Origin of the sequence: Peribacillus muralis (assembly GCF_001645685.2) — a bacterium.
GTDB classification, from domain to species: Bacteria; Bacillota; Bacilli; order Bacillales; family DSM-1321; genus Peribacillus; species Peribacillus muralis_A.
Window position 1 is genome coordinate 197,844 of the sequence record NZ_CP017080.1, and the last position, 57,157, is coordinate 255,000.

The 57,157-nt window shown below is 44.1% G+C and carries 45 protein-coding genes (2 of these 45 only partly in view); 31 read left to right on the top strand and 14 right to left on the bottom strand.

Going from position 1 to position 57,157, the window contains the following annotated elements; genetic code table 11:
• From ABE28_RS01050 to ABE28_RS01080, 7 genes are all read left to right on the top strand, one after another.
• Nucleotides 1–549: the 3' end of a protoporphyrinogen oxidase gene (locus tag ABE28_RS01050; RefSeq protein ID WP_064462175.1), read on the top strand. Its footprint begins 837 nt before the window's first position; only the last 549 of its 1,386 coding nucleotides appear in the window; its start codon lies off the left edge, out of view; the stop codon is at nucleotides 547–549.
• A 167-nt stretch (nucleotides 550–716) separates the two neighbouring features.
• Nucleotides 717–1,259, top strand: a complete 543-nt coding sequence (locus ABE28_RS01055; protein WP_064462176.1) for a helix-turn-helix domain-containing protein — start codon at nucleotides 717–719, stop codon at nucleotides 1,257–1,259.
• Between the two features lie 73 nt (nucleotides 1,260–1,332).
• On the top strand, nucleotides 1,333–2,442 hold the full coding sequence (locus ABE28_RS01060) for an ABC transporter ATP-binding protein (protein WP_064462177.1): 1,110 nt from the start codon (nucleotides 1,333–1,335) through the stop codon (nucleotides 2,440–2,442).
• Nucleotides 2,432–3,235 carry an ABC transporter permease gene (locus ABE28_RS01065; RefSeq protein ID WP_064462212.1) on the top strand — a complete coding sequence of 268 codons (804 nt, stop codon included), beginning with the start codon at nucleotides 2,432–2,434 and terminating at the stop codon, nucleotides 3,233–3,235. The genes ABE28_RS01060 and ABE28_RS01065 overlap by 11 nt, the downstream gene beginning before the upstream one ends.
• A 1-nt stretch (nucleotide 3,236) precedes the next feature.
• Nucleotides 3,237–4,040 (top strand): ABC transporter permease, encoded by an 804-nt coding sequence (locus ABE28_RS01070; RefSeq protein ID WP_064462178.1) that lies wholly within the window; start codon nucleotides 3,237–3,239, stop codon nucleotides 4,038–4,040.
• Complete coding sequence (locus tag ABE28_RS01075) at nucleotides 4,037–5,110, top strand: ABC transporter substrate-binding protein (protein ID WP_064462179.1); 1,074 nt, start codon at nucleotides 4,037–4,039, stop codon at nucleotides 5,108–5,110. The genes ABE28_RS01070 and ABE28_RS01075 overlap by 4 nt, the downstream gene beginning before the upstream one ends.
• A gap of 214 nt (nucleotides 5,111–5,324) precedes the next feature.
• Nucleotides 5,325–6,215 (top strand): peptidylprolyl isomerase, encoded by an 891-nt coding sequence (locus tag ABE28_RS01080; RefSeq protein WP_064462180.1) that lies wholly within the window; start codon nucleotides 5,325–5,327, stop codon nucleotides 6,213–6,215.
• Nucleotides 6,216–6,488: 273 nt separating this feature from the next.
• On the opposite strand, the gene ABE28_RS01085 is transcribed toward ABE28_RS01080, so the two are convergent.
• Nucleotides 6,489–7,010 (bottom strand): hypothetical protein, encoded by a 522-nt coding sequence (locus tag ABE28_RS01085; protein ID WP_064462181.1) that lies wholly within the window; start codon nucleotides 7,008–7,010, stop codon nucleotides 6,489–6,491.
• 165 nt (nucleotides 7,011–7,175) lie between these two features.
• Between ABE28_RS01085 and ABE28_RS01090 the strand changes: the two genes are divergently transcribed.
• Together ABE28_RS01090 and ABE28_RS01095 are read left to right on the top strand one after the other, a co-directional pair.
• Complete coding sequence (locus ABE28_RS01090; RefSeq protein WP_257390680.1) at nucleotides 7,176–7,643, top strand: MarR family winged helix-turn-helix transcriptional regulator; 468 nt, start codon at nucleotides 7,176–7,178, stop codon at nucleotides 7,641–7,643.
• Nucleotides 7,644–10,760, top strand: a complete 3,117-nt coding sequence (locus tag ABE28_RS01095; protein WP_064462183.1) for an MMPL family transporter — start codon at nucleotides 7,644–7,646, stop codon at nucleotides 10,758–10,760.
• 269 nt (nucleotides 10,761–11,029) lie between these two features.
• On the opposite strand, the gene ABE28_RS01100 is transcribed toward ABE28_RS01095, so the two are convergent.
• From ABE28_RS01100 to nagA, 4 genes are all read right to left on the bottom strand, one after another.
• A complete protein-coding gene (locus tag ABE28_RS01100; RefSeq protein ID WP_064462184.1) occupies nucleotides 11,030–11,755 on the bottom strand; it encodes an SIS domain-containing protein in 726 nt (241 codons plus the stop codon).
• A gap of 64 nt (nucleotides 11,756–11,819) precedes the next feature.
• Entirely contained in the window at nucleotides 11,820–12,542 is a 723-nt protein-coding gene (locus ABE28_RS01105; protein ID WP_064462185.1) for a GntR family transcriptional regulator, read from the bottom strand.
• Nucleotides 12,543–12,557: 15 nt separating this feature from the next.
• Complete coding sequence (nagB, locus tag ABE28_RS01110) at nucleotides 12,558–13,292, bottom strand: glucosamine-6-phosphate deaminase (RefSeq protein ID WP_064462186.1); 735 nt, start codon at nucleotides 13,290–13,292, stop codon at nucleotides 12,558–12,560.
• Entirely contained in the window at nucleotides 13,292–14,470 is a 1,179-nt protein-coding gene (gene nagA / locus ABE28_RS01115) for an N-acetylglucosamine-6-phosphate deacetylase (RefSeq protein ID WP_064462187.1), read from the bottom strand. Before nagA ends, nagB begins: the two co-directional genes overlap by 1 nt.
• A 301-nt stretch (nucleotides 14,471–14,771) precedes the next feature.
• Here nagA and nagE point away from each other — a divergent pair, with 301 nt between their 5' ends.
• A complete protein-coding gene (gene nagE / locus ABE28_RS01120) occupies nucleotides 14,772–16,682 on the top strand; it encodes an N-acetylglucosamine-specific PTS transporter subunit IIBC (RefSeq protein WP_064462188.1) in 1,911 nt (636 codons plus the stop codon).
• Nucleotides 16,683–16,733: 51 nt separating this feature from the next.
• Here nagE and ABE28_RS01125 read toward each other — a convergent pair whose 3' ends face one another.
• From ABE28_RS01125 to ABE28_RS01140, 4 genes are read right to left on the bottom strand one after another with little or no spacing between them, the layout of a single operon-like run.
• Nucleotides 16,734–17,564 (bottom strand): ABC transporter ATP-binding protein, encoded by an 831-nt coding sequence (locus ABE28_RS01125; protein WP_064462189.1) that lies wholly within the window; start codon nucleotides 17,562–17,564, stop codon nucleotides 16,734–16,736.
• Nucleotides 17,565–17,579: 15 nt separating this feature from the next.
• On the bottom strand, nucleotides 17,580–18,602 hold the full coding sequence (locus ABE28_RS01130) for a FecCD family ABC transporter permease (protein WP_064462190.1): 1,023 nt from the start codon (nucleotides 18,600–18,602) through the stop codon (nucleotides 17,580–17,582).
• Nucleotides 18,595–19,602, bottom strand: coding sequence for a FecCD family ABC transporter permease (locus tag ABE28_RS01135; RefSeq protein ID WP_064462191.1), 1,008 nt, complete (start codon nucleotides 19,600–19,602; stop codon nucleotides 18,595–18,597). The genes ABE28_RS01130 and ABE28_RS01135 overlap by 8 nt, the downstream gene beginning before the upstream one ends.
• A gap of 22 nt (nucleotides 19,603–19,624) precedes the next feature.
• Nucleotides 19,625–20,602 (bottom strand): iron-hydroxamate ABC transporter substrate-binding protein, encoded by a 978-nt coding sequence (locus ABE28_RS01140; RefSeq protein ID WP_064462192.1) that lies wholly within the window; start codon nucleotides 20,600–20,602, stop codon nucleotides 19,625–19,627.
• A gap of 495 nt (nucleotides 20,603–21,097) precedes the next feature.
• On the opposite strand from ABE28_RS01140, the gene ABE28_RS01145 reads away from it, so the two are divergent.
• The 11 genes from ABE28_RS01145 (at nucleotide 21,098) to ABE28_RS01195 (ending at nucleotide 38,323) form a co-directional block, all read left to right on the top strand.
• Nucleotides 21,098–21,952 carry an alpha/beta hydrolase gene (locus tag ABE28_RS01145; protein WP_257390786.1) on the top strand — a complete coding sequence of 285 codons (855 nt, stop codon included), beginning with the start codon at nucleotides 21,098–21,100 and terminating at the stop codon, nucleotides 21,950–21,952.
• Nucleotides 21,953–22,172: 220 nt separating this feature from the next.
• The gene (locus ABE28_RS01150) at nucleotides 22,173–22,958 is read left to right on the top strand and encodes a 2,3-dihydro-2,3-dihydroxybenzoate dehydrogenase (protein ID WP_064462214.1); all 786 of its coding nucleotides are present in this window, start codon (nucleotides 22,173–22,175) and stop codon (nucleotides 22,956–22,958) included.
• A 58-nt stretch (nucleotides 22,959–23,016) separates the two neighbouring features.
• Nucleotides 23,017–24,237 (top strand): isochorismate synthase DhbC, encoded by a 1,221-nt coding sequence (dhbC, locus tag ABE28_RS01155; protein ID WP_064462213.1) that lies wholly within the window; start codon nucleotides 23,017–23,019, stop codon nucleotides 24,235–24,237.
• Nucleotides 24,238–24,257: 20 nt separating this feature from the next.
• Nucleotides 24,258–25,880: a (2,3-dihydroxybenzoyl)adenylate synthase gene (locus tag ABE28_RS01160; protein ID WP_064462194.1), complete on the top strand. Its 1,623-nt coding sequence runs from the start codon at nucleotides 24,258–24,260 to the stop codon at nucleotides 25,878–25,880.
• A gap of 30 nt (nucleotides 25,881–25,910) precedes the next feature.
• Nucleotides 25,911–26,825, top strand: a complete 915-nt coding sequence (locus ABE28_RS01165) for an isochorismatase (RefSeq protein ID WP_064462195.1) — start codon at nucleotides 25,911–25,913, stop codon at nucleotides 26,823–26,825.
• A 28-nt stretch (nucleotides 26,826–26,853) separates the two neighbouring features.
• Nucleotides 26,854–34,053, top strand: coding sequence for an amino acid adenylation domain-containing protein (locus ABE28_RS01170; protein WP_373921312.1), 7,200 nt, complete (start codon nucleotides 26,854–26,856; stop codon nucleotides 34,051–34,053).
• Complete coding sequence (locus ABE28_RS01175; protein ID WP_064462196.1) at nucleotides 34,053–34,274, top strand: MbtH family protein; 222 nt, start codon at nucleotides 34,053–34,055, stop codon at nucleotides 34,272–34,274. Before ABE28_RS01170 ends, ABE28_RS01175 begins: the two co-directional genes overlap by 1 nt.
• 8 nt (nucleotides 34,275–34,282) lie before the next feature.
• Nucleotides 34,283–35,728: a DHA2 family efflux MFS transporter permease subunit gene (locus ABE28_RS01180; RefSeq protein WP_064462197.1), complete on the top strand. Its 1,446-nt coding sequence runs from the start codon at nucleotides 34,283–34,285 to the stop codon at nucleotides 35,726–35,728.
• Between the two features lie 104 nt (nucleotides 35,729–35,832).
• Nucleotides 35,833–36,549 carry a 4'-phosphopantetheinyl transferase family protein gene (locus ABE28_RS01185; protein ID WP_064462198.1) on the top strand — a complete coding sequence of 239 codons (717 nt, stop codon included), beginning with the start codon at nucleotides 35,833–35,835 and terminating at the stop codon, nucleotides 36,547–36,549.
• Between the two features lie 115 nt (nucleotides 36,550–36,664).
• Nucleotides 36,665–38,026, top strand: a complete 1,362-nt coding sequence (locus ABE28_RS01190; protein WP_083231909.1) for an MFS transporter — start codon at nucleotides 36,665–36,667, stop codon at nucleotides 38,024–38,026.
• A gap of 45 nt (nucleotides 38,027–38,071) precedes the next feature.
• A complete protein-coding gene (locus ABE28_RS01195; RefSeq protein ID WP_064462199.1) occupies nucleotides 38,072–38,323 on the top strand; it encodes a hypothetical protein in 252 nt (83 codons plus the stop codon).
• A 74-nt stretch (nucleotides 38,324–38,397) separates the two neighbouring features.
• Here the strand turns inward: ABE28_RS01195 and ABE28_RS01200 are convergent, their stop codons facing one another.
• Complete coding sequence (locus ABE28_RS01200; RefSeq protein ID WP_064462200.1) at nucleotides 38,398–40,131, bottom strand: AAA family ATPase; 1,734 nt, start codon at nucleotides 40,129–40,131, stop codon at nucleotides 38,398–38,400.
• Between the two features lie 250 nt (nucleotides 40,132–40,381).
• Here ABE28_RS01200 and def point away from each other — a divergent pair, with 250 nt between their 5' ends.
• On the top strand, nucleotides 40,382–40,960 hold the full coding sequence (gene def, locus ABE28_RS01205) for a peptide deformylase (protein WP_064462201.1): 579 nt from the start codon (nucleotides 40,382–40,384) through the stop codon (nucleotides 40,958–40,960).
• A gap of 155 nt (nucleotides 40,961–41,115) precedes the next feature.
• On the opposite strand, the gene ABE28_RS01210 is transcribed toward def, so the two are convergent.
• Complete coding sequence (locus tag ABE28_RS01210; RefSeq protein WP_064462202.1) at nucleotides 41,116–41,817, bottom strand: SGNH/GDSL hydrolase family protein; 702 nt, start codon at nucleotides 41,815–41,817, stop codon at nucleotides 41,116–41,118.
• 121 nt (nucleotides 41,818–41,938) lie between these two features.
• Nucleotides 41,939–43,444 carry an MDR family MFS transporter gene (locus ABE28_RS01215; RefSeq protein ID WP_064462203.1) on the bottom strand — a complete coding sequence of 502 codons (1,506 nt, stop codon included), beginning with the start codon at nucleotides 43,442–43,444 and terminating at the stop codon, nucleotides 41,939–41,941.
• Nucleotides 43,445–43,573: 129 nt separating this feature from the next.
• Between ABE28_RS01215 and ABE28_RS01220 the strand changes: the two genes are divergently transcribed.
• The 9 genes from ABE28_RS01220 to ABE28_RS01260 all read left to right on the top strand — a co-directional run bounded on the left by ABE28_RS01220 (nucleotide 43,574) and on the right by ABE28_RS01260 (nucleotide 56,189).
• The gene (locus tag ABE28_RS01220; protein WP_064462204.1) at nucleotides 43,574–44,053 is read left to right on the top strand and encodes a MarR family transcriptional regulator; all 480 of its coding nucleotides are present in this window, start codon (nucleotides 43,574–43,576) and stop codon (nucleotides 44,051–44,053) included.
• A 99-nt stretch (nucleotides 44,054–44,152) separates the two neighbouring features.
• Nucleotides 44,153–44,998, top strand: a complete 846-nt coding sequence (gene efeO / locus ABE28_RS01225; protein ID WP_064462205.1) for an iron uptake system protein EfeO — start codon at nucleotides 44,153–44,155, stop codon at nucleotides 44,996–44,998.
• Nucleotides 44,999–46,285, top strand: a complete 1,287-nt coding sequence (gene efeB / locus ABE28_RS01230; RefSeq protein WP_064462206.1) for an iron uptake transporter deferrochelatase/peroxidase subunit — start codon at nucleotides 44,999–45,001, stop codon at nucleotides 46,283–46,285.
• An 86-nt stretch (nucleotides 46,286–46,371) separates the two neighbouring features.
• Entirely contained in the window at nucleotides 46,372–48,126 is a 1,755-nt protein-coding gene (locus ABE28_RS01235) for an FTR1 family iron permease (RefSeq protein WP_064462207.1), read from the top strand.
• Nucleotides 48,127–48,963: 837 nt separating this feature from the next.
• Nucleotides 48,964–49,335: a MerR family transcriptional regulator gene (locus ABE28_RS01240; RefSeq protein ID WP_064462217.1), complete on the top strand. Its 372-nt coding sequence runs from the start codon at nucleotides 48,964–48,966 to the stop codon at nucleotides 49,333–49,335.
• A gap of 185 nt (nucleotides 49,336–49,520) precedes the next feature.
• Nucleotides 49,521–50,819, top strand: coding sequence for a hemolysin family protein (locus ABE28_RS01245; RefSeq protein WP_064462218.1), 1,299 nt, complete (start codon nucleotides 49,521–49,523; stop codon nucleotides 50,817–50,819).
• Between the two features lie 279 nt (nucleotides 50,820–51,098).
• The gene (locus ABE28_RS01250) at nucleotides 51,099–53,900 is read left to right on the top strand and encodes a response regulator (RefSeq protein WP_064462208.1); all 2,802 of its coding nucleotides are present in this window, start codon (nucleotides 51,099–51,101) and stop codon (nucleotides 53,898–53,900) included.
• 28 nt (nucleotides 53,901–53,928) lie between these two features.
• The gene (locus tag ABE28_RS01255; protein ID WP_064462209.1) at nucleotides 53,929–54,762 is read left to right on the top strand and encodes a CheR family methyltransferase; all 834 of its coding nucleotides are present in this window, start codon (nucleotides 53,929–53,931) and stop codon (nucleotides 54,760–54,762) included.
• Between the two features lie 284 nt (nucleotides 54,763–55,046).
• Entirely contained in the window at nucleotides 55,047–56,189 is a 1,143-nt protein-coding gene (locus ABE28_RS01260; RefSeq protein WP_064462210.1) for a PP2C family protein-serine/threonine phosphatase, read from the top strand.
• Between the two features lie 64 nt (nucleotides 56,190–56,253).
• On the opposite strand, the gene ABE28_RS01265 is transcribed toward ABE28_RS01260, so the two are convergent.
• Entirely contained in the window at nucleotides 56,254–56,424 is a 171-nt protein-coding gene (locus tag ABE28_RS01265) for a CsbD family protein (RefSeq protein WP_064505141.1), read from the bottom strand.
• A gap of 62 nt (nucleotides 56,425–56,486) precedes the next feature.
• Nucleotides 56,487–57,157 carry the 3' portion of an alpha/beta hydrolase gene (locus ABE28_RS01270; RefSeq protein ID WP_064462211.1) on the bottom strand. 106 nt of this gene lie beyond the right edge of the window, so only the last 671 of its 777 coding nucleotides appear in the window; its start codon lies off the right edge, out of view; the stop codon is at nucleotides 56,487–56,489.

A 57,157-nucleotide genomic window follows, 5' to 3' on the forward strand; every position in this document is an offset into this window, starting at 1 on the left:
GTTGCCAGGAAACTATTGGACGATCAAGAACTGGATCAAGACTTTGCTGGCTTGATCGATAGTTCGATGATCAGCATTTACCTTGGGTTCGATATACCGGACAGCAGGCTTCCTAATGATGGCACGGGCTTCATTGCGGGTGATAATAGTGACTTGATATGCAATGCCTGTACTTGGACGAGCCGGAAATGGGAACATACATCTGAAAACAGTCAACTTTTAGTAAGGCTTTTCTATAAAAGCTCAAGCGCTCACTATGAACGGTTACGCTCGCTTACAAAACATGAATTAATTGAAGTGGCCTTACAGGACATAAAAAATAGTTTGGGGATTTCCGGGACGCCGATTACGAGTGAAGTGACCAAATGGCATGAAAATATGCCGAACTACCATATGAAGCATCCTCAAATCGTTCAATCCTTGGAGGCGAAATTGGCAAACGATTATCCGAATGTTTTGCTTGCAGGCTGTTCATACAATGGTGTTGGAATACCGGACTGTATTGCGGATGGGGAAAAGAAAGCACAGGCGATTCATGCAAAGTTGTAAATGGAGGGCTGCCAGGATGGCAGGCCTTTTTTTTTGGACTGAATTTTCGATTGAAGTTTCTTATATTTCCTGTATAATGAAATTCGTTAAATTAAACTGAAAGTTTACTTATATCAAACTTTAATGACTGTAGGTTTACTATAAGTAAACCGATAGAGGGTAATACGATGCAAATTGGAAAGAAAATAAAGAACCTTCGCTTGAAAAAAGGTCTGACCCAAGAGGAATTGGGAGAAAGAACAGACCTAAGCAAAGGATATATTTCGCAATTGGAAAGAGATCTGAGTTCCCCTTCAATTGAAACTCTCTTTAATATTTTGGAAGTGCTTGGCTGTAAGCCGACGCAGTTCTTCGATGAAGAGGAACAGGTCCAAAAAGTGGTGTATGAAGAAGAAGCCCAAACATTTTTTATTGATGAAGAACGAGGGTATCAAATCCAGTGGCTCGTCCCCGAATCAAATGAGAAGGAAATGGAACCGATTCGCCTGATTTTACAGGAAAAAAGTGAATTCAAACAATTCGAGCCGTCCTTATCGGAAACATTCGGTTATGTTTTGAGCGGAAGAGTCATTGTAAAGCTTGGCACGCATACTTATTTGGCCCATTCCGGTGAATCGATATATTTCCATGCTGCTGACGAACATCAGATCATCAACGATTTTGAAGGTCCTTCCGAGTTACTGCTCGTCGTGACGCAATCATATTTATAGACTTTTAAACAAATGCAACAGTACGTTTAGGGTAAAGATAGATAAGTAAGGTATTGGAAAGAGGGGAGCAGCTATGGCAAACGAGAATATAATCCGCTTCGAGCAGGTTACGAAGCAATTTGATGATGATACGGTAGTTCTTGATAACGTGAGTTTTGAGATCGAGAGAGGGAAGTTTTATACGCTCCTGGGTCCTTCCGGCTGTGGGAAGACAACGATCCTCCGCTTGATTGCCGGTTTTACCGAAGCTTCCAAAGGCGATATTTACTTTGAAGGAAAAAAAATCAATAATGTACCAGCCAATAAAAGGCAAGTGAATACGGTTTTTCAAGATTATGCCTTATTTCCCCATTTGAATGTGTTTGAAAATGTGGCCTTCGGTTTGAGGATCAAAAAAATGAAAAACTCGGAAGTGGAAAAAAAGGTGAAGGAAGCTCTCAGTTTTGTCAATTTGGATGGCTATGAAAAACGGGAGATCAGGGAAATGTCCGGCGGGCAGCGGCAACGGGTCGCGATTGCCAGGGCGATTGTCAATGAACCAGAGGTCATCCTCCTGGATGAGCCGCTATCTGCCCTTGATTTGAAGCTGCGCACGGAAATGCAATATGAATTGCGTGAGCTGCAGCAGAGACTTGGAATCACGTTCATCTTCGTTACGCATGACCAAGAAGAAGCGTTGGCGATGTCTGACGAGATCTTTGTCCTTAACAAAGGGAAAATCCAGCAAAGCGGAACTCCTACGGATATTTATGATGAACCGCTGAATCGATTCGTTGCCGATTTCATTGGTGAATCGAATATCGTCAAAGGGAAAATGATCCAAGATTACCTGGTGGAATTCGTCGGAAGGCAGTTCGAATGTGTAGACCAGGGATTGAATGGTAATGAAGCGGTCGATATTGTCATTCGTCCGGAGGATTTAGAAATTACGTCCGTCGAGCGTGGTAAACTACAAGTCAAGGTCGACTCCCAGTTATTCCGCGGTGTTCATTATGAAATCAGCTGCTATGATCATGACGGAAATGAATGGCTTGTCCAATCAACCAAAAAGGCGACCGTTGGCGATGAAATAGGCCTTTACTTCGATCCGGAAGCAATTCACGTCATGCGATTGGGCGAAACGGAAGAAGAATTCGACAAGCGTCTGGAAGCGTATCATGATGAGGAAAGCCATGCGGAATAAACTATCGAAAAATATATTCTTCATACCTTATGTCTTATGGATCGCCCTATTCGTAATCGCACCGATCTTGTTGATCCTTTACTATTCCTTCTTTGATATCGAAGGGAATCTATCCTTTGTTAACTATCAGAAGTTCTTTACACCCGTCTATTTAAAAATGACGCTAAGCTCATTTTGGTATGCCTTCCTGATTACGGCCATATCACTTTTGGTCGCTTACCCGACCGCCCTGTTGTTAACGAAAACAAAGCACAAGCAGCTGTGGCTTTTATTGATCATCGTACCTTCCTGGATCAATTTACTCCTGAAAGCATATGCCTTCATTGGGATTTTTGGTACATATGGTGTGGCGAATGGTTTTCTCGAGGCAATCGGAATCGGCAGTCAGCAAATACTCTTTACGGATTTCAGCTTCATATTCGTTTCGGTTTATATCTTTATCCCATTCATGATCCTGCCGATATTCAATGCGCTGGATGAACTGAATCCAACCCTTTTGGATGCGGCCAATGACCTGGGTGCGTCCCGGTGGATGACGTTTCGCCGCGTCATTTTCCCATTGACGCTTGATGGTGTAAAGACTGGATGCCAAGTTGTCTTCATCCCTGCGCTTTCATTATTCATGCTGACAAGGTTGATTGCCGGCAACCGTGTCATCACGCTTGGTACGGCAATCGAACAGCATTTTCTCGTGACCCAGGATTGGGGAATGGGTTCGACAATTGCAGTGTTTTTGATTATTATCATGTTCCTGATTATGTTTGTAACGGGTAACCGAAAGCAGGGTGTGTAAAATGAGCAATAAATTATCGCCAGTATCAAAGGCTTTTCTCGTTTTGATTTTTCTCATACTCTATGCACCGATTTTCTTTTTAGTGTTTTATTCGTTTAACAGCGGTGGAACGATGTATGACTTCAAAGGATTCACGATGGAGTGGTACAAGGAGCTGTTCAAAGATACCAGGTTGCTGATCATCGTATTGAACACGCTTGTCATTGCTTTGTTATCTGCACTTATCGCCACGATCATAGGGGTGATTGGCGCGATCGGAATTCGTTCGTTTACGAGCAGCAAGGCAAGGAATACGGTATTGTCACTGAATAACGTATTGATTGTCAGTCCGGATGTGATAATCGGTGCTTCCTTCCTGATCCTTTTCACGATGGCTGGAATCAAGCTTGGATTCTACTCGGTACTGCTGTCGCACATCGCCTTCAGCATCCCGATCGTTGTGCTGCTGGTCCTGCCGAAGCTTCAGGAAATGAGCCCAACCTTGATCGATGCGGCCCGTGATTTAGGGGCAAGCCGGTGGGATGTATTGACGAAGGTCGTCCTACCGTATATTTTGCCAGGTATCTTTGCGGGATTCTTCATGGCACTCACTTATTCACTTGATGATTTTGCGGTGACGTTTTTCGTGACCGGTAATGGATTTTCCACTCTTTCCGTGGAAATCTATTCATTGGCACGCCGTGGGATTTCATTGAATATCAATGCGCTATCAACTCTGCTGTTTGTCGTGACATTGCTGCTGGTCATCGTTTATTACTTCATCACCCAGCGTGTTAAGCAGACGGGAATGGGAGGGAAACGATGAAAAAGCTTATCCAATTGTTTTTAGTCATTGCCCTTGTATCCGCTTTGCTATTATATGCGATATCGAGATTGAATTCTTCGCAAGGTTTTACGAGCAGCAATACACTTACCATTTATAATTGGGGAGACTACATCGATAAGGACCTAATCGACCGTTTTGAAGAGGAAACGGGCATCAAGGTCATTTATGAGACGTTCGATTCCAATGAGGCGATGATGACAAAAATCGAACAGGGCGGCACGACTTATGATATTGCCATCCCGTCTGAATATATGATTGATAAAATGAGACAGGAAGACTTATTGGTTCCCTTGGATCATTCCAAGCTTCCGAATTTGAAAAATATAGACGAACGATTCATCGATCTGCCATTCGACCCGGGAAATAAATATTCTGTCCCTTATTTCTGGGGGACCGTTGGGATTGTTTATAATTCCAAGATGCTCGGCGGCAAAAAGATAACGGCCTGGGAAGATCTATGGGATAAGGATTTGAAAAATGAAATCCTCTTGACGGATGGAGCCAGGGAGGTCATGGGCATGGGGCTGAATTCTTTGAACTATTCATTGAATGATACAGATGAAGCTCACCTTCAAGAAGCCAAGTCCAAGCTCGATGGGCTCACCCCTAACATCAAAGCGATCGTTGGTGATGAAAGCCGCATGCTATTGGAGGCCCAGGAGGCGGCGATTGGCCTTGTATGGTCGGGAGTGGCTTCCGAGATCATGGCTGAAAATGAAGACCTTGAATACGTGGTTCCAGAAGAGGGATCAAATCTTTGGTTTGATAATATGGTCATACCGAGAACGACCAAAAATGTCGATGCTGCCCACCAGTTCATCAACTTCATGCTAGATCCTGAAGTGGCGGCACAAAATGCTGAATATGTAAGCTATTCGACACCTAATAAAGAAGCTTTGAAATATATGCCAGAAGAAGTGGTGAAAGATGAACGTTTCTATCCATCACCAGAACTGACAGAGAAGCTTGAAGTGTATGAAAACCTTGGGAAGAAAAACTTGGCACGCTACAATGAACTCTTCCTGGAATTCAAAATGCATCGTAAATAACAAATGAAAAAGCATGGTGTAATGGAGAAATGCCGTTACACCATGCTTTTTATCGTATGCAAACGGGGAAAATCCGAAAGGCACAAAAATATTAGTGGGAAGATAAGTATGGTAGTATAATGACTGGTTGGTTCATAAAGCTGTGGGCAGTGTATCTTAAGGATTAATTAATATTTAAATATTATCATTATAGAAAAATTAAGGGAGAGTATTCATGAAACTATTTAGAAGCACGAAGGCATATGTTTGGGCAGGATCGATTCTAATCATTGCCGGTATCATGGCATTTGCGATGGTATCGTCGATGGGCAAGACAGTGGCGAGCATCGATGGTGAGAAAATCAATGAGGATGAGCTGCATGATGCGCTTGTTGCAGGATATGGAGCAGATACATTAGACCTTTTGATCACGAATAAGTTGGTCGAACTGGAAGCGAAAAAAGCGGGCATTAAAATAAAGGATGCGGAAATCCAGAAGGAAATCGATAATATGGTTGCATCCTATGGCGATGAGGCATCGTTCAAAGAGCAGTTGGAAGCGGGCGGATCTTCCATGGAAGCCTTGAAAAAGGACGTCGTTGTTTATCTGCAAACGAGAAAGCTGGTCGAACCGAGAATTACCGTAACTGATGATGAAATCAGCACCTATTTCGAAGACAATAAAGATACATTCGCTCAAGCGGAGCAAGTCGAGGCTAGCCATATATTAGTCGAAGACGAAAAAACGGCAAAAAAAGTCGCAAAACAAATTGCAGATGGCGCCGACTTTGCTAAATTGGCAGCCGAATATTCTACTGATACGCAAACGGCAAATGAAGGCGGCAGCTTAGGATACTTTGGGAAAGGTGATATGGTCGGCGAATTTGAGGATGTTGCCTTCGATCTTGATATAGACAAAGTCAGCGAACCGGTCAAAACCGAATATGGGTATCATATCATTAAAGTAACTGGAAAAAAGGAAGCAAAAAAAGCGAGTTTGGAAGACAGTAAAGATGCAATTAAAGAAACGCTTATCTCTGAGCGATTACAAGAGGAATATCCCGCTTGGTTGGCTGAAGTGAAAAAAGATCATGAAATCACGAATGCCTTGACGGATACTGAATGAGCTTGTATGAATAATAAACGGTTATAATGAAAAGGTTTCGGAATGCTACCATCCCGAAACCTTATTTTTTTTATTCGGTCCATCGCGAGTCCAAGGGAGATCCTGCATGTGCTGTGGCACCGGGAAGGCTCTCAGGGCCACCCTTGGATAAAGCGAGTAAAGTGGAATGAAACGGTCAAATATAAACGCACTAAAAAGCTGCAAACAAACTCCCTTATTACCGAGCTTGTCTGCAGCGTGAAGGGCTGAGGTCTTTCATCAGCCATTTTATTATTAGAAGTTCGATGAAATTGATTTTTGATTGGATAATTCCGATTTCGTTACGATTTCATCACTCTCTTTTTCACCTTTTTTATTGGATTTTGTTGATTGAGATGGCGTTTCTTTCAGCTGTTTACCGGCAACGACCACTTTTGAGCTGATGTCTTTCAATTCGCTTGTGGCTTCCTTGGCTGTTCCAAGGGCATCAGTCGAGATATCCTTAACTTCGGAAACTTTACCCACCACGTCATCATTGACCGTTTCATATAAGGCCTCAACATCATGGATGGCCTCTTTGATCGTCTCGGTAGCCCCTTTGACACCTGATACCACTTGTTCCTTCATTTCTCCGGGATTTTCCTTAACCTGTTCAATCATATTTTTGGAGTTATTTTTTATAAGGATGGCAGAACGCTTCACTTTATTCCTTGTAGTGGAGTCAAGCAAGGTCAAAGCGCCGCCAACAAGTCCTCCAATAAGAATGCCTTTTAACAGTTTGCTATTCGATTGAGTATCGATCGTCGATTGAGTCATTAGTATTTCCTCCTTAAGAATAGTAGATTGTTTGCTTACTTTGGGTTTTCCCAAATTTACCATAAGTTAAACTGGAAAAAATAAACTGTCATAGGATTGACATAATAAATAAAATGGTAGTAAGCTACATATAGTTAAGTTGTTGAACTAATTTCGAGAGGTGAAATGATGACGAATGAAAAAATTTCTTCTTTGATAGACCGGTATATGAAGGTTTCCTTTTATGTCAACAAGATGGGGGAGTTGTTGATCAAGGATCAAATATGTGATGTGCTGACGAATGAGCAATACTACACGTTACGGTTCATTGAACAACAACGATTATGCACTTCTACGGAAATCAGCGAGGCCTTTTATATAAATAAGAGCGCCGTCACCTCCAATATCAACAGGCTTGAAGGCAAAGGGCTGATTGAGCGGGAGCAGGACCAACATGACCGGAGGGTCTTTCACTTGAAGCTTTCAAATGAAGGAGCGGCATTGTTGCATAAAACGGAACATAAGATTCATAAATTGGTCGAAGGCATCATGACGAACTTCGAATATGAAGAGATTGTTAAATTCCTGGATACATATGAGAAGCTCTCGCAAATTTTCATAGAAATGAAAAATCGGGAACTGGAGGAACTGTAAATGAGAGGGATAATAAAGGCAAGGTGGTTAGTTTTAATCATCTGGGTGGCCATTACAGCTGGTTTAATGTTTTCGGCTCCGAATATTGCAAACCTTGTTCGGGATAAAGGCCAGCTTGATGTTCCGGCAGAGTATTCCTCCGGGAAAGCCAATGAACTCATGAAAGAGCTCCAAGATGATGATGAGTCCCAGGTAGCTCTCGTATTTCATGGCGATAAGAAGCTGACATCTTCGGAACTGAAGGAAATCAAGCTCGCCATCGAAAAGCTTGAAAAGGATAAATCCAAGCTTGGCATCACGGAAATCATGACTCATTTTAAAGAGGACTCGCTAAAGGATCAGTTGGTTTCCAAGGATGGTTCAACGATCTTGGCATCCATCACGATGGCCTTGGGGGACAGGGAAGCCAAGGATGTGATCGATGCTCTTTATAAGGAACTGGAACAGGTGGATATCGAGCATTATTACACTAGCAGCTGGATGATCGATGAAGATCTTAATACCAATTCCCAAGAGGGGCTGAAAAAAACCGAAGGCATTACGGTCGTTTTCATTTTGGCTGTATTGCTGATCGTCTTCCGCTCAGTGGTGACACCGATCATTCCGTTAATCACCGTAGGCTTTACGTATTTATGTTCACAATCCATCGTTTCATTCTTGGTCGATCGATGGGACTTTCCAATTTCATCTTACACACAAATATTCCTTGTCTGCATTTTATTTGGAATCGGCACCGATTATTGCATTTTGTTGCTTAGTCGGTTCAAGGAGGAGTTGTCTGCCCAGGAGTCATTGGTCGAGGCTATCGTGGAGACATATCGAACGGCAGGAAAGACGGTTTTCTTCAGCGGGCTGACCGTAATGATTGGCTTTGCGGCAATCGGTTTCTCTACTTTTAAGCTGTATCAATCTGCTGCAGCCGTCGCGATCGGGGTATTCATATTGCTGCTTGCCCTTTATACGATCGTTCCATTTTTCATGGCGGTTTTAGGCAAAAGGTTATTTTGGCCTGCAAAAGGGAAGCTTGCGCATAGTGAAAGTAAGTTATGGGGGATTCTTGGGAATTTTTCTTTGAATCGTCCCGTATTGGCGTTAGTGATCGTTGCAATCATTTGCGTGCCATTTTTGTTCGTATATGATGGGGACATTTCCTATAACTCCCTAGAGGAAGCAGGCGATGATGTTCCTTCGATCATGGCATTTAACATCATTTCCGACGAATTCGGACCGGGACAGTCGATGCCAACACAAATCGTCATAAAAAATGACGAACGGATGGACTCGGAGGATTATGTCGCGCTCGCAGAGAAAATCGGTCAGGAAGTAGCCAAGGTCGATCAAGTCGATTTAGTGCGATCCATGACCCGCCCGGCAGGAGAGCCCATTAAGGACCTATTTGTCTCCAATCAAGCTGAAACGCTGGAAAAAGGCATCGGGGAAGGTAATGACGGGATCAAAGAAATCAGTGACGGGTTAAAAACGGCAGGCAATGAGCTCTCCGATTCAGGACCGCGCTTGAAGCAAGCGACGGACGGGATAGGGGGACTCATTTCCGGCACTGATGAGTTAAAGAGCGGTGTAGGTCAGGTGGAGAAAGCATTAACGAGCATTGAAGCGGGAATGCGTGACGGGTCTTCCGGAACAGCTGATATAAAAGCCGGGCTGAATGAAGTGAAGGCCAACTTGGAGAAGCTGGCTGCCGGAAGCGAAAAGCTTCTCGGGGGCTATCGGCAATCCGCTAATGGCCTGACTGAGCTGACGAATGGTTATAAACAGATTCAAACGAATTTGACGTCTGTGTCTCAAAGTCTGGCTGGTTTAAATCCTTCCTTCGAGCAAGTGGAAGGGGCACATCCTGAATTACAGGCAGATGCCTCTTATCAAAAAATCAAGCAAACCGTACAAGGGGCGCAGAGTGGCTTGGATCCCATGGCAGCAGGACTTTCCGAGCTCAATCGGAATCTTGGCGCAGTGTCAGGTGGTTTGAATGCGGCAAACAAAAATATGGCAGGAATCGTAAACGGGCAGAATGCTCTAGGGAGCGGGCTGAACCGATTGATTTCAGGTGTGGATGACTTACAAAAAGGTCTAAGCACGATGGCCAATGGTCAGGGTGAAGTCATTAATAATTTGTCACAATTCAAAGGCGGGCTAACTAACCTCAACAATGGGCAGCAAGAACTCCTGAATGGTTTTTCAAGCCTTGGCGGGCAGCTTACCGATTTGGAAGATGGTTTGAATCAAAGCGCAGATGGCCTGAATGAAGTGCATGATGGATTATCGTCTGCACAAGGATATTTATCCGGGTTGGCAAAAACGGATAAAACGGTAACAGGCATGTACATTCCAAAGGAAGTAGTGGAAAGCAAAGAATTTGGTGAAGCATTGAACGCGTACTTATCCGAGGATGGTAAAGTGATGACAATGGATGTGGTCTTCAAGGAGAATCCATATTCCAATGAAGCGATCGAGCAAATCGACTCGCTCGAGGAAACGGTAGAAAGGGTCACAAAAGGTACAAAGCTTGAAAATGCGCAGGTGGCAATAGGGGGAATCACAAGTACCCATCATGACTTGAGCATAATGTCCGAGGCTGATTTTTCACGCACTGTCATTCTGATGCTATCGGGGATTGCAATCATTCTCTTTTTCATGCTGCGTTCCCTGGTGATGCCGATTTACCTGATTGTGTCGCTCGTTTTGACATATTATACAGCTGCAGCGATAACAGAATTGATTTTTGTGAATATTCTTGGTTATGCAGGCATCGGCTGGGCGGTACCTTTCTTTGCCTTCGTCATCCTGATCGCCCTGGGCATTGACTATAGCATTTTCTTGATGGATCGTTTTAATGAAATGAAAGATAAACCGGTGAAGGAAGCGATGCGGCTGTCAATGAGTAAAATGGGGACAGTGATCATCTCTGCGGCTGTCATTCTTGGCGGGACGTTTGCTGCCATGATGCCTGCGGGAGTTTTATCACTCTTGGAAATTGCCACATTAATTTTGGTCGGGCTTGGCTTATATGCGTTCGTCATCTTGCCGCTGTTCATTCCGGTAATGGTTGCAACGTTTGGAAACGCGAATTGGTGGCCATTTTTGAAAAACAAGGAATGAACGTAATGTAAAGAAGATACCCATTCGGATGTTTAGCAAGCAGAAAAAAATAGTGAACGGCCGGAAAAAGTGCGTAAAAGGACGAAAAAACTGCATGAATGGCCGGAAAAAGTGCGTAAAAGGACGAAAAAACTGCATGAATGGCCGGAAAAAGCGCGTCAAAGGACGAAAAAACTGCGTGAACGGCCGGAAAACTGCATGAACGGCCGAAATTGGCTACAAGTAAGAAGGCATCCAATAGGATGCCTTCTTTAACTATGTATTTCATTTCATAATTGGGGAATTCTTGTTTTATATTTCGCGATGAGTTGTTGATTGTGTTCATCGGCCCCTTCGATATTGCTGCTTAGGAATACTGGGGGGGTCACTCCTGATTCAATGATCGTTTCAATGACTTCTGTGAAGATCATGTTTAGGAGGACGGCGCCGGTTACGGTCGATCCAGATCCAAATGTAATATTGTTCGATTTCAGCAAAGTATCGCCTTTGGAAATATGGTTATCTATGACTAAATCCACAACATCATGGAGATAAAGCTTTTGTTTATGCCTGGATGGACAACTCGCTGCATACTCGGGAGAGGTCAATCCTATGATAAAGGCGCCTTTTTCCTTGGCGATTATAGCGACATCGATCGGGACGGGATTGACACCTGAGGATGAAATGACGATGCAAACATCACCAGGACGAATATCTTCACCCTGCATGAATTTTTCTGATAAATCATTTTGCCGTTCAAGTTGCGATGATCTTGATGCCCCTTTGAAAAGCATTAAATCTTCAACGAATATCGGCCGGATGGCAGCCAATCCGCCTGCCCTGTAGAATACCTCTTCCGTCAAAATGTGGGAATGTCCACTTCCGAATAAATGGACGATTCCGTCAGACATGATGCAAGTTGATATTCTTTCCACAGCTTCATTCATTGCTTGCTTTTCCTTTTCTACAACAGTGGAAAGTAGAGCCTGCACTTCTTTGAAATATGAGTTCATTATGTGACACCCTCCATTGGTTATAGTGATGAATGGTCCTATTTGAAATCAGCAAAAACGATCGAGGTTATCTGGTAATGGTGATGGTAAACTTATATCTGTCCGCCCGATATGCTGATTTAACAAATTCAAGTGGAGTTCCATCGATCAGGTACGTGTTCCTTTGAATGAATAATATGGGTGAGTGTTTGGGAATTGCCAAATGGGCGATTTCCAAATCGGAAGCTATCGATGATTCCAACGTTTGTGTGGCATAATCTATTTTAAGTTTAACGTAATTCTCGACATATTGGTAAAGCGAAAGGTTAATGATTTCTTCCGTTAACCCTTTGATTAGATTAGCGGACATGTACACCGTTTCGAGTGCCATTGGGACATCATCGGCCAAGCGAATCCGTTTGATTTCATAAACGGGTGCATAAAGGGAAATATTCAATTCATTGGCGATTTTCTTATTAGCCGGAATGATTTCGAAGCTCAGCAGCCTGCTGCTCGGGTTCAGGCCCCTTGCCTTCATATCCTCTGTAAAGCTGGTCAGCCCATTAAGCTGCTGCTCCAGCTTCTTATCGGCGACAAAGGTACCCCTGCCTTTTTGTCGGTATAGATATCCATCATTAACCAAATTATTTATCGCCTGCCGCACGGTCATCCGGCTGATTTCGAATTGCTCGGCATATTCACGTTCGGATGGCAGGGCACTGTGCGCTTGGAACTCACCGTTTTCTATTTGTTTTTTTATTTGTTCTTCGATTTGAAAATAAATCGGAAGAGGTGAGTTTTTATCAATCATCGATTTTCGCTCCTTTTAGGGCATTACCACGCCTGATAACGCTTTTTGGTCTGCGATAATTGTAACATTATTATGTTTTTTTAGGATAGAGGCAGGGAATTCCTCAGTAATTTCACCATCGATCAGCCTCTTCAACGTTTCGGCTTTTTCTTCACCTGATATCAGCAGGAGGATTTGCTTGCTTTTCATGATTGTGGAAATCCCCATCGTCATTGCATGTGTGGGAACATCATCGATGGAATCGAAATAACGGGCATTCGCTTGCCGTGTTGAGTCTTCAAGTGTCACTACATGCGTACCGGACGTGAAAGAAGTTCCAGGCTCATTGAAACCGATATGTCCATTTTGCCCAATACCAAGTATTTGGAGGTCAATCCCGCCCAAGGAATCGATCCTTTCGTCATACCGCTTGCACTCTTCGTCGGTATTCTCCGGTGTGCCATTTGGAACGAAGGTACGTTCTTTATTGATATCAATATGATTGAACAGGGAATCATTCATATAAAAATGATAACTGTTCGGATCGTTTGGTTTTAAGCCGATATACTCATCAAGGTTAAAGGATGTTACTTGCTCATAAGAAGTATGATTACGAGCATGGTCTTCGATCAAGCTATCGTACATCCCTTTAGGTGTACCGCCCGTTGCCAGGCCGAGAATGATTTCTGGATTGCCTTTAACCTTTCCGATTACTATTTCTGCTGCCGTCCTGCTCATTTCTGTGTAGTCATTCACACTAATGATATTCATTATACATTCTCCTTTTTATAAGCTATTTTCCCTCTGCAGAACGTCATTTCAACGTCCAAATCTTTGTTTAAGATGACAAGGTCTGCATCTTTTCCAACACGGATGCTGCCTTTCTTATCAAATATCCGAAGCTGCTTGGCGGGATTTTCTGCCGTCATTTTTATAATGTCAGTCATGGAGCAACCTGTATATTGCATTGTATTCTTAATGGCATCGTTCATTTTCAATATACTGCCGGCCAGTGTCCCATCTGGAAGCGTTGCTTTCGTTTCGTCAACATACACATCTTGGCCGCCCAAGTCGTAGGTGCCTTTTTCAAGCCATTTGGCACGAAGCGAGTCGGTGATCAGGATCATGCGATTGCTGGTAATTTGATCAAATGCCAACTTCACCATCTCAGGCCTGCAATGTATGCCGTCCGTGATAAGTTCCACGAATAACTCGTCACGAAGGTAAGCGGCGCCCAATACGCCAGGCTCACGGTGATGGAGCCCCCTCATCCCGTTATATAGATGTGTCACATGTGTAGTCCCTGCTTCAATTGCTTCACTTATTTGGTCATATGTCGCATCGGAATGTCCAATGGAGGCTACGACGCCTGTTTCCTTTAAGTGTCGAGCAAGCTCCAATCCGTTTGGTTGTTCAGGTGCAAGCGTTACAAGCTTGATATGGTTTTGGGCAAGCAACTGCCACCGCTTGAAGAGCGAGACATCGGGATCGACGATGAAATCTTCAGGCTGTGCCCCTTTCCGGGCTGGTGAAATGAAGGGACCTTCCAAATGTATCCCGACTATTTCAGCATGATCATCGTTTTGCTCGTCAATATACGTACCCGCGTTAAGCAGTGCGGATTCGATGGCATCCGCCGATTGCGTCATCGTGGTTGCCAGAAAGCTGGTTGTCCCTTCTTTTGGAAGAGTCTTTGCCATCGTCGTCAATGCCTCATATGTGGCATCCATGGCATCGGCTTTGGCCGCGCCGTGGATATGAACATCAATGGCACCGGGAATAACCTGGTATTCTGATGAAAGCGTAATGACCTCGGCACCCTCATCATGCTTACATTGGCTGGCGGGGCCCACTTCGGCAATTTGCCCGTCCACGATTTTAATGTACCCATCTTTGTATGTTTCCTTTTCGCTATGAACCATTAGATTATTAATAATGAATGTTTTCATACATAATCTCCTTTATGAAAGTGAAACGTAATGAAAGAGTCACGAATTGGTCTCACATATTTTGCTCTAATTTTATCGCTTTTATCAAAAGTTGTCTAGACCAGTTGATGTATATAAGAATAATAAATGGGAACTTTGCGTTATTTTTGAAGTATATAAGTTATTTTTCGAAAAAATTGGTATAGACATCTATATATTTTCTATGCTAGTATATCCAATGAAAAGATATTATTTTGGTAAAATGAAAACGCTTAATACAACTTTTTGTTGATCAAAGATAGGTATAAGGGAGATGAGTTAGATGTTAGGTTTTTTACAAAAGATTGGGAAAGCTTTAATGCTTCCGATTGCCGTTTTACCAGCAGCGGCTATATTGCTTCGTTTAGGGCAACCGGATTTACTGGATATTGCCTTTATGGCAGCTGCGGGAAAAGCGATATTTGATAATCTTGCCTTACTATTCGCTTTAGGAATCGCAATTGGGTTATCTAAAGACGGCAGCGGTGCCGCGGCATTGGCCGGACTTGTTGGTTATTTTGTTTTGACGAATGGAACGCAAGCGATCAATAAAGATATCGATATGGCCGTTTTAGGCGGAATCATATCAGGTATAGTGGCTGCTCTTCTATATAATAGATTCTCTGATATAAGGCTTCCCGAATGGTTGGGGTTCTTCTCAGGGAAACGATTCGTCCCGATCATCACATCGCTGGCGATGATCATACTTGCCGGGATATTCGGCATTGTATGGCCGCCGATTCAAGATGGTATCAATAATATTGGTGACTGGATCACAGGGGCAGGAGCACTTGGTGCTGGCGTATTCGGCGTATTGAATCGCTTATTGCTTCCTGTTGGCCTGCATCATGTTTTGAATAGCATGGTTTGGTTCGTTTTTGGTGAATTTAATGGTGCAACCGGTGATATAAACCGTTTCTTCGCTGGAGATCCAACTGCCGGACCTTTCATGACGGGATTCTTCCCAATCATGATGTTCGGACTGCCAGCAGCCGCTTTGGCGATGATTGCTGCTGCCAAGAAAGAGAAGCGTAAATTGGTAACAGGGATGCTTGTCGGATTGGCCTTCACATCTTTCTTAACAGGGATTACTGAACCGATCGAATTCCTGTTCATGTTCATCGCTCCAGTATTATATGTCATCCATGCGCTATTAACAGGGGTCTCCTTGGCACTGGCCGTCATGCTGGATATCCATCATGGATTCGGATTCTCGGCAGGGGCGATCGATTATGTCCTGAACTTCGGTATTGCACAAAAACCATTATGGTTAATACCGATCGGCTTAGTGTACGCGGCCGTGTACTTCGTGATATTCTATTTCGTCATCAAAATCATGGATTTGAAAACACCGGGCCGTGAAGATGATGAGGAAGAAGCAGAAGAAGAAACATTTGTGAAAACAGGAGATAAATATACCGATATGGGATCACTTTTCATTCAAGATCTTGGCGGTGAAGAAAACATAAAAGTAATCGATAACTGTGCAACACGCTTACGTCTGGAAGTTGCCGATTCAGCAAATGTAAATGAAGCGGCATTAAAAAGGCACGGTGCACGCGGTGTCATGAAGTTAAATAAATCAAGTGTACAAGTCATTGTCGGTACGAATGTCGAGTTCGTTGCCAATGCAATGAAACAACTTGTCAAAAACGGCGTCACTCCAAGCCAGGTGAAAATGGCTCCAACGGCACAGGCGGAAGAGGATAAAAGCGCAGGAAACCAAGCTTTAGGCGCAAATGATTTTGTCCTTCCAATTGAAGGGACCGTGTTACCGATCGAAGAAGTTCCGGATCAAGTGTTCGCGATGAAAATGATGGGTGACGGCTTTGCGATCGAGCCAGCCAATGGAAAACTAGTATCCCCAATCGATGGGGAAGTGCTCAGTATCTTCCCGACCAATCATGCATTGGGCTTGAAAATGGATAACGGTTTGGAAATTCTGATTCATGTGGGCTTGGATACGGTTAAATTAAATGGAGAAGGCTTTACACCTCTTGTGAAGGAAGGCCAAAGGATAACAAAGGGAACTCCGCTTTTGGATATCGATCTTGAATTCGTAAAACGGAATGCACCGTCTACCGTCACACCTATCATCTTCACTAATTTATCCGAAGGAACGGCTGTGAAATTGCAAAAGTCGGGATCTCAGAAACATAATACACCAGACATCATCCGCTTGGAAAAGCATTGATGGTTGGACATGAAAAAAGGCGGTCGACGATGTCGACTGCCTTTTTTATGGTTAATTGGATAAAACGGCTTCTTTAAATGTTTCCTGCGTTTCTTGCTGTGAAAGATTGTCATACCCGAAACAAACAGGGGCGCCATTGGCAGGATCGATCATGACCCTTGCATCAATCCGAAACACTTCTTCGAGAACGGCAGGTGTAATGATTTCTGCAGGCGACCCGATTTTAATGATTTCTCCTTCTTTCATCGTGATGATTTCATGTGAAAACCGGGACGCGTGGTTAATATCATGCAAGACCATGACAGTCGTTATTTTTTGTTCTTTATTAAGCTTTTCAACGATTTGCAGAACCTCTAGTTGATGGGCCATATCAAGGTAGGTGGTCGGCTCATCCAATAACAAAATCTCCGTTTTCTGTGCCAAAGCCATTGCCAGCCATACCTTTTGTCTTTGACCGCCGGATAAATTGGCGATTTGCCGGTTTCGGAATGATAGGGTCTTGGTAATATCCATGGCCCATTCAATCGTTTCTTTATCTTCCTTCGTCAGTTTATTTACATTATTACGGTGTGGATACCTGCCATAGGAAATGAGTTCTTCCACCATCAGTTGGGCAGGAGCGACCGGGTTTTGGGGGAGCAATGCCAGCTGCTTGGCAATCTCCTTTGTGTGGATTTTATGTAAATCCTGTCCTTGTAAAAAGACGCTTCCGCTTTTTTGTTTTAAAATCCGGCCTATTGTTTTCAATAAAGTGGACTTACCGCAGCCATTTGGTCCGATGATGGTTGTGACCAGGCCTTCTTTTATTTCCAAATTCAAGTCTTTGAATACCGTGAATTTCTCGTAATTCGTTTCTAAATTTTCCATACGGAGAATACTCACTGCTCATCTCTCCTTCTATGCTTTAGCTTTTATTAGTAAATAAAGAAAATACGGGACACCAATGATGGAGATGACGATCCCGACTGGCAATTCTGCCGGTGCAAAAACAGTTTTTGCAATGAAGTCGGATGCGATTACCAGAAGTGCGCCGATTGCCCCGGATACCGGGATCACCTGATTATGATGGATCCCTACAAGATGCTTTGCGATGTGGGGAGCCATTAAACCGACGAAACCGATATTCCCGGAAACGGAAACGGAGGCACCCACCAATCCAATGCTGCATAGTAAAAGGATGATCGTTTCCTTTTCTACGGAAATCCCCAAACTTTTAACACTCGATTCTTCGAGCTGATACAAATCAAGTAAATAAGCTTTTTTCTTAATGATCGGAATCAGGATTATCATCCATGGTAACATGGATGCGATGTATTTCCAGTTCGCATCATATATCGTTCCTGAGAGCCAAACCGTTGCCATTTCAAAATCGGTCGATTTCATTTTTAATGACAAATATAAGGAAAGGGCACCGAAAGCGGAGCCTATAGCGATTCCGGTCAGTAAAAGGCGGCTCATGTCCAGGGACCCATTCTTCCAAGAGAATATGAAAATCAACAGTGCTGCCAAAAGACCTCCCACCAAACCGAACAACGGCAAACTCATGATGGAGAACCAGTCAGAGCCACTGGTTTGACCTTGATAGAAAAACATGAATATGACAATGGCTGTCCCGGCGCCGGCATTGATGCCGAGAATGCCGGAATCGGCCAAGCCATTTTTCGTAACCCCTTGAATGACAGTACCTGCAATTCCTAAGCTTACTCCCACCAAGCCGGCGATCACGATGCGGGGGAGCCTGAAATCAAAGATGACCAAATCATGATCGGGCACTGGATTCACCCTGAATAAGGTCTGAAGGACAGCCTTGACGGTCATGTCGAATGTACCGGATATCAAGCTGAAATAGCTGGTAACAACGATTAAACAGGAAATGATGGTCATCGTTAGGGTGAAGCGCCACCGTGTATTCTTAACCATTCTTTTCTCCTCCTCTCGTTCTTATTAAGTACAGGAAGAAAGGAATGCCGATCAGGGAAGTTACGACTCCTATGGGGGTTTCGAATGGATAATTGACAAACCGGCTCAAGACGTCGCATAGAGCTAGGAAAACTGCACCAATTACCCCTGCACATGGAACGATCCATTTATAATCAATCCCGATCAAAAACCGGGTGATGTGGGGGATGATAAGGCCAACAAAGCCGATTTTTCCTACAAGCGCCACGGCGATTCCCGTTAAGCAGATCACGGAAAGGAGGGCCACCGCTTTCACTACTCTCGTACGCTGACCTAAATTGATGGAAATTTCTTCGCCTAAAGATAAGATCGTAACGGATTTTGAGATGGATAGGGCGAGGATGATCCCCACCATTCCACATGGTATAGCTAGTTTTAGTACATTGGGATCAATCTGGTGCAACCTCGAGTTGTACCAAAAACTTACATTCTGGGAAATTTGGAAATAGGATGCTATGGCAGCGGAAATACTGCTTAAAAATGTCCCGATCACAGTCCCGATTATCGCTAATCGAACAGGTGATAACCCATTTGGGAGCAGTGATCCAAAACCAAAGACAATTCCGGCCCCCAATGCAGAACCTAACATGGAAAAGAGGATCATTTGGAATGAAGACATACCTGGAGCAAATACCATACAGAGTGTAATCACGAACGCAGAGCCATCCGTCACTCCCATAATTGAAGGGGATGCAAGATAATTTCTTGTCATCCCCTGCATGAGTGCTCCTGATATGGCTAAAAATGCCCCGACGAGAAGGGCACCCAAAACTCTTGGCAAACGAGAAGACATAATGATCGTATGGTCAACGTTCGCCGAGTCATAGTGGAAAATGGCATTCCATACCGTTATGGAATCTATATTTTTGGCACCATATAAAATCGATAAAACGATGGAAAAGCAAATCAATAGAGGTGCCATACAAAGAATTATTATAGGTAATGAATTTGTTTTGGCCATATCAATCAACGCACCTTACAATTTATTTAGCTAAATCTTCCGTCGCAGCTTTCAGGAAAGCAGTTTTGCTCCAAGCCGTTCCACCTTGAGCAAGAGGATCAACCGAGTTTACAAACACTTTATTTTCTTTTACTGCCGTGATGCTCTTCCAAATGGAGTTGTTTTCCAGATCTTTTAAAGCTTCCGGTTTTTGTGCATTTTCACTTTCAGAGAATTGCAAGAAAACATAATCTGGATCAAGTTCAGCGAATTTTTCCAAAGAAATCATTTCTTGTGCTTTAATAGGTTTAATTTCTTCAGGAACAGTCAAGCCTAGGTCTTTATAAACGACTGGATTGAAGTAAACATCCTGAGGATATAGGAAGAGGCTTCCGTTCCGGATCCTTACCACTAATACCTTTTTGTCCTTCAGTTTTCCACCGAGTTCCACTTTTGCTTTCGCAGCGTCATCATTATAGGTTGTAATGATTTTTTCAGCTTCTTCTTTTTTACCTGTAAGGCTGGCCATTAACCGCAGGTTCGCTTCCCAATTAGTCGAAATATGAGAATATGGGAATGTTGGCGCCACTTTGTCTAACTGCTCCGTTACGTTCGCCGGAGATTTAGAAGACCACATGATTACATCGGGCTTCATCCCGAGAAGAGTTTCATAGTTTGGCTGCATTTTTTCACCGATTGACTCTGCACCAGCAAGGTCCTTCGCTAAATATTCAGGAATTTCCCCGCCTACAGTAACGACACCCGTTGGCTTAACTCCCAATATGGCCGCATCCTCCATCGACTCCAAGCTAGCAGTGGCAATACTGGTGACTTTGGCTGGGATTGTATACTCTTTATCCAAATATGTAACGGTTTGGGTCTTCGCTTCTTTTTTTGCAGTGGTTTCTGTCTCTTTGCTTTTTTGTGAAGAATCCACGGAAGTCTTTTCGGCATTACCGCAAGCTCCTAGTCCTAAACTGAATACCGTAGCCATTCCAAGTACGAATAATTGCTTTTTCATTAGTCGATTCCCCTTTTAAAATATATTAAATATCATTTATCGCTGCCTTATGGGATCAAAAGAATGAATCCCATTTTGGTGAAAATCTAGTTTCACTTCCTTTTCCCGTTGAAATTAATAATAGCTTAACATAATAATGTGTGTTAATGATAACGATTATCATTATCATCATCACACGATATTAAATATATAATTAATCTTCCGATATTTCAAGAATAATTTTCCAAACTATACTTTTTGTTTGAATTTCCCACTAAAGAAAGATGGGAAAACACGCTGTAATAGGAGATGTAGTAATCTTTATTGTAAATTATGGTAAAAAATGAATATAGATAGTTGATATATTCAGTGAGAAGGATTATCATTATCGAAGTCATGGTAATCTTTCTCAATTTGAACCTTTAAAATTATGCTTGGTCACAGTTCATTTCGAAAATAGCAAATTAGATTACTAGTAATATGGTGGGGGAGTTCGATTGGATGATACATAAAAAAATGGATACAAGCGCAACGAGTACGACGGCTGGAAGCGGAGAAGTTACGATAAAAGGAACAGAGCGGAGCATCATGCATTCAAGCACTGGGAATCGTGAGTTTAACATCTTCGTATCCAAGCCGCAGGAAGAGCCGCCACCCTCAGGATATCCGGTCATTTATTTACTTGATGCAAACTCGGTGTTCGGGACCATGGTTGAGGCGGTACGGTTGCAATCACGACGACCAGAGAAGTCGGGTGTGGTTCCTGCCATAATCGTGGGCATTGGTTATCGCACCAATGGACCATTTTCTTCTGAGCGTTATTACGATTTTACATTACCGGTGGCTGCTACCGAATTACCTGAAAGACCGGATGGAAGTCCTTGGCCTGCACATGGGGGCGCGGAAAACTTCCTGAAATTCATCGAAGAAGATTTAAAACCTGAAATCGGTAACAGGTACAAGATCGATCATGATAGCCAAACCTTATTCGGACATTCCCTTGGCGGACTTTTCGCTTTATATGTTTTATATACAAATCCATATGCATTCAAAAATTACATAGCTGGAAGCCCATCCCTTCATTGGAACAAGAATTGGTTCCACGAGGAAGAAGGCACGTTCCTTTCCAGGCTGAAACAAGGAGACGGGGATATTTCCATAATGCTTGGAGTGGGGGAGCAAGAAGGCACGCATAAAAGCGGCATGAATGAAAATGCACGGGAATTAGCGACACGTTTATCCATCATCGAGAGCGGAATGAACGTTCAATTCAAGGAGTTCGAAGAGGAAGGGCACCTTTCCGTTTTACCGCCTTTGATTAACAGGGCCTTGCGTTTTGCATTGCATCGAAATGTGCCAGGTGGTGAATAGGACTTTCTGATTAAATCAGCAAAAGGTACTTGACCATCAAGTTTTTAATATATATCATTTACCTGTAGATTCCAATTGATAATGATTATCATTATTAGTTGGATTCTTGCGTTTTGCAGCATTAGTTAATGGTTTATGCCGTGTATCGCCCCAGATTAGAGGGTGATGGAAATTGAGCTACTATACATTGAAAATTTGAAGTGGGAAAGGGAGTGTCATGGTGGACTTTTTGGAATGCAGTGGGAAAGTTGCGCTTGTAACGGGAGGTGCCCAAGGGATCGGAGCCGCAGTCGTACATGCCTTGGCAAAGCTGGGTATGGTGGTTGCGGCAATTGATTATAATGCCGAAAAGCTAAATGGCCACGTGAATGAATTGAAATCTCAAGGGTTGGATGTACATGCTTATGCGGCTGATGTAAGTGACGGTCGTGCAATCGTTGGCATAGTCGATGAAATTGAACGTGATATCGGACCTATTGAGACATTGGTCAATGTCGCGGGGGTCCTGCGTACAGGATTGATCGAATCGTTCAGTGACCAAGATTGGGAAAAGATATTTGCCGTCAATACCACTGGTGTTTTTAATGTCTCCCGTTCAGTGAGCACATACATGATGGCGAGGAAAAGGGGTTCGATCGTAACGGTGGGATCCAACGCAGCAAGCGTCCCTAGAATTTCACTGGGCGCGTATGCAGCATCAAAAGCAGCTGCCGTCATGTTCACTAAATGCCTAGGGCTGGAATTGGCCCAATATAATATTCGCTGTAACATCGTCTCGCCAGGATCTACGGATACGGAGATGCAGTGGTCGATGTGGAACGACGATAATGGCGCACAAGCGGTTATCAATGGGATGCCCGAGACATACAAAGTAGGAATACCACTGAATAAAATAGCCTTGCCTTCCGATATTGTCGACGCCATTTTGTTTTTCATATCCAATCAATCGAATCATATTACGATGAGTAATTTATGTGTGGATGGCGGGGCCACTTTAGGTGCTTGATGCAGATCATTCATTTTCGGTCTGAATATTACGTGAATTTGGAGGGTTTTAAAATATGATGAAAAGTAAAGAGAATTCAACCGTATTGGAAAAACAACTGTTGGACGATTATAAGGTCGGGGATTTTTTCCTGGCATCGCCTTCTCAAACACTTCTTGGAAAAGGTTCTTTTCTGACAGTACCAAGTGATTCGGAAGATCGTGATCAAATGAAAAGCCTTGCGGCGCGTGTGACGGCTGCATTAAGAGCTGCAAAAGAGCAAGGCCACCCGAATCCGATGGTAACGGGTGCCGTACCATTCGATTATGAAAAGGAAGCCCAGCTCATCATACCCGAAATGATTTGGTCATCAGTACCTTTGCAAGACATAGACACAAGCCAGCCTGCGGAAACTTCGAAGCCGAACTATGAGATCGAATCGGTACCGGAACCGGCTCGTTATATGGATGGAGTGGAACAAGGCCTTACTCATATTAAAAGCGGCCATCTTGACAAGATTGTCTTATCAAGATCGTTGCATCTCACTTCATCGGAAACGGTGAATATCAATCAGTTGCTTCAAAATTTGGCACGCCACAATAAGAAGGGGTATACCTTTGCCGTGGATTTACCTCAGCCGGAAACGGAAAACGCTGAATCCGATAACTTGAAAACACTTATCGGGGCTAGTCCTGAATTACTTGTTTCAAGAACGGGATTACAGGTGGTGGCCAACCCTTTGGCAGGCTCCAGGCCTAGGAGTGACGATCCGACCGAGGATAAGAGACGGGCGGAAGAACTACTTTCCTCCACTAAGGATTTACATGAACATGCTGTTGTCGTCCACGCTGTAGCAGAAGCTTTGCGTCCATTTTTCAAAAAAATAGATGTTCCGGAAAAACCATCAGTGATACATACCGAAACCATGTGGCATCTATCTACAGAAGTAAAAGGAGAACTTGTGGATCCTGCAACTTCCTCGTTGGAGCTGGCGATTGCACTTCATCCGACTCCTGCCGTTTGCGGATCGCCGTCCGGGTTGGCCAGGGAAGCCATTCAGGAAATCGAACCGTTTGATCGTGGCTTCTTTACAGGCATGGTCGGCTGGTGCAATGCAGAAGGAGACGGTGAATGGATCGTTACCATTCGGTGTGCGGAGGTAGAGAAACGGGTTCTTCGCTTATTTGCAGGGGCAGGAGTCGTTGCGGAATCCAAGCCAGAAGAGGAATTGGCTGAAACATCGGCTAAATTCCAAACGATGCTGCGAGCAATGGGAATAGATGCAAAGTCATTAAACTAAAGTGTGTGGGGGGATAACGAATGTTAACAGGGTGTTCTTCGTGGCCTGAGGATTATGCGGAATTATATAAAAGGGAGGGGTGTTGGGAAGGGGAAACCTTCGGGGAAATGTTGCGTGATCGTGCCGAGAAACAAGGCGACTTGATCGCCATTACCAGCGGAGACAGAAACATGAGCTATGCGGAATTGGATAATCGAGCCGATCGCTTGGCTGCAGGTTTTCAGGAACTGGGAATCAAACAAATGGACAGGGTAGTCGTCCAGCTCCCCAACGTAATCGAGTTCTTTGAGGTTTGCTTTGCATTATTCAGATTAGGTGCATTGCCCGTGTTTGCCCTTCCATCACATCGAAGCAGTGAAATTAACTATTTTTGCGAATTCGCTGAGGCGGTTGCCTACATCATCCCTGATAAGAATGCTGGTTTCGACCATCGTACGCTTGCTAGAGGTGCAAAAGAAAAGAATGAAAAATTAAACGTCATTGTCACAGGTGATGCTGCAGAATTCGTGGATTTGGCTGATTTATATATCGATCCAAAAAAAATCGAAGCAAAAGTGGCTTCAAGTGACATTGCCTTCCTTCAACTATCCGGGGGAAGTACAGGGCTCTCCAAACTGATTCCAAGAACACATGATGATTATATGTACAGTTTGAAGGTTAGCGCCGAGATTTGCCAGATGAACAAGGATAGTGTTTATCTCGCCGTGCTTCCGGTTGCCCATAACTTTCCAATGAGCTCGCCAGGTACCCTTGGCACCCTCTATGCAGGTGGCAGGGTGGTGCTTTCACCGGGCCCGAGTCCTGACGAAGCTTTCCCGCTTATTGAAAAACAAGGCGTGACGATTACGGCTCTTGTGCCGCCCCTTGCTTTGAGATGGCTTGATGCAATATCCACCCGTGACCATGATTTATCAAGCCTTCAAGTGCTGCAGGTGGGCGGGGCCAAGTTCAGTGCGGAAGCCGCCCGTCGGGTATATCCTGCTTTTGGGTGTAAATTGCAACAAGTATTTGGCATGGCAGAAGGACTGGTTAACTATACAAGATTAGACGATCCTGAAGAAATCATTGTCAATACTCAAGGCAGACCGATGTCGGAATATGATGAAGTGCGCATTGTCGATGAGGAAGACAGAGATGTTGCTCAGGGCGAGGTGGGTCATTTGCTAACGAGGGGCCCTTACACCATCCGTGGCTATTACAAAGCGGAAGAGCATAATGCGAAAGCATTCACGATAGATGGATTTTACCGAACAGGTGACTTGGTAAGTATGACCGCGTCAGGCTATATCGTTGTAGAAGGACGGGATAAGGACCAAATCAATCGGGGCGGTGAAAAGATTGCCGCGGAGGAAGTGGAAAACCATCTCCTGGCACATGAAGCTGTACATGATGTGGCCATCGTTTCCATGTCCGACGATTATTTAGGCGAAAGATCCTGCGCCTTTGTGATACCGCGCCAGAAGGCACCGTCCGCAAAGGAGCTTAAATTATTCCTGAAGGAGCGGGGGCTTGCCGCCTTTAAGATTCCTGACCGGATTGAGTTCACCGAATCCTTTCCAAAGACGCCGTTAGGAAAAGTGAGTAAAAAAGCCTTGCGGCAAATCATATCAGATAAACTGAACGATCAACTTACACTGAAGTAAAAAAAAACATACATAGAAGGAGTGATTATGATGGCTATTCCTGCTATCACACCATACGCAATGCCTGTAGAATCCGAGTTACCAAATAATAAAGTTTCGTGGAAAGCAGATTCATCGCGTGCAGTGCTTCTCGTTCATGACATGCAACAATATTTCCTCGATTACTATACAGTAACCGAATCACCGATAACGGAGCTGATATCACATATACAGGCAATAAAAAGCCGTTGTGTGGACCTGGGCATCCCTGTTGTCTATACAGCTCAACCTGGCAATCAAAACCCTGAGGACCGTGCACTGCTTACTGACTTTTGGGGCCCGGGACTTGATGACGATATCAATCAAACTAAAGTCGTTGACGAGGTTGCTCCAAGCGAGGAAGACATTGTCCTTACCAAATGGCGTTATAGTGCATTCAAACGGACGAATCTCCTTGAAATGATGAGGGAGCAAGGGCGCGATCAACTTATCATTTGTGGGGTCTATGCACATATCGGCTGTCTTCTGACAGCAAGTGAGGCCTTCATGCAAGATATTGAACCATTCCTTATAACGGATGCAGTAGCGGACTTTTCATTAGAGGAGCATAAAATGGCGATTAAGTATGCAGCTGAACGTTGTGCCGTCATAACAACGACATCACGGTTGCTCGAACAGTTGAATAGCGATGAACAAGCAGCAAGCGGGACCGTACAAGAAAAAGATGTTCATGGTTTGACGTTGGATGGCTTGAGGGTGGCAATAGCTGATCTTCTTGGTGAATCCCCATCGGATATAGGTGACAACGAGGATCTAGTGGATATAGGAATGGATTCGATTAGAATGATGAGCCTTGTTGAAATCCTAAGGGGAAAAGGGGCGGAAATCAATTTCATGCAGATGGCTGAAAAACCTACACTCGCCGCGTGGTGGGAATTATTATCTTCCCAAAAAGTGTTAGCTTGAATTAGAAACAAGAAGGAGGTAATTCGGAGTGCTTAATATTCAGGATCAAGATGTGCGCTGGAAGTTGACCGGCGCACAATCCGGTATCTGGTTCGCTCAGCAGCTGGAGCCGGACAACCCGATATATAACACAGGGGAATACATAGAAATAGCTGGACAGATCGATATCTTGCATTTTGAACAGGCACTGACGCAGGCGGTCAAGGAGGCCGAGTTTTTACATGTCCGTTTTGGCGAGGATTATGATGGACCGTTTCAAATGAGCGGCGAATCGCTTGATTTTCCTTTTACTTTCATGGACTTAAGCGAAGAGGAAAACTCCAAGGACAAGGCCATTCAATGGATGAAAGAAGATTTGGCCCATCCGATAGACTTGAAAAATGACCCGCTCTTCAATCAAGTTTTATTCAAGGTCGATTCGGACAGCTTTTTCTGGTATCAACGCATTCACCATATTGTTATGGATGCATTTGGATTTTCCCTTATCTCACAACGCGTAGCCAAATTATATACGGCACTTCAAAAAGGGGTAAATGTGAACGAAGCTGCTTTTTCCCCTTTACATACACTGCTTGAGGAAGATAAGGCATATAGGAATTCCGAAAAGTTCGAAAGTGATCGCCAGTTTTGGCTAGAACGTTTTGCCGATCAGCCGGAGGTCATGAGCCTAGCTGATCGAGCGCCAAGGACCTCAAAAGGCTTTCTTAGTAAAACGGGTTATTTATCATCTTCCGCTACACAAGCGTTAAAAGCGAATGCTCATAAATATTCGGGAAGCTGGCATGAAGTGGTGATTGCAGTGACGGCCGTTTATGTGAACCGTTTGACAGGCTCGGAGGACGTCATCCTCAGCTTACCGATGATGGGACGGTTAGGGTCATCCTCATTGAACATCCCTAGTATGGTCATGAATCTGTTGCCGCTGCGGTTATCTGTACAGTCTGAGATGAGCTTTAAAGAATTGGTGCAGCAGGTTTCCAAGGAAGTCCGCACCATCCGCCGCCATCAAAACTATCGCCATGAAGAATTGCGCCGTGACCTTAAATTGCTGGGTGATAACCAGCGTTTATTCGGACCGCAGATAAATGTCATGCCTTTTGACTATGGACTTGATTTTTCAGGAAGCAAGGCGATCACACATAAGCTTGCCACCGGTCCCGTCGATGATTTGTCGATTAACATCTATGACAAGTCTGATGGAAAAGGGCTGAGGATCGATATAGATGCGAACCCGGAAGTATATAGCACTGAAGATTTAGGTGCTCATCATGCACGTTTTATCCGTTTTCTTGAAAAGGTTGCGATTGCAGAGGAAGATCGATCGATCGGGGAAGTTGAACTCCTATTGCCTGAGGAGCACCAGCAGGTCCTGCTTGAATGGAATCAAACGGAAACGGAGCTCCCAACTGGACTTTTACCTGGATTATTCGAGGAACAAGTGCGAAAAACCCCAGATTGGACAGCTGTAATCGATGAAAATACGGTTCTTACATATAAGGATTTAAACAGGCGGGTCAATCAACTCTCACACCTCCTTTTGGAAAGGGGTATGGGACCTGAGAAATTCGTGGCCATCGCTTTGACGCGTTCGGTGGATATGGTCATTTCCATGTTGGCTGTGTTAAAAACCGGAGCGGCTTATTTACCTATCGACCCGGATTATCCATCAGATCGAATCGAATTCATGCTTGAGGATGCCAGGCCTGCAGCAATCGTAACGAGTAAAGGGATTTCCTTGAAACTAACGGATGCCAAAGGAGCGGAGCGCATCTTATTGGATGAGGAAGAGACCATTCTTGCGCTAGCGAAACAGCCGGATGTAAATGTGGAAGATGAAAAAAGGAAGGGAATGATGTCCCCGCTTAACCCGGCTTATATGATTTATACTTCGGGTTCTACAGGGAAGCCAAAAGGTATCGTGATTCAATCGCAAAGTCTTATTAATTTCCTTTATTCAATGCAGAGCGAATTTTCTTTGGATCATCGCGATCGTCTCCTGGCTGTTACAACCATTGCTTTTGATATATCCGGTTTGGAAATCTTCCTGCCACTTTTGAATGGGGCAAGCTGTGTCATTGCCGCTAAGGAAACGATTCAAGATCCCAAAACCTTGTCCGAGATGATCGTTCAGCATGAAATAAGCATCATGCAAGCCACACCAACGCTTTGGCATTCACTTGTAGCGAATTATCCTGATGTGATAAAGAATTTCCGGGTGTTAGTTGGTGGAGAGGCACTTTCAATCAGCCTGACAAACGATTTACATGAATTAGGATGTGAAGTGACGAATCTGTACGGACCGACGGAAACGACGATATGGTCTTCAGCCATTACCCTTGATCCTGAACAGAGCGGTATGCCCTCGATCGGCAAGCCACTTTGGAATACACAGGTATTTGTGCTGGATGCAGCTTTGAAACCCGTTCCTAAAGGGACTGTAGGGGAATTATATATTGCGGGTATAGGGCTTGCGCGAGGATATTTAGGCCGCCCGAACTTAACTGCTGAGCGGTTTGTCGCTAATCCATATGGTCCAAAGGGCAGCCGCATGTATCGTACCGGCGATCTTGTTCGTTGGCGCGGTGATGGCACACTGGATTATATCAGCCGTGCCGATCATCAAATCAAAATAAGAGGGTTCCGCATTGAACTTGGGGAAATCGAAGCCAGGCTTACCCGACATCCTGACGTCGAGCAGGCTGCAGTCATCGTACGCGAAGATCAGCCGGGGGATAAACGGATCGTTGCCTATATCGTTCCTTCTTTGGGCGTGACGGCCGATGTTGTGGAAATTCGGGAATTTGCAGGCCATGTCTTGCCGGAATACATGGTCCCATCCGCTATCGTTGAACTAGAGGAGCTGCCATTGACTCCAAATGGAAAGCTTAACAGGAAGGAATTGCCTGCGCCTGATCTTTCTGCACTTGTTTCCGAACGTGCTCCAAGAACACCGCAGGAGGAAATCGTCAGCGATCTTTTCGCCGAGGTTCTGGGCCTTTCGCGGGTCGGTATCGATGATAGCTTCTTTAATTTAGGCGGTCACTCCCTTCTTGCCTCGACTTTGATGGCGAGAATAAGAGATACATTCGGAGTTGAAATAGGCATTGGCAAATTGTTTGAGACACCGACCGTTTCCGGTCTTGTCAAACAGCTTTCCAACGGGAGAAGTGCACGGCTGCCTGTTAAAAAGGCATCAAGGCCAAAACAGGTACCCCTTTCCTTTGCACAGAGGCGATTATGGTTCCTTCATAGTCTGGAAGGTCCTAGCCCGACGTATAACATTCCGCTCGTGGTTGAATTGTCCGGTGAAATTGATACCGGGGCACTCGAAGCCGCGCTCAATGATGTAGTCGAGCGCCATGAATCTTTGCGTACGCTCTTTCCCGTTACCTCGGGTACAGCGCATCAATATGTGCTAGACCCTTCCGAGGCGCAGGTGGAATTATTGGTATCGCATATTAACGAGGCAGAGCTTGAAGCGGAAATCGCTACCGCTACGAGATATAGTTTCAATCTTGCAAAAGAACCAGCCATTTGTGCCCAGCTTTTCACAATGGCCGCTGACAAGCATGTATTGGTTTTATTATTACATCATATTGCAGGAGATGGATGGTCGCTAACACCGCTTACTCGCGATTTGACCGCAGCTTATGCGGCGCGAATTAATGGTGCCGAACCGAACCTGCCGCCGCTGCCTGTACAGTATGCCGATTATGCACTCTGGCAGGAGAACCTTTTAGGAAGCGAAAGTGATGAAGCCAGTTTAGCCAATGAACAAATCGAATATTGGAAAGAGGTATTAGCCAACCTGCCGGATCAATTGGAATTGTCTACCGATTTTCCACGGCCACTGGAATCCAGCTACCGAGGGGATACGATTGATTTTTCGATAGATCCCGACATGCATCGGCGGTTATTGGATTTGGCTCGTGAAAATGGCGTCAGCTTATTCATGGTATTGCAATCCGGTCTGACTGCACTTCTCACTCGCCTTGGCGCCGGTAATGATATACCGATCGGAAGTCCGATAGCGGGTCGCAGTGATGATGCTTTAAGCGACTTGGTAGGGATGTTCATCAACACCTTGGTGTTACGTACGGATACTTCAGGTGATCCTACATTCCGGGAGCTTCTTGATAGGGTGCGGAGGGTCAATTTACATGCTTATGAGCATCAGGACCTGCCGTTTGAGCGACTGGTGGAAGTGCTGAATCCAGTCCGTTCACGTTCTAGGCATCCGTTATTCCAGATCATGCTTGCCCTGCAGAATACACCAGATCCTAAATTGGAGCTTCCAGGAGTTCAATCCAATCTGAAGTTATACAGCGTAGGTGCTTCAAAATTCGATTTGACGCTGGAATTCCGTGAAGTGCATGCTGAAAATGGCAGTCCGGATGGAATCAGCGGATTCCTTGAATATAGTACAGATCTCTTTAAACGTGATACTGCCGAAATGCTGATATATCGATTATTAAAGTTATTGGACGGCGCCCTTTCGGAACCCGATCAGCATATAGGGCATTTGGATATACTGGCTCCTGAAGAACGTCAAAAAATCCTTGTCGACTGGAATGGAAGGTCCGACGAGATAGAGCAAGCAAGTATACCTTCTATGCTTGAGCAACAGGTGAGAAAGTATCCGCACCATATTGCTTTGGTATATGGAGAGACTTTCTTGACATATGAAGAGGTAAACAAAAAGGCGAACAAGCTTGCCCACCTGCTCATTGCAAAAGGGGTAGGACCGGAGCAATTCGTCGCATTGGCCATGCCTAGATCATTGGAAATGGTTGTAGGATTGCTGGCCGTACTCAAGGCAGGAGCCGCCTATTTACCTTTGGACCCGGAATATCCAGCAGATCGGTTATCGTTCATGCTCTCTGATGCGCAGCCTGCATGTGTTCTGACGGATTCGAGTGTAGCTTCGAAGCTACCTGAGATGACTGGTATCAGGCAAATCATCCTGGATGAAGCGAGTACCCTTGAAGAATTGGAGCATCATTCGCCACTCAATCCAACGGATGTTGATCGCATCCGGCCGTTATCGCCGCTAAATTCAGCGTATATTATCTATACTTCCGGTTCAACCGGTGTACCAAAAGGGGTTGTCGTTCCGCACCAGAATGTAATCAGACTTTTTGGGTCGACGCAGCATTGGTACGATTTCGATTCCAAAGATGTGTGGACGATGTTCCACTCCTATGCATTTGACTTTTCGGTCTGGGAAATTTGGGGAGCGTTACTTCACGGAGGCAAGCTTGTTGTCGTTCCGCACTCGATCAGCCGATCACCAATGGAATTTTTACAGCTATTGGTTAAAGAAGGAGTAACGGTACTGAATCAGACTCCATCGGCATTTTATCAATTGATGCAGGCTGATCGGGAAATGCCTGAAATCGGGCAGCAACTTGCTTTACGCTACGTGATTTATGGCGGAGAGGCACTTGAACTAAGCCGTTTGGAGGATTGGTATAGCCGTCATCCGGAAAATGCACCATATCTCATCAATATGTATGGAATAACCGAAACGACCGTCCATGTGAGCTATCTAGAGCTTAATCGTGATATTACATCCATAAAAGCCAATAGCCTCATTGGCCGTGCGATACCCGATCTTGGGGTGTATGTGCTGGATGCCGTCTTACAGCCGGTTCCGCCAGGGGTAGTGGGGGAACTCTATGTTTCCGGACCTGGTCTTGCTCGTGGTTATTTAGGACGCCCTGGCTTGACGGCGGACCGTTTTGTTGCCAACCCATTCAGTTCATCAGGTGACAGGATGTACCGTACTGGAGATTTGGCTCGCTGGCGCGAGGATGGCTCATTGGATTATATGGGGCGTGCCGATCATCAAATCAAAATCCGCGGATTCCGGATTGAATTGGGTGAAATCGAGGCGACGGTTGCACAGCATTCGGATATTGAACAAGTTGCGGTCGTGGTTCGTGAAGATAACCCTGGTGATAAACGATTGGTCGCATATGTCGTACCGGCTGCAAATGTGACCCTCGATCCTGCACATGTACGCCGTTACGTTGCTGAAGGTTTGCCTGATTACATGGTCCCTTCCGCGTTCGTTGAAATGGAAGAACTGCCATTGACACCGAATGGTAAGTTGGACCGCAAGGCATTGCCTGCGCCGGAATTCGGTGCCGTCCAATCGGGGCGCGGGCCGAGAACGCCGCAGGAGGAGATTCTTTGCGATCTATTCATGGAGGTTCTCGATTTGCCTCAGGTCGGAATAGATGATGGATTCTTCGATCTTGGCGGTCACTCGCTGCTTGCTGTCCACTTGATGAGTAAAATCCGTGAAGCTCTTGGTGTCGAGCTTAGTATTGGTAACTTATTCGAAGCTCCGACTGTTGCGGGCCTAGCAGAACGATTGGAAATGGGTACAAGCCAAAGTGCATTGGACGTCCTGCTGCCGCTTAGGAAAAATGGGAAGGAACTTCCGTTGTTTTGTGTACATCCGGCAGGCGGTCTTAGCTGGTGCTATGCTGGATTGATGACTGCACTTGGACCTGATTATCCTATTTATGGGTTGCAAGCACGAGGCATAGCTCAGAAAGAACCATTCCCGAAAACGTTGATTGAAATGGCTGCCGACTATATTGAACAGTTACGGACGATCCAGCCAAAAGGGCCTTACCATCTATTGGGTTGGTCCCTGGGAGGCAATGTCGTTCATGCAATGGCAACCCAACTGCAAAATGAAGGAGAGGACGTCCGTCTTGTTGCAATCCTGGATGCATATCCAAGTCATTTCCTGCCTATAAATGAGGCACCGGATGATGAAGAAGCTTTAATCGCACTACTTGCATTGGGTGGATACGATCCTGATACGTTAGGGGACCAGCCATTGGATAATGCCAGTGCCATAGAAATCCTGCGTCGTGACGGAAGTGCATTGGCCAGTTTAGAAGAGGAAACGATCCTGAACCTGAAAGAGACTTATGTAAATTCGGTTCGGATCATGAGTGAGTATAAACCAAAAACCTTTAAAGGCGATGTGCTCTTCTTTAGGTCGACGATCATCCCGGACTGGTTTGATCCGATTCACCCAGAGACATGGAGCCCATTCATTCATGGGGAAATTGAACAGCATAATATCGATTGCCGCCATAAGGATATGTGTCAGCCAGGACCGCTTGCTGAAATCGGTCAAGTGATTGCACATAAACTTTCCAATCTGAACAAGTCAGCCAAGATTAATGTAGGAGGAGATAACTGATGACCAACCCTTTCGAGAATGAAAATGGCATCTACAATGTATTGATAAATGAAGAAGGTCAGCATTCCCTATGGCCCGCTTTTCTGGTTATTCCATCCGGCTGGTCCGTCATATACCGAGAGGAGAGCCGCCGGGCTTGCTTGGAGTACATTAGTACGAACTGGACGGACTTGCAGCCAAAAAGCTTGAAGCTAGTTGCCAGCAGTGATGGAACAAAGTGAGAGCAAGGATGCAGCTTGATCCTAAATTAGTAGTGAGCATCGTTTATGTCATAGCGATGTTCATGGTTTCGATGGACGGGACGATCGTCAATGTGATCCTTCCAACGATCAGTAAGGAATTTAACATCGAGCCTTCGTCGACGAGTGGAATCAACATCGGATATTTAGTAAGTCTGGCCGTATTCCTCCCAGTTGCTGGTTGGCTTGGTGATCGCTTTGGCACTAAGAAAATCTTCTTGATGGCCTTGGGCGTCTTCACGGTCGCCTCCCTTTTATGCGGCTTCGCCAATGATCTGCAAACCTTGAACTTGTTCAGGGTTTTGCAGGGGGCAGGGGGCGGTATCCTGACACCAGTTGGAATGGCGCTTTTATTTAGAACATTTTCTCCAAAGGAGCGGCCTAAGGTTTCCCGGTCCCTTGTGCTTCCGATTGCCTTTGCACCAGCCATTGGGCCTATAGTTGGCGGATTCTTTGCCGAGCAGCTGTCATGGCGCTGGTCGTTTTATATAAATGTTCCTTTCGGCATTCTCGTTTTACTATTCGGCTTGCTGTTTTTGAAGGAACATAAGGAGCCCTCCGCCGGTAGGCTGGACCTCCCGGGATTCTTGCTTTCGGCAGCTGGTTTTTCCATGCTGATGTATGCACTGAACGTGGGACCGACCAAAGGGTGGGTTTCCCCCGTTGTCCTGTATACAGGAATTGCTGGAGCCGTTCTTGTTTGCCTATTCATTCTACACGAGTTAAGAGTGGACAAACCGATGCTTGATTTGCGTTTATTATCCGACCGATTATTTCGAACGTTGGGCATCATTTCTTTATTCTCAATGGCAGGCTTATTGGGCATGCTCTTTGTTTTTCCGCTAATGTACCAAAGTTCGCTGCATGCTTCCGCTTTAGAAAGCGGCCTGACGACTTTTCCAGAAGCGCTAGGTTTGATGGTGTCATCGCGGCTGATGCCTTGGACCACCAAAAAAATGGGGATCCACCAAGTGATCCGGATAGGACTGCTTGGCACGATCGTCATATTTACACTAATAAGCCTTGTTGGACCGACAGCCAACCCGTGGTTCCTTCGTGCCTTATTATTTAGCATCGGAATATGCTTGGGACACACGGTCGTAGCGGTACAATTCTCTACTTTCACGAATATCAACTCGGCTTCCATGGGAAGGGCAACCACATTGTTCAATGTGCAAAACCGGATTGGATCTGCCATTGGAGTAGCCATCCTGGCCAGCATTATCGGGGCAGTCGGCACGGGTACGGGAGCAAATGGCGGTTTGGAGGTTCACTTGGCTTCATATCAATTCGCCCTTCTCGGTTCCGCCTTTTTCCTCGTCGCAGCCCTAATGTTTGCGCTGCGCTTGAGGAAGGATGATTTCAAGGCAATCATGCCAGCAAAGGGTACGGCTGAATCCCATGATGTAAAACAGGTCAGAAGCGTTAGTGAGTGACTCATTCATTAGTCAGTCAGGGGATTTTATTAAAGGGAAGGTCGCTGTATTATACAGTGACCTCCTATTCATTTTTGCTAGCAGCAGGGAGAAGAGGGAGAAGAATGGTAGAGGTATATATATGTAAGTTGCCTGCAATGAGAGAGGGTGAGGCGCTGGATGAGCTGCTTACCCATGTTTCGACGGAAAGGCAACTTCGTCTGAAAAGATACCATAAGGTGGATGATGCATACAGGTCCATAATAGGGGACTTGCTGCTGAAATTCATTTTGGAAAAACGGTACGGTTCATTAATGGGCGGTGTGGAAATTGAAACAAATTCATATGGAAAGCCTTTTTTATCCAAGCATCCAGCTATCCATTATAATATTTCCCATTCTGGTGACTATGTGGCTTGTGCCATACATGATAAGGAGGTTGGAGTGGATATTGAGAAAACCGGTCCGTTTGATTTGGAGTTGGCTAAAGGTTTCTTTACAGAAGAAGAATATGGGCAGGTGTGGGAAGCGGGAGATAGACTTGCAGCTTTTTATGATATGTGGACCTTGAAGGAAAGCTATATCAAAGCGGTAGGTAAAGGATTATCCATCCCTTTACGCGATTTTAATGTGAGCAGGAATGGAATGGATGACATTCAACTGACAGAGGTACATAGCAATAAACCAATAACTGATTATACCTGTAAACAATACAGGGTAGACAGCGAACATAGTCTTGCCGTTTGCGCGCATCTGGGAAGTGCCGCAGGCTTCATGGATAAGCCCGTATATTTCACCTTTGAGAGAATCTGTGAGGGACTTAAACTAACCCCGAAAACATAAGTGACAAGGTGGTTTTCAGTTTTCATGAACATAAGATGAAAATCGGCTGACACTCCGCTATCTCCATTCGGCATGGCCTTTGGAAGTGGATACCAAACATTACGGGGGAATAAACATGCGGAATATACATATTGCACACGTCATCGAAAATAGTAAATTCAATTCTTTTCATCTTTCCGTTTTATTATGGTGCATTTTTCTCATTCTTTTTGATGGATTTGATTTAGTCGTTTATGGCGCCGTCATCCCGAGTTTAGGTGAAGCCTGGGGGACAGCTCCAAGTGTTTTAGGCATGATTGGAAGTTTAACCTTGGTTGGCGGTCTTATCGGTTCACTTTTCTGTGGGATATTGGCAGATAAAGTGGGGAGGAAGGCAGTGATCATTATATGTGTCGCTCTTTTTGGCACATTCACTTTATTGACAGGTTTTGCAAAAGGTCCGGTTGATTTTGCCGTATACCGATTTATTGCAGGTCTCGGCCTGGGAGGGATTCCTCCGTTGTTGGTCGTCCTGACGTCCGAGTATTCACCAAAATCGATAAAAAACATGATGGTCGCCATCATGTTTAGCGGTTATTCGATAGGCGGCATTTTGGTGTCACTTTTAGGAATGAATGTGATTCCGGCCCTAGGTTGGAATTGGATGTTCTTCATCGGGGCGATTCCATTATTAGCAATCCCTTTTTTAATAAAGTTTTTACCGGAGTCTCTCTATTATTATGTTGAAAAAGGGGAATATAAAAAAGCCGGTGCAATAGTGAAGCGCTTGAACCCATCCTACGAACCGCAGGAAAACGATAGATTCGTAAACGGATTATCGACGACAGGCGTGCCGGTGGCCAAGCTATTTGAAAAGAGGCGAGGAAGATCGACCATCATGTTCTGGATTGCCTGTTTTATGGGGTTATTAATGGTTTACGGATTAGGGACTTGGCTGCCTCAATTGATGGTGGAAGCAGGTTATCCGCTAAAGTCCAGCTTGCTTTTTCTTTTCAGCTTGAATATCGGGGCGATAATCGGATCGATTTGTGGTGGTTGGTTGGCAGACCGGATTGGATCGAAAAGGGTACTTATCAGTTTGTATACCTTTGGCGCCATTTGTTTAATCTTACTCGGCCTTAAACCAGGTACGGTCATTTTATATGTATTGGTTGCGGTTGCTGGAGCGGCCACGATCGGATCCCAAAACTTAAACAATGCTTTCATATCAATCTTCTATCCGACTGATGTCAAATCAACAGCTCTAGGATGGGCCCTCGGGATTGGGAGGTTCGGTGCCATTCTGGGACCTGCGATGGGAGGCGTACTGATCGAGCTAAAGCTGCCCGTCTATATGAACTTCATTAGTTTCGCGATTCCGGCCGTGATTGCGGCAATAGCGATAAGTTTCATACAGGTGAAGTATAAAAGCTCCGGGAACACTAAGGAATACGCTTTTGATAGTGAGTTCCGTCATCAATACGAAAAAATAGATTGATAAAAGGTGCCCAACTATTAGATTTTATTATATGGAGGAAAGATAATGGCACAATACAATTGCCTGATGTGCGGTCAGGAATTTAAAAGTTATAATGAAAATGCCAAATACTGTTCCCAAACTTGCAAAGGGACAGCCTATATAAAATATCAATGGAAGAAATGTGAACAATGTGGGGAAGAGTATAAACCAAGAAAGGCAAGCAGTAAATATTGTTCATTGGAATGCAGCAATATCGGCAGAAAAAATAAATCTGCCGATAAGCAATCGGATTGTATAAGCGTTCCATTTGAATGAATGCCCCTTTATATCGATTAAATGGGAATTAAAAAAGGGGCCTGTCCAGGCCCCTAATCTTGCAAGGTATGGTGTTAAGCGTTGGAGCATGCCTTCGTTAATTCGGAAGCGTCAACGATTTGCTGTACAGCCGATCCCTCAAGCGTTTCTTTTTTCAATAGCTCCTCAACCAGTTCTTCATATTGAGGGCGATTCGCGTCAATCAACATTTCCGTTTCTGAAATCGCTCTGGTGAATAATTCCTGCATCTTGAGTTCCTTATCGCTTTTATTGAATGTAAGGGTAAATCCGTCTTGAAGCATTCCTGTATCGACCATCTGCTCAAGGAGATGTTTGGCCTGTTGTACATCGCCGCCTACACCAATGCTGTGTTCCCCTAAATACATTCTTTCAGCTACGCCACCGGCCAAAATCATTTTGACTTGATCCAGCAATTCACTTGCTGTAGCCAGATGGAGTTCCTTCGGTATCGGTGCAACATATCCAAGGGCCTCGCCACGGGGAATGATCGTCGCTTTCCGAACGGAGCCAGGCTTTGTCAAAGCGGCAATCAAGGCATGTCCGCTTTCGTGGATCGCGACCCGCCGTTTTGTATCCATATCGTTCAACGTGCGTGATGTGGCACCTAAAATCGTACGGTCTATCGCATAATCGAGATCCTGTTTACGGATCATATCTTGTTCATTTCTAAGGGCGTGGCGGGATGCCGTATCGAATAGGGAGCTTAAGTCCGCGCCGGAGAAACCGGATGTACTTTCGGCCAATTCATCAAGGGATGCAAGGACGTCGGTCGCCAGGCGTTTTCCCTTCGTATGGATATCGATGATTTCCTTTCGTCCTTGAGTATCGGGAAGTGGGACCTGGAAAGAGAAATCAATCCTGCCCGGCCGCAGAAACGCTTCATCAAGCATATCTTTCCTGTTGGTCGCGGCAATGAATAGAATGCCTTCATTCGGATGACCTCCATCCAGTTGTACAAGTAATTCCGTTAACGTTTTCTCCGCTTCTTCGCCGCCATGGGCTTTCCTTTTTCCAGCCAGTGCATCCACTTCATCGATGAAAATGACCGCTGGCGATTGCTTGCGTGCATTTTGAAAAAGACTGCGGACACGCGCTGCACCGACTCCGACAAACATTTCGTTGAAGGCCGAGCCGCTCGTTGAGAAGAAATTGGCACCTAGCTCTTTGGCTATTGCCTGTGCAAGAAGCGTTTTTCCGGTTCCTGGCGGTCCGTATAATAAAATGCCTTGAGGCGGCTTGATTCCTATCTTTTCCGAACGCTCAGGTTCCTTTAGTGTAGTGAGGGTCTGAAGGATTTCCTGTTTGATCTCGTTCTGCAAGCCTCCTACATCAGCCAAGGTTATTTCAGGTAAAGGCCTAGGGGAGGAGAGGCTTTGTTTCTTGCTGCCGATGCGCAGGCCGCCTTTGGATCTTTTTTGTATGATCACAGCGGTTGCGGCGAGGGCAGTCAACAACGCGCCCAAAATCCATAATGCCGACTTATTGGTTGAAGAAAAAGAATACCGAACGTTATAAGTTTCGACTAGTTTATTGATCATTTGACTGTTGGGAGGAATGCTAGAAACATATTCTCCTTCAGGTGTGGTGATGTGGAGAGTGCCGTTTCTTTTTTCTTCTATGGAAACAAGAGCCCCATTCTGGGCTTTAATCGTCTTTTCAACCGAAGAAAAGGGAATGACCATTTCCTTTGACTGAGTTACAACATACCAACTGATACCACCAATTATCACAATGAAAGCCGTCAGGAACGGCAGCAACTTCGAAACTAATTTAGAGTTCGAATTCAATTTTTCATCTCCTTTAAGAATATAACTTCAGTATAAAATTTTTAAACCTGTAATCTATAGGTCTTTATGCCCTAAAATAAAGGTAAATAATGTTAAAGTCAAGGAAAAGGTTTTATTATGGAAGGGTTATGCATGGTGTCCAGCCTTTTATGGACCTCCAACCTGCACATTAGACTTTTTAAATGCGAAATGCTAAAGTGAAATGGTCTAAGTCATGAAAAAATAAAATGGTAGAAGAGTGTGAATTTCTATGAGTAAATTTATAAAAGATTATATGATCACGATGAAGGATATCGTTAGGGAAGGTGATCCGATTCTGCGGCAAGTAACACAGGAAGTTAGCCTGCCGATTTCAGATGAAGATCGTGAAACGTTGGAATGCATGATGCAATATTTGAAAAATAGCCAAGATCCAAAAATGCAAAAGAAGTATAACCTGCGTGAAGGTGTTGGATTGTCAGCCAATCAGATTGGCTTGAACAAGCGCATGTTCGTCATGTATTTTCCAGATGAAAAGGGGCAGCAGTATGAATACGCCCTTGTGAATCCGAGGATCGTCAGTCATTCCGCGACAATGATCTATTTACCGCAAAGTGAAGGCTGCCTTTCTGTCGACCGTGATATCAAGGGCTATGTACCGCGATATGAACGGGTGAAAATCAAAGCTGTGGATGGTAATGGGGAGGAAATTGAGATGCGGCTGAAGGGCTTTGCCGCGATCGTGTTTCAACATGAGCTAGATCACTTGAACGGAATGATGTTTTATGACCGGATCAATGCTGACAATCCTTTCAAGCTACCGGAAAACGTGGAAGTGAAAAGTCTGTAAAGTAAAAAAGGCAAAGCGCCATGCTTTGCCTCGGACCGTAGACGATCTCGATTATATATGAGACCGTCTACGGTTTTTAATTTTTAAAGTTGAATCATTACTTTCCACTACGGCGATCAGGAGCCCCCTCAGGAGCGTTAGCCATTCCTGAATCCTTAAGCTTGAAAAGGCACTCGCTCAGCCATATGCTTCTGTAAGTCACTGAATATCGCCATGCTCATTTGCCGATACCCTTCAGAAGTGAGGTGGATGCCGTCATCACTGATGAGACGATCCAGCTCTCCGGAGGTTTTGATATAAGAACGGACATCTATCAAAGGCACCTTCAATTCTTGAGCAAGGCTCTTCAATTTCCGGTTATACATGCCGTGCCAGTGCTCGATGCCCCCGACATGGGAAACGAAATGCCCGATTGAATGCCCGAACTTATCAGCTAGAGATCTATAATACCTGGCAGGATCCAATGGCGGGAGTGTTAATAGGAAGGGGGTGACATGCTTGTCCTGGACCTGTTTGACAAGTTGGGTGATATTTTCCAGATAGCGCTCGACTGGAACGATCGGCTCGTGATTCCCTTCCGGGTTTTTTGCTACTTCAGCCCAATGGAAATTACAGTCATTTCCCCCGACCTCTATTAAAACGATATCGGGATTTTCCGACATGACATCTTTCTCGATCCGGCATACCAATAGGTCGGAGTTGTCATTGAAAACCCCTTTATTCAAAACCTCGACGTAGGGCAAGGATTCCGTCAGCTTGGCTAATGAATTCGGGTAATTTTCCTTTATGATCCGCAGCCTGCCTTTAACATAAGAAATGCCTCTGGTTAAACTGTCTCCAAAACAGACGATCTTCAAACTTCTCACCTCGATATATGTGTTACTTATATTTTAGTTGCAGATTGTTTTTTCGGCAATCTTTACCCGCTAAGGGCAACAAAAAAGCGCTGGATATCCAGCGCCTTTTCGTTAGTTACTATCATGATTCCTTTTTTGCGGTCGTTTCCACTCTCGTTTTTCCCATAAAGAATACAGTGATGGCTGCAAGCCCGATCGGGATGAGCGCCAAAGTGAATATTAATGAAATGGAATCGGACATGGCATGAACGATTTTATCCAAGATGAAGTCCGGGATCTCGGCCCGTGCATCGGATTGGAAGAGCTGACGTGGATCTTTCAGCAAACCTGGATCCGGTCCGCCTTGCATTCCTTTGAATGCGTCCGCCATCTTACTTGTGAATACATTGTTTTGGATCGCTCCATAAATCGTGACACCTAGCGTCATTCCAAAAGAACGAAGGAAGGAGTTTGTAGAGTTTGCCGACCCTCGGAACCTCGGCTCCAGATTATGAATGGAGGCAATGGGTAATAGGGAAAAGGAAAAGCCCATGCCAAAGCCTGTCAGGATCATGAACAACGTCAATGAAGTCCTGCTAGTTTCAGGGGTAATCGTCCCTAAGAGCAGCATTCCGACAAAATAGCAGATGACGGAAATCGTCATTAAGTTACGGAAGCTTGTTTTTGTATTGAATATCCCGCCAATGGCACTGCCGACTACAGAACCGAGCATCATCGGTGTGAGAATCAATCCAGCATTGGTTGCAGAGCCACCGTAAACGGCCTGGACGAAAATCGGGATATAGACCGTTAAAATGATGAATGTACCACCATAAAGAATCGCTAAAATTTGGGAAGTGGCAAACAGTCGTCTTTTAAACAGCCACAATGAAATGATCGGATCTTTCGCTCTTCTTTCGAAAAAGAAAAAGGATACGAAGAACACGGCAAAGCTAGCAAACAGAGCAATGATCGGAGCAGAAGACCAACCATACTCCCCGCCCAATTCAAGCGCAAACATTAAGCTGACAACGGCAATGACGAGCGTAGCCGCGCCGCCCCAATCGATTTTTTGTTCTTGGGTGTTTGCCGACTCCTTGTAATATCTCGAGATGAAAAATAACGATATGATGCCAATTGGAACGTTGACGTAAAAAATCCAATTCCAGCTGGAATATTCAGTGATATACGCACCTAAAAGCGGGCCCAATACACTTGAAGCACCGAACACTGCACCAAAAAGACCTGTTAATTTCCCGCGCTTCTCTGGCGGGAAAATATCAAAGATGATGGTAAAGGCAATGGGCATAAGGGCTCCGCCGCCTATTCCCTGGATCGCACGGAAGATGCTCAATTGCACGATGCTTTGGGCCATGCCGCATAAAGCCGATCCGATCAAAAAGACGATAAGCCCAAAAATAAAAAATCTTTTTCTTCCATACATATCGGAAAGCTTACCGAAAATCGGCATGCTTGCCATCGTTGCAACCATATAGGCAGATGTGACCCAGACAAACTTATCGAACCCGCCTAAATCAGAAACGATCGTTCCCATGGCAGTCGCAACGATCGTATTATCCATTGCTGACATCAAGATGCCCAATAAAAGCCCGGCAACAATGAATTTCTGGTTTTTTTGATTGTTCATTTATTTTCCTCCTTCGTTTCAACCAGTTCATGAATTTGCTTTACATGGTTGAAAGGTGAACGTTAAGATTAAACAAAACATTTATCTTCAAAATCAAGATAAATTTAAGTTTAAAAGGGGTGGCATTTTATGTCAAGCGGTAAAGAGGTAAATGTAGCTCTATTAGAGAGTTTGACTCATGGCTTGCAGCGGTTCGGAATGAGATCCGTTTTATTTCAACAAAACATGGCCCAAAAGATAGGGGTGACCCATACGGACCTGAAGACTGCAGAAATATTGAAAGAAACAGGCGCGATAACTGCAGGTGAGTTAGCAAAAATAACAGGATTGAGCACTGGTTCGGTTACTGCGCTAATCAATCGCCTTGAAAAATCCGGTTATGTAAAAAGAGAACAGGATCATAAGGATGGAAGGCGGGTCATGATTGCACCGATAACAGAAAGGCAGGAACAGATCAAATCGCATTATCAATCACTATCGGTGGCCACGCATGATTTATGCTCCGCCTATAACGAGCAAGAGCTGCTATTCGCCATCCAATTTATTGAGGATATCACAAATATCATGGATAAAGAAATCGACATATTAATGAAGGAGCGTGAAGGATAAATAATTGATATATCCACTTTCCATAAAAATTTATATTGATAATGATTTTCATTATCTGCTAATATGAATCTACAAATCATATTAAAGGGAGAATACATTATGAAGAAAGCAAAGGCTTCATTAGCAGTCCTGCTATCCACCAGTCTATTATTCGGATGTGCGCAGGAAAACGAAGGGACTAAGCCGGCAGATGACAAAGCCAAACAAAAAAGTGTGAGTAAGCTGGATGATGTTTCGAATGAGTACCGCGAATATGCGATCAATGAAATAGAAGAGTTTGTAAAAGCTACGGAAGAATTTACGGCGGCGGTATCAGCCGGTGATTCCAAAAAGGCAAAGGAATTGTACGCGCCAGCCCGTATGCATTATGAGAGGGCAGAACCGATTGCTGAAGTATTCGGTGACCTAGATCCGAAAATCGATGCACGTAAAGGCGATGTCAAGGATGAAGAATGGGGCGGGTACCACCGCATTGAAATGGGATTATGGCAAGAAAACACGACAAAAGGATATGAAAAGTATGCAAAGCAGCTGATGAGCGATGTCAATTTGCTTCGTGCCAAAGTTGAAACGGTTGAGGTGACGCCGGATTTATTGATCACGGGTGCAGTCGATCTATTGAATGAAGTTTCAACAAGTAAAGTTACAGGCGAAGAGGATAGGTATTCTCATACGGATTTATATGATTTCGTTGCCAATGTTGAAGGGGCCGAAAAGATTTTTGAATTGCTTACTCCAGCGTTAAAAGAAAAGGATGCAAAGCTTGCTGAGGAAATCCAACAGCGTTTCGACGAAGTATACGCTCTGCTTGAAAAGCATAAAAAAGGAGATGGATACATCTCATATACGGATTTAAAGAAACCCGAAGTTAAAGAGTTAAGCCAAGCGATCGATGCCTTGGCTGAACCACTTTCGCAAATAGGGATTGTAACGGAGGGATCATAATTGAAGGAAAATACGCCGAATGCTGAAACCGGGCTTTTCACTAAAAAAGTGAGTCGCCGCAATATGTTGAAAACGGCAGGAGTCGGTGGAATCGGAGTCGTCATAGGAGCATCTGGAATTGGCGGGCTGCTGACGCTCTCCGATACAAGGGCGAAGGGGCAAACGAAAGATATTGTCCCTTTTTATGGATCGCACCAGGCGGGAATCACTACTGAAACACAGGATAACTTGTATTTCGCTTCATTGGAAGTCACCACTGATAATAGATCTGACTTAATTCAGTTATTCAAGGATTGGACAGGGGCCGCTGCCCAGATGACGGCGGGAAACTTGGTAGGAGAAGCATCTCTTAATCCGAATATGCCACCAAGGGACACGGGGGAAGCGAAAGAATTATCACCCTCCAATTTAACGATTACCTTTGGCGTCGGGCCGACTCTGTTTTCAAAGGATGGCAAAGACCGATTTGGCTTGAAATCGAAAAAACCTGCCGAATTGAAGGATCTGCCCAAGTTCCCTTTGGATGCTCTGGAAGATTCATGGTGCGGTGGGGACATATGCATTCAAGCTTGTGCCGATGACCTGCAAGTCGCTTTTCATGCCGTCCGGAACTTGGTGAGGATAGGAAGAGGGAAAACGATCATTCATTGGGCGCAGACGGGTTTTCAACGGACTAAGCAAGCCGATTCGGAAAAGACGACACCGCGTAATTTATTCGGTTTTAAGGATGGCACGGGCAATCCGGATACGAATGATGGCAGTGAAATGAATGAGCATGTTTGGGTAAAGGCAGGGGACGGACCTGACTGGCTTGTTGGCGGCAGTTATATGGTGGTGCGCCGAATCCAGATGTATATCGAGGTTTGGGACCGTACAATATTGAAGGAACAAGAAAACACATTTGGGCGCCACCGGGACAGCGGGGCTCCAATAGGGAAGAAAAATGAGTTTGATCGTGTTGATTTGGAAGCGAAAGATTCAAATGGAAACCTGATCATCCCGGAAAATTCCCATATGAGCTTATCCAGGGGGGACGGAAAAGCAAAAATCCTGAGGCGTCCTTATTCATATGCAGATGGCATGGATCCCAAAACAGGCAGCTTCAATGCTGGTCTGCTATTCATTTGTTTTCAGCGAAACCCGAGTAAACAATTCATCCCCATACAGGAGCGTCTGGCAAAAAATGATAAGCTCAATGAATATATCGTTCACAGGGGAAGTGCGATGTTTGCTTGTTTACCAGGTGTGAAAAAGGGTGGATTTATAGGAGAGTCCCTTTTTGGATAAATTGAATTTCAAATTGGGACGTAAGATCGCCAGCGTGGATTTAATCCGGGTTGGCGATTTTAGTTCATGAATGAGGAGGGGCGAAAATGAACGTTTTTAAATGGAAGAGCGGGATAGTGGTTTTGATCATCAGTCTTTTATTTATTATGCCTGGTGTCAGAATGGTCTCGGCAGGTGAAAATCACGATCAGCTTTTTGTTTATATTGGCGATAGTTTAATGAAGGTAAAATCCGGCGAAGTTGGGCAGGTATCGAAAAACATCGATTCATTCGAGAAAGATTGGGAAACGATTAAAACGGACAGCGAAGGTGCGAAGAAAGTAAGCAAAGAGCTGCAATCCGTAAAAAGTGCCTTGAAAGATGAAGCGTCAACGGCTGAAATCAAAAAACGGCTTTCGGCATTATCAAGTGCGCTTGTCACCTATGACACGAACGAAAACCCCGTTGACAAGACGGACTATAAAAAACGGATACAATCTCTTCTGCCTTTAATAGATGAGCTGGACGCTTCGATAGCGGCAAAGGACTTCGATCAAGCTAACGTCCAATATGCCAACCTGCTGAATCAGTGGACAGAAGCGGAGGTTGTGGTCAGGGAAAAAAGTGTGGCTGCATATGGCGAGATTGAAACGAAAATGGCGTTTGTGCGGATTGCGATTACACAAGATCCTCCCGATCAGGAAAAAGGCAAGAAAAATGTAGCTGAATTAAAAGGACTAATGGAGGATTTCCTCGCTGGCAAAGTGGAAAAAGAAAGCAAGAAGACCACCTATTCACTTACAGATGTAACGCAGCTGCTCCAAGGAAGTGTAAGGAATATTGAAAAAGACGACATTGGTTCGGCCGTTGATCGTTTAAATGAAGTTTTAACGATTTGGCCTAATGTCGAAGGGGAGGTCTCTACAAGGGACAGCAAGCTTTACAGTGATATGGAAACGAAAGTCCCTACCGCCATCAGCCTCCTGCAATCGAAGAATATAAAGGCGGAGGAAGCAAAGGCGATCGTAGCTGATTTAAACACAAGATTACTGCCTTTGATTGATGATACAAGTTATACAACTTGGGATGCTGCACTGATTCTGTTAAGAGAAGGACTGGAAGCGCTCTTGATTGTAGCCACATTATTATCTTTCCTGAACAAAATCGGGCAAGCGGACAAGCAGAAATGGATTTGGGCAGGGGTTGGAGCGGGTTTAGCTGCCAGTTCCATATTAGCTGTCATCATCAACATCGTATTCTCACAGATCACGGCTGCATCTAGTCGGGAATATATCGAGGGAATCACTGGAATAATAGCAGTATTGATGATGTTGACGATTGGCATTTGGCTTCATAGTAAATCGAATGTCCATGCATGGAACCGATATATAAACAAGCAAATGAACGAGGCCATCGCGACGGGAAGCATCATCTCATTTGCTTTAATAAGTTTTCTATCCATATTCCGTGAGGGTGCGGAGACGATTATCTTTTATGCAGGAATGGCACCTTATATGGATATAAAGCAGCTGATAAGCGGGATTTTACTTGCCTTCCTCATTTTAGTGGTGATTGGGATCATTATGCTTCGCTATAGTGTGAAATTACCGATGACCATATTCTTTAAAGTGGCGACGCTACTCATATATGCCTTAGCATTCAAGATACTCGGAGTCTCTATCCATTCGCTTCAAGTTTCCCAAGTAATACCGACGAATGTGATCAGCCCCTTCCCGTTCATTGAAGCGATAGGTCTATATCCAACGATCGAAACGCTTATGCCGCAAGCTGTTCTGATTTTGTTGATCATATTTGCTGCTTATTGGGTTAAAAAGAGTAATTCCTTACGTACTTCAGGATGATCTATAGGTATATCGCTCGCATGGATAAAGGATGAAGAAGCCGATGAAAAAAACCAATATGGCTATGAGGGAGGCCATCCCGACCATCAAGGTGAACAGATAATCGATAACGGTCCAGTCAAGCTCCTAGGCACACGACGGCATTCGGCTGATTGAGTTGCTGCCGAATGTTCTCTCGGTATCTATTTTCGGAGGGTGTTTTTTCAAAAAGAGCTTTGCGAGGCCCATAATCGGGTTGACGATCTAAAAGGCCTGCTGTTTAAGAAATCAGTACTAACCACCTTCATGACCGGGTATATGAAGCTTTAGCATCTCGATATTTGACGCATTTTGAAGCAGTTTGATAAGAAGCAGAAGGAAGTAGTTATTTATAATAATTTTAATTTAGTATTGATTATAATGATGGAAGTGCTATAATGAATGAGACATCCAGTTTGAATGAGGAGGGGACGGTTAAATGGTAGCTAAAGTTTGTGAAACTTGCGGAACACCAATCAAAAAGCTAAAGCATTCCACCCTATGCCAATGCGGTCCTAAAATATTGAACGCTCAATTTTCTGTGAAAACAAAAAAATGAATAACATAAATATAGTTGAAAACCGATTATCCATTAATCGGTTTTTTTGTTTCCTGCAAGGTAAAAGATCAATAGAACAAAATAATATCCGGATTATCCAACAATATTATTTTTCATTTCAGTTTAAATAATGTACGATTAGAGAATAAAATAAAACGTCAGGATGCAAGGGCACGAGTTTAGGATGCCCAAACCATCACGCGACGGTTTGGAGGGGTCATATTGGGAACGAGACATTAAAAATTGGCGAGTTGGCGGAAATGGCGAATGTCACTAAACGAACCGTTGATTATTATACGAACCTAGGCTTGCTTAAAGCAGAACGTTCCGCCTCCAATTACCGTTACTATTCACTCGGTGAACTGGAAAGGCTTCGCCTGATCGAGTGTTATAAGCAGAAAAACCTTTCACTTGAAGATATAAAAGAATTGTTTAAGCAAGACATGGAAGCTGCATCAGCGATCGAGGAGACTGGGCTTAAGCTGAAAAATAAAATGGATGGCTTGAACGAGGAACTTCAAGAAGTGATCAGTTTGCTTAAAGAAGATGAAAAAAATGAGCTTCTTCTTAAAAAACAGATTTCCCATGAAAGCATGGCCTTAATCCAATCATTATTAGTGTTACTGGTATGATTGAAATTTATCCCCTATAGTTTGGCGCTTAAAGGTGCATAATAACGAAATAGGCTAAATGGTTTTGGTGCATGCATTTAATAATGAAACTAACCATTTATACAGGAGGTGCTTGGGATAACACCGTGCATGTCCAGTCCAGTTGTCTTAAAGGATTGGCACCTTGCTTGGTCCGCCCGCACATATTGGAGATTTTTATAAAATTATTAGCAGTAGCTGTATTAATAGGATTAACCGCATTTTTCGTTGCCTCGGAATTTGCCATCGTCAAAGTCAGAAGTTCCCGAATCAATCAACTGATTGAAGAGGGGCATAGAAGCGCCTTGGCCGCCAAGAAAGTGACGACCCATATCGATGAGTATTTGTCAGCATGCCAATTGGGGATTACCGTAACGGCTCTAGGATTAGGGGTGTTGGGTGAACCGACCGTAGAGGCGATATTAAAACCATTGTTCACTAAATGGGGGCTTGAAGAATCCGTAAGTCATATCATATCCTTCGTAATCGCTTTTGGTTCAGTGACTTTTCTTCACGTAGTCGTCGGGGAACTGGCGCCAAAAACCGTAGCGATTCAAAAGGCGGAGGAGGTTACCTTACTTTTCGCAAAACCGTTAATCCTTTTTTACCGTATTTTATACCCGTTCATCTGGTTGCTGAATGGTTCTGCCCGTCTTCTGACAGGCATATTCGGATTAAAGCCTGCTTCTGAGTCGGAAATGGCTCATTCTGAAGAGGAACTGCGCATCATTTTATCGGAAAGCTACAAAAGCGGTGAAATCAATCAATCCGAATACAAATACGTCAATCAAATATTTGAATTCGATGAACGTATAGCGAATGAGATCATGGTCCCCCGTACGGAAATGACCGTTATCGAAAAGGGCATGCCGTTATTGGAAGTTGTTGAACTGATCCAAGAAGAGCAATATACGAGATATCCCGTCATTGATGGTGATAAGGATAATGTCGTGGGCATGGTCAATATCAAACGTCTATATACGGCCACGATTACAGAAGAGAATGTATCGGCATTGACGGTTGATTCGTTTGTGACGCCTGTCATTCGCGTGCTTGAAACGATCGCGATTCATGATCTGCTGCTGAAGATGCAGAAGGAACGGATTCATATGGCTGTATTGACCGATGAATATGGCGGCACGGCAGGCCTTGTTACAGTTGAAGATATACTTGAAGAAATAGTTGGAGAAATTCGTGATGAATTTGACCAGGACGAACGTCCGCTCATTCAAAAAATGGATGAGGGTCATTATCTTTTCGATGCAAAAACCTTGATTGAGGATGTCAATGATACGCTTGCCATCGATTTACCGGAGGAGGATATCGATACACTTGGCGGATGGGTGCTGACTGGAAGGTTCGAAATTGCAGTCGGCGATAAAATGGAGTACGCCGGATATGAATTTACCGTTAAAGAAATGGATGGACACCATGTATTATATGTTGAAGTGAAAAAAATTCAATAATCGACTCACGATAAAAGCCGAAAGTGGACACTTTCGGCTTTTATAATGTGGAATTAATCTGAGGTAAATATGGAAAATGAATTTATGTAAAATAATTATGCAGATAACCATTTTCACTTCAAAGATGTTAAAATGGAGCTTGAGCAATGAATCTATCTATATATCATTTTTATAAATGGGAAGCATATAATGAAATTTCTTCAATGATAGTGAAGATTTATCTTGCAATGCCGTTTATTTCTGGCTGGTCATAAATAAGTACTGAAGGTGGGCGGGAAAATGGGTTTTAAGAAGAAGCAAATGTTAGGGTTCGGTTTAATTTTGCTATTCTTGGCGATATTACTTTCTTTCATGATGTTTACGCTTAACAATTTAAAGAGCAGCATGACTGAAATAGTCGAAAATCGCTATGAAAAAGTTCAATCCTCAATGGAAATCCGGCAGCTTTTTTCAAGGTCGGATCGTGAAATTTTGTTTGCGGCCAATGATGCAAACAAGGAAGAACGAGCCGCAAGCCTTGAAATCATCAATGACAATCATAGTTTGATTGAATCCAAGGTTGCCAAGCTGTCAGGTACGTTAAATAAGGTGAAGGCAAAGCAACTATTGAAAGAGTTCGAAACGCAATATGCATCATATTCGATAACGGAAGCGGAGATCCTGCAAAAGATAAAGTCAGGAAACACTGGTGATAATGTCTCGAGCCTGATGAACGATCAAAGGGAAAAGCGAACGAAAGTCATCCGAACGATGGACGACTTTAAGGACTATCAAGAAGGTGTCATGAAGGAAACCTTGAAAAATTCGAAACAAACTTATGAAGACATGATCGGTTTCATTGTCTTTGCGGTCATTCTTAGCATTTTGGTTATTTCGATAACGATGGCTTGGATGATGCGCAGCACGTCAAAAGATTTGCAATCCATTACGAAGGTCATCAAAAATATCGACTTCAAAAACCTATCGGTTGTACCGAGAGTACCGGTGCGCACCAAGGATGAGATTGGCGATATTGCACGTTCCTTCAATGATATGGCGGAATCGCTTGAAGCCTATAATCGCAAAGAAAAAGATTTTACGGAAAAAATCAGTGAACAGAACTGGATACAAACCCGCGTAGCCGATATCGCCACAATGTATCAGCGTATCGTTGATGTCGAGGTTCTGGGTGATAGGTTCATTACAAGGCTTGCACCGATGATGGGAGCTTCAATCGGAGCGTTTTATGTCAAGCGGGGTGAGGGTCGCGATATGCGTTTCGTGAAGCTTGCAAGCTTTGCGGGAGATGGAGAAAACTCGGGAAGACGTGAATTCCGATTGGGAGAGGGCTTGATTGGGCAGTGCGCCCTTGAAAAGAAATCCAAAATCATTGAAGATATCCCTGAGGACTTCCAGCTGGTTACTACGGGGCTAGGGGAAGTCAGCCCGAAAAGCATTGTCATTGCACCAGTCCTTTTCGAGGGCGAAGTTGTGGCAATGGTCGAACTTGCTAGCCTGGAGACCTTTACGAAGCTGCAAAAAGACTTCCTTAATCAGGTCCTTGATACACTGGGTATCACGATTAATAGTGTTGAGGGCCGGATGGAAATCGAGCGCCTATTGAAGGAATCACAGGCACAAACGGAAGAATTGCAGGCACAATCTGAAGAGTTGCAATCACAGTCGGAGGAAATGCAAGCCCAATCAGAGGAGCTGCAAACCCAGGCTGAAGAGCTGCGGATGATCAATGAGCAATTGGAAGAGAGAAATCGTGAAACGGAAGACAAATCGAAAGAGCTTCAGGTCGCGAAATTGAACCTTGAAAAACAAGCGGAAGAATTAAAGCTAAGTTCTAAATATAAATCCGAGTTCATGGCTAATATGTCCCATGAGCTGCGGACGCCTCTTAATAGTATTTTGATACTGTCGGAAATGCTTTCCGATCCGAATGATAGTAAATTGAATGAGGAACAGCAGGAATTCGCTCGAGTCATTAACTCATCAGGCCAGGATTTACTGACCTTGATCAATGATATTTTGGATTTATCCAAGGTGGAAGTAGGAAAACTGGAAGTGGTATTCGACGAAATGAACATGAGTGAGCTTCCGGATTTACTGCACCGCAACTTTGATCACGTAGCGAAGAAAAAGAAGATTGATTTTATAATAGAAAAAGATAAAAATGTGCCTGACATCTTCTTTACGGATGAGCAGCGCTTCCAGCAAATCTTGAAAAACCTGTTGTCCAATGCTTTTAAGTTTACGGAAAAAGGTTCCGTTAAGGTCCAGATCAACAAAGCTGATGAAGAAAATGTAGCTCAATGGATACAAACTAAGGGAGCCAGTAATTGGGTCGAAATCAAAGTGACCGATACAGGCATCGGAATTTCAAAAGAAAAGCAAAAAATCATCTTTGAAGCATTCCAGCAAGGTGACGGAGCTACAATGAGGAAATACGGCGGCACGGGATTAGGTCTATCCATTTGCAGAGAGTTCGCTAAACTCCTGGGCGGATGGGTCGTTGTCGATAGTGAGGAAGGCAAAGGAAGTACCTTCACTTTCTTCATTCCAAGCATGCCGGAGGGCTTCAAAAATGTTGATGAAGCGATAGCTGCTTCTCCAGAAGTGGCGGCAGCGACATTCGAGGAACCAAGAGTAGCATTTGGCGTTCAGGCAGAACCGGCAGTTGAAGTGCAGGAGGAAGGTATTCAGGATAATTCCAAACCATTCTGCAATAAAACCGTCCTGGTCGTCGATGATGACCACCGAAATATATTTGCGCTCAAAAATGCCCTTAAGCATGAAGGGATGGAAATCCTGACAGCTGAAAACGGCTATGAGTGTCTGGATATTCTTGAAAAGGGAAATAATATAGATGTAATATTGATGGATATCATGATGCCGGGCATGGACGGTTACGAGACGATGACTAGGATTAGAGAACAGAATCAGTTCGAAAACCTTCCAATCATAGCGTTAACGGCTAAAGCAATGAAAGGCGATAGGGAAAAATGCCTGAAGGCTGGTGCCTCCGACTATGTCAGCAAGCCATTAAAAGTAGATCAGTTATTATCGGTTTTAAGGGTATGGCTGACTAATTGATTGATAGTACAGGTAAGGAAGGTTTTGCATGAAGGATACTTTAACGATTGAAGAGCGAGAAGATATAGAAATCGATTTACTGTTACAAGCCATTTATTCCGTTTCCGGCTTTGACTTTAGGAAATACATGCGTTCTTCAATAAAACGAAGAGTTGAAAATCGAATGAGACTTGATCATATTCGGAGAATAAGCGGAATGATTGAAATGGTTTTATATGAAAAAGGATATGTTGAGAAGCTTCTTAAGGATTTTTCGATAAATGTTACCGAAATGTTTCGCGATCCGGATTTCTTTAAAGCTTTTCGGATGAATATCGTTCCGCTCCTGAAAAACCTTCCGGAAATCAGAATTTGGCATGCTGGCTGCTCAACTGGCGAGGAAGCCTTTTCCATGGCCATCATCCTTAAGGAAGAGGGGCTTTATGATAAGGCGAGGATCTATGCCACTGATATGAATGAAGACGTCCTTAGACATGCAGAAAAAGGGATACTGCCCTTAAATAGAATGCAGTCCTATACGAAAAACTATTTGCATGCCGGCGGTAACCAAGAGTTTTCGGAGTATTACACAACCGATTATCAATATGCCTATCTTGACCCGAACCTTCTGAAAAACATCGTGTTTTTCCAGCATAATTTAGTTACGGATGGTTCGTTCAATGAGTTTCATATCATCATGTGCAGGAATGTGATGATTTACTTTACCAGTGAATTGCAAACCTATGTTAATCAGCTGTTTTATGACAGCCTATGCAAAGATGGCTTCCTTGCGGTTGGCAGCAAGGAAACTCTCCATACTTCCTCCTTTTCGGAAGATTATGAGGACTTTGACGCAAAGGAACGGATTTACCGGAAATTATAATAAAGAGTCCGCCTCGATGCGGACTCTTTATTTTTTATTTAGGATTTTGGCGATTTTCTTCATTTTCTTTGCGTATTTATGTTTATGACTTAAAAAGACGGGGTATATGTAGTCAGTTAGTCTGCAAGTCGATTTGCCATCATCGCTTTTTAATATTAAATGAGTCTTAACTTCGTTATAATAAACATAGAAGCATCCCTGTAAGGGGAGATTTATTAATATATCGATCCATAAATTAAAGATGAAAGTTGCCGCTCGATATAAGCCAAAAGGGGAATGAAAGAATGACGATTTTAATCGTAGATGATAACCAGGTTAACCTTTTCGTTATAGAAAAAATTCTAAAGCGGGCTGGCTATACGGATTTTCTATCATTAACTTCAGCTGTTGAGATGTTTGAATATTTACAGGTGGACAGTCCACAACCTAAAGAGACTTCCGTTGATATAATTTTACTCGATATCATGATGCCGGACATCGATGGGATAGAGGCGTGCAGAAGACTGCAAAGCATCCCTCATCTTAAAGATATTCCCGTGATTTTCGTGACCGCACTTGAAGATTCAAATAAGGTGGCCGAGGCACTTGATGTGGGTGGAATCGATTATATAATGAAGCCCATCAATAAAATAGATTTGCTTGCAAGGATCCGTGTTGGCTTAAGGCTTAAATATGAAAAAGATTGGCACAAGATGCAGGATGAAAAAATTCGAAATGAATTGGATCTCTCCATGCAGGTTCAAAGCAGTTTGTTAAGTGAACCCATTCTTAATGAAAACTTAACGATCAAAGCTTCATATTTACCTGCAAATAAATTAGCGGGGGATATGTATTACTGGCATCGAATAGATGAAAATCGGTATGGAATCATCCTATTGGATATGATGGGGCATGGCATATCCTCTTCGCTCGTTTGTATGTTCATTTCTTCCGTCCTAAGGGATGCAATCAGGACCCATTCCGATCCGGTGGCGGTCATCAGTGAAATGAACCGCTGGATGAACACGCTCAATAAAGAAGATAACCAAGTGCATTATTACTTTACTGCCATTTATATGATCATTGATACGGACCAAAAAACAGTGGAGTATGTCAACGCTGGACATCCGCCGGGCTTTGCACTGATGGATGAGGGTAAAGTGGCCTCGCTTTCAAAAGGAACATGCCCGGTAGGTTTCTTTACCGAGATGAAAATGGAAAAATCGATCATTCATTATGAAGAGAGGATCCAAATCCTGCTCTTTACGGATGGAGTGATGGAGGCCATAGATGGCGAAGGGACGGATGGGCTGGATCAAATACAAGAAGCCGTCTCGACGAGGTGGTTGGAATGTAAGGAAACGGCTCCGCTTGATTTTGTCATGTCGCCGGAAATGCAGCGAGATCAACCTGATGATATGTGTGTTGTTGTCATTCAGGCTAATTGAACGAACGAAGAGGCGGCAGATAATCTGCCGCCTCTTCGTTTTGCGAGCGGGGTGCTCGTGTATTTTATTTATTATTTTTTAATTTGCCAAGACCTTCTTGAAGATTGCCCTTTAACTTATCGATTTTACCTTCTGTTTGTAATTGAGGATCATTTTTCGCGTTCCCGACTTGGTCTTTCGTTTCACCTTTTACTTTATTTACGGTACCTTTTACTTTGTCTGAAAATCCGCTCATTATGTTACCTCCTTTTTTCTTTATATCCTATATATACCCGTGCATTTCAAGAGTAAACACTTTTATTTGGTTAAAGAGGTCAGTGGAACACTCTTTGCCTGGTTGGTGTGTTTTTGGATGAATCGATAAGATGTTTCGATGATGTAATCTTTATCATGATCAAGCGATGCCACGTGATAGGAGTCTTCAAGGGAAATCAGTTCCTTATCATCGGACAGGACAGTTTCGTATATGTGATGGGAGCAGCTGTCTGGAACAACGTGATCCTCTGGGGAGTGGAAGAGCATGAATGGGCAAATGATCTTTTGGAGTTGTGCATCGGTATGCTCCATGATTGTAAGTAATTGATTAACCGCTTTTATTGGAACCCTGTCATAAGCGATCTCTTTAACATTATCGGCTTTTATGTCAGGTTTGCCTTCAAGGATGAAGCGCGGGAAGGATTTGTTCCGATATTTTTCATAGTCCGGAACTTGGAGAGCTGCATTGATCGTGATAATTCCATCACAAGCCACCTTTGTAGCCAAATCGATGACAAGAGCACCTCCCATTGATTGCCCGATAGCGAATACATTCGTGCATCTCTTCTTCAATTCTGCAAAAGCCGTTTCAACCTCTTGAATCCATTCCTGATAATGGCAAGCTTCCATTTCGAACTCATCCGTTCCGTGGCCTGATAAACGAGGGGCGAAGACGGTGAATCCTTTGGCAGCAAAGCTTTCTCCTAAGTACC

Excerpts from the sequence above, each read along its gene's own strand:
- ABE28_RS01055 (WP_064462176.1), top strand. The coding sequence starts at position 717 with ATGCAAATTGGAAAGAAAATAAAGAACCTTCGCTTGAAAAAAGGTCTG.
- ABE28_RS01180 (WP_064462197.1), top strand. The coding sequence starts at position 34,283 with ATGCAGCTTGATCCTAAATTAGTAGTGAGCATCGTTTATGTCATAGCG.
- ABE28_RS01095 (WP_064462183.1), top strand. The coding sequence starts at position 7,644 with ATGAGAGGGATAATAAAGGCAAGGTGGTTAGTTTTAATCATCTGGGTG.
- ABE28_RS01235 (WP_064462207.1), top strand. The coding sequence starts at position 46,372 with ATGAACGTTTTTAAATGGAAGAGCGGGATAGTGGTTTTGATCATCAGT.
- ABE28_RS01185 (WP_064462198.1), top strand. The coding sequence starts at position 35,833 with ATGGTAGAGGTATATATATGTAAGTTGCCTGCAATGAGAGAGGGTGAG.
- nagB (WP_064462186.1), bottom strand. The coding sequence starts at position 13,292 with ATGAATATCATTAGTGTGAATGACTACACAGAAATGAGCAGGACGGCA.
- ABE28_RS01065 (WP_064462212.1), top strand. The coding sequence starts at position 2,432 with ATGCGGAATAAACTATCGAAAAATATATTCTTCATACCTTATGTCTTA.
- ABE28_RS01160 (WP_064462194.1), top strand. The coding sequence starts at position 24,258 with ATGTTAACAGGGTGTTCTTCGTGGCCTGAGGATTATGCGGAATTATAT.
- def (WP_064462201.1), top strand. The coding sequence starts at position 40,382 with ATGAGTAAATTTATAAAAGATTATATGATCACGATGAAGGATATCGTT.
- ABE28_RS01080 (WP_064462180.1), top strand. The coding sequence starts at position 5,325 with ATGAAACTATTTAGAAGCACGAAGGCATATGTTTGGGCAGGATCGATT.
- ABE28_RS01265 (WP_064505141.1), bottom strand. The coding sequence starts at position 56,424 with ATGAGCGGATTTTCAGACAAAGTAAAAGGTACCGTAAATAAAGTAAAA.
- dhbC (WP_064462213.1), top strand. The coding sequence starts at position 23,017 with ATGAAAAGTAAAGAGAATTCAACCGTATTGGAAAAACAACTGTTGGAC.
- ABE28_RS01060 (WP_064462177.1), top strand. The coding sequence starts at position 1,333 with ATGGCAAACGAGAATATAATCCGCTTCGAGCAGGTTACGAAGCAATTT.
- ABE28_RS01085 (WP_064462181.1), bottom strand. The coding sequence starts at position 7,010 with ATGACTCAATCGACGATCGATACTCAATCGAATAGCAAACTGTTAAAA.
- ABE28_RS01075 (WP_064462179.1), top strand. The coding sequence starts at position 4,037 with ATGAAAAAGCTTATCCAATTGTTTTTAGTCATTGCCCTTGTATCCGCT.
- ABE28_RS01105 (WP_064462185.1), bottom strand. The coding sequence starts at position 12,542 with ATGATTGATAAAAACTCACCTCTTCCGATTTATTTTCAAATCGAAGAA.
- nagA (WP_064462187.1), bottom strand. The coding sequence starts at position 14,470 with ATGAAAACATTCATTATTAATAATCTAATGGTTCATAGCGAAAAGGAA.
- ABE28_RS01175 (WP_064462196.1), top strand. The coding sequence starts at position 34,053 with ATGACCAACCCTTTCGAGAATGAAAATGGCATCTACAATGTATTGATA.
- ABE28_RS01140 (WP_064462192.1), bottom strand. The coding sequence starts at position 20,602 with ATGAAAAAGCAATTATTCGTACTTGGAATGGCTACGGTATTCAGTTTA.
- ABE28_RS01255 (WP_064462209.1), top strand. The coding sequence starts at position 53,929 with ATGAAGGATACTTTAACGATTGAAGAGCGAGAAGATATAGAAATCGAT.
- ABE28_RS01190 (WP_083231909.1), top strand. The coding sequence starts at position 36,665 with ATGCGGAATATACATATTGCACACGTCATCGAAAATAGTAAATTCAAT.
- ABE28_RS01145 (WP_257390786.1), top strand. The coding sequence starts at position 21,098 with ATGGATACAAGCGCAACGAGTACGACGGCTGGAAGCGGAGAAGTTACG.
- ABE28_RS01220 (WP_064462204.1), top strand. The coding sequence starts at position 43,574 with ATGTCAAGCGGTAAAGAGGTAAATGTAGCTCTATTAGAGAGTTTGACT.
- ABE28_RS01195 (WP_064462199.1), top strand. The coding sequence starts at position 38,072 with ATGGCACAATACAATTGCCTGATGTGCGGTCAGGAATTTAAAAGTTAT.
- ABE28_RS01215 (WP_064462203.1), bottom strand. The coding sequence starts at position 43,444 with ATGAACAATCAAAAAAACCAGAAATTCATTGTTGCCGGGCTTTTATTG.
- efeO (WP_064462205.1), top strand. The coding sequence starts at position 44,153 with ATGAAGAAAGCAAAGGCTTCATTAGCAGTCCTGCTATCCACCAGTCTA.
- ABE28_RS01090 (WP_257390680.1), top strand. The coding sequence starts at position 7,176 with ATGATGACGAATGAAAAAATTTCTTCTTTGATAGACCGGTATATGAAG.
- nagE (WP_064462188.1), top strand. The coding sequence starts at position 14,772 with ATGTTAGGTTTTTTACAAAAGATTGGGAAAGCTTTAATGCTTCCGATT.
- ABE28_RS01135 (WP_064462191.1), bottom strand. The coding sequence starts at position 19,602 with ATGGCCAAAACAAATTCATTACCTATAATAATTCTTTGTATGGCACCT.
- ABE28_RS01130 (WP_064462190.1), bottom strand. The coding sequence starts at position 18,602 with ATGGTTAAGAATACACGGTGGCGCTTCACCCTAACGATGACCATCATT.
- ABE28_RS01070 (WP_064462178.1), top strand. The coding sequence starts at position 3,237 with ATGAGCAATAAATTATCGCCAGTATCAAAGGCTTTTCTCGTTTTGATT.
- ABE28_RS01250 (WP_064462208.1), top strand. The coding sequence starts at position 51,099 with ATGGGTTTTAAGAAGAAGCAAATGTTAGGGTTCGGTTTAATTTTGCTA.
- ABE28_RS01165 (WP_064462195.1), top strand. The coding sequence starts at position 25,911 with ATGGCTATTCCTGCTATCACACCATACGCAATGCCTGTAGAATCCGAG.
- ABE28_RS01260 (WP_064462210.1), top strand. The coding sequence starts at position 55,047 with ATGACGATTTTAATCGTAGATGATAACCAGGTTAACCTTTTCGTTATA.
- ABE28_RS01240 (WP_064462217.1), top strand. The coding sequence starts at position 48,964 with ATGGCGAATGTCACTAAACGAACCGTTGATTATTATACGAACCTAGGC.